Here is a 54,107-nt window from a genome sequence, read left to right on the forward strand (position 1 = left end):
ACGCTCAGCATTGAGATCATCACGCAGCCAAGCCGCAACTTGCTGTTGACCAGGATGAGGTTTTACCGCAAACAACGCTTCATCAAAGTGGAAGTCATTACCTTGCATACCCACAGAGACCATCGCGGTAATCTTGGTGCAAAGCTGCGCTAGGTATTCTGCACGTTTGTAGGCAAGACAGGCGAGGGCCGTCATCACGGATGTACCGTTCATTAACGCCAAACCTTCTTTTGGTTTTAGGCGAATTGGCTCAATGCCCAGCTCTGCAAACACTTCTTGTGTTGGTCGCACATCACCTTTGTAAAGCACTTCACGTTCGCCAATTAAGGTCGCCGCTAGGTAAGACAGAGGCGTTAAATCGCCACTTGCGCCCACCGAGCCCTCTTGTGGAATACGCGGCGCAATGTCGTGGTTGATAAGCGTAACGATTTGGTTCAACAGATCGTGAGACACGCCAGATACGCCTTGCGACAATGAACATAAACGTGTTGCCAGCACCGCACGAGCTTGCTCATGAGAAAGGATTTGACCTAAGCCACAACCATGGAAGCGTGTAAGGTGCAACGGAAGTTCATCCACAAGAGCGGGTGGAATCGCCACAGTACATGAATCGCCGTAACCCGTGGTCACGCCGTAAATAACGCCTTCTTCCTTCAGTAATCGTTCCAGAAACGCCACGCCACGATCAATTTTCGCGGTAAATTCTGGCGAGGTGTTCATGTGTGCCTTTGCACCTTGAGCAATGGCAACGACATCTTCGATGGTTAAAGATTGGGCACCAAAAGTGATGTTGTGATTATTGTTGTTTGTCATGTGGCTGATTACTTAAAGTCCAGAAGTTAAAAAAGTTGTACCACTGTAACGGCGCTTGCAGTGTGTGGTGTTCTAATCTTTGTGCGTACTGTTGAACAACGCGTTCTAGTGCCTGCTGACGCTCCTTGCGTGGTAGCGTGACTTGGTCACTAAAGTGTTCAAAGTACACATTAAAATGCGGAGTGTTCGCTTCATCGTCGCGTAGGCCGAAGAGTAAGTAAACCGGCGCTTTTAATACCGAGGCTAGCATGAATGGGCCTTGCGGGAATGGTGCAGGTTTACCAAGAAAATCTGCCCAAACGACACGATTTTCTTTGCTGGTGGAAGTGCGATCGCCAACGATCACCACCCATTCGCCTTGCTCGATTTTTTGTTGAAGCAGAATCGCGGTGTCTGGTCCCATTGAGCTGACTTGAATCAGATTCAGTTCCGAATTTGGGTTTACCGCCTTCATTACCGCATTAAATTGTTCAGCGTGTTGGGTAAATACCAAGGCATTGATTTTGACATGAGAGTGTCGACGACCAAGCGCACGGCAGAGTTCGATATTGCCAAGGTGCGAGCCTAAAATGAGCACGCCTTGTTTTTTCTGCGCCATCTCTTCGAAATGATGCTGGCCGTGAATGGTTAGGTTATCGACGTTAAAGTCACCTTGCCATGCTGCCAGTTTGTCGAGCATGGTTCGCCCAAAAGAAAGCAGATGATGATAGCTGTCCAACTGTTTTGGTAGTGCGATGCTCTGCTGCGTTGCGTAGTACTGCAAGTTTTGCAGGTAAATCTCAGACGCTTCACGGGCAGATTTACCCGTGAAGTGGTAGTAGCGCATGACTAATTTTAAAATCAGGTCAAACGCTTTTCTGCCGAACAAGCGGTAAACCGCGAGTAAGGTTTTGATGCCTAAAATCGTGCCTTGTTCTTTTCGTTTCGACCAGTGGGCATTACTGTCATCTGTGTTTTGGCGCTTTCTGGCGAGTAGCGAAGGAGTGCGCGGCAACATGCCAAAAAATAGGCGAGTGTGCATCCAGCTTATCTTGACGTTATCCCACAATGCGTCGAAGTGGGAAATGCCACCTTCAGGGTAGATCACGCGCGTTGGAACAAAATCAATGTCGACGCCTTCCCAGTACATTCGCACTAGAATTTCGATATCAAAATCCATGCGTTTGCCGATACTGTACTTGTTCAACACGGCGACCGTTTTCGCCACTGGGTAGGCGCGAAAACCGCACATGCTGTCTTTGATAGACAGTGACAAGGTTTCTATCCACACCCATACGTGCGTAGCATAGCGACCATACAAACGGGATTTAGGTACGCTCTCGTCGTATATCGGTTGGCCCGAAATCAGGTTATCTGGTTTTGTTTCGCTGGCGCTGAGCAATTTCGGCAATGCTTCTAGGTCGTGTTGACCGTCTGCGTCGATTTGAATGGTGTGCGTAAAACCAAGTTGGTGAGCTTGATGTAGGCCTGCCATCACCGCGCCACCTTTGCCTTGGTTTTCACTCAAACTAATCAGTTTTATCAGCCCTTGTTCACTCAAAGCAGAAAGCGCTTGTTTGGTGTCTTCATTGCTGCCGTCGTCCACGACCAGCACTGGCAAAGCGAAAGAGGATAACGATGCCACCACGTCTGCAATTGTGCTGCCGTGGTTGTAGCAAGGAATTAAAAAGCAGGGACGGTAATCACTCACGTGACTCACCCAGTTTCATTTTGCCTGAAGAGTGAGTCACCAAGGTTTCACCGTTTTTCGATGTGTACTTAAAGGTCAATTTCTCGCGCTCATTGTCCCAAGAGAGTGAGAGACAAACGTCGGCGTTTGGCAGAATCGGCTCTTGAAATTTGATGACTTCCATTCCTTTAAATACCTTGGGAGTGTTCAAATATTGAACGGCGTAGAACAACGCCCAATCAATTTGAGTGACGCCGGGTAAAAGAGGGAAGTGATTGAAATGACCTTGGAAATCTAAGATGTCAGCATCCACTCGCAGCGACAGCTCCGCGGTATGGTCACTCACTTCAATATTCTGAATAGTTGGTTTTCTTTTATCCATGTTACTAGCTTTATTGGAATAGTTTTTCAATTTCAGCAACTTGGCGTTTGCCTTGGCTGTTCAATGGAATTTCGTCGACCACTCGGAATTTTCTCGGGATAGCGATCGGTTCTAGCCAATTGCGCAGTGCCTTGCGAAGCTCAAGCCAAAATTTGCCTTTACCAAGTTCATTAAGCACATCGCTGCCTTGATCGTTAAGTACGATGATCGAGACTAACGTGAGGCGACCAGATTCTTCCATTGGGATCACCACGCTTTCTTGAATCCACGGCAATTGCTCTAAACGTTTTTCCACTTCGACAAGGGAAATACGCTTTTCTTCGACTTTGACGATTCGGTCAGTGCGTCCACGCAATTCAAAAGAAATACTATCATGGAAATAGCATTCATCCGCAGTTTGGTACCAAGTGTTTTCATCAATGTGTGGCGAGCGGAGCTTTAAACAATTTTCATGGTTAAGCTCGGCTTCAACACCAGGGAATAACGTCCAGGGAGTGCTAGCTACGTGCTGCTGACGGTAAGCGATGCCGCCGGTTTCTGTGCTGCCAAACACTTCAATAGGAAGTGACCCAAACAACTCCTGGCTGTGCTGCGCCGCTTGGTTTGGCAAGGGGCCACCAGAAGAAAATACACACCGAATCGCAACCGGATCGTGCTCTTCACTGAGTCGTTTTAGTAACGCAGGGCTGCTTACTAGCGTGGTGTCAGCGTCAGCGTGATGGACAATTTGCTCTGGGAACTCAAGGTTGTGTGCTGAAAATGGACGTGCGGAGCACAAAGGCCACAATACGCGGAACAGCAAGCCGTAAATGTGTTGATGAGAAACGGTGCTTTCAACGCGTGTGCTGGCAATCGTGTCGCCCCATAGGTTATCTAGAATAGCAACTTCGATATCGAGCTGTTTCAGCGTTTTTGCAATGGCTTTTGGTGTGCCGCTTGAACCCGAAGTAAATAGCGTTACTGGTATTTCTGCCAGGTTTAATTCACGCCAAAAATAAGGTTGTTTGGCCTCTGGCTCGCTAATCACGGTGGTTTCTAGCAATGATTGAGCTTCGATCAAAAGCGAGCTCACGAGTTCTGGAGCCGAGACATCGGCATCATGCAGCAACAAATCGTAGTGCTCACTGAGCTCTTTGAGTGCTTCTGGTTGGTAATTACCAGGTAATACAATGGATTTTCCTGCATAACAACAAGCAAAAAAGCCAACGGCAAACAGGTAGCTGTTGCCAAAACACAACGCAATGTTTTGCGTTGGTTGGGTTTCTAGCTGTTGAGTAAGTGTTGCGACGTGCTGTTGGAAATCACCCCACGTGATAACCGTATCGCGATCGTAAGAGACTGGGGATTGCTCAGACCTCTCTGCGATGAACAAGGTCGCAAGGGAGGTAAAGCTCGAATACGTTGTATTCATACGATTAGTGTTCCTTTCGAACAAATTGACGCACGATCCATTCTCCAGCGAACAAGCCACCAGCAAGTAAGTAGCTGATGAGGCCGTTATAAAGCGTCCATATTTTTACTGGTAGGAAACAGGTATAGAGTGCAACGGCAGCGTTGAGCGTAAAAAAGGCGCACCAAACCACCGTCACTTTGCGAGTGTAAGCCACGCCACTAGCCGGAAGGTCGGGTTCTTGCAAGCGAGCAAGCCTCTCTATGATCGATTGCGGCTGTTTTAAGCTCAGTCCAAATACACACAGCATACATAAATTGACAACGACAGGGTAAAACTGAAGCCACCCGTGTTGTTTAAACACCATGCCAAGTGTAATTAGAACAATGCCAACAGCGCCCGTAGCGAGCGCCAAGAATTTAAACTCTTTTAGTGGGGTCTTATTTGCGACGAAAACACGCAAAAGTAACGCAGCAATTAACAAGCCCCCAACTAAGTTCAAGCCATATTTATCTATACCGAAATAGACGGCGAAGGGGTAGGCAAGCAGTACAATTGCAGACAGACCAGTCAGCAATTGGCGCATTAACTTTCCTTCAATAACTCAGTAACAGCGTTAACCACATCGTCAACGGTTCTTACTGCACTAAACTCTGCTGGCTTGATTTTTTTGCCAGTGACATTCTGTAGGTGTACGACCAAATCAACGGCGTCAATGCTATCAAGATCGAGATCTTGGTATAAGTGCGCATCTGATTGAATTTCGGCTGCGTCAATTTCGAACAGCTCAACAAGCGCATCTTTAACTTGTTCAAATACTTGATCTTTATTTACATCAGTCATGAATATACCTACAACTTATTCATTAGTTTGAGAAGAAACGTATTTCGCTAGATTTGCTACAGACGCAAAGTGTTCGCGCGTATTTGAGTCGTCGGCATCAATAACGATGTTGTATTGTTTTTTTATTGCGAGTCCAAGCTCAAGCGCGTCGATAGAATCTAAGCCAAGTCCATCACCAAAAAGTGGTGCATCCGTTTCAATATCATCTACGGTTAAATCTTCAAGGTTTAAAGCATCAATAATAAGTTGCTTAATGTCGTTGTGTAACTGTTCCACTGGGACCTGCTTATTAATAAAAGTTTTCTGGAAAAATGTTTTCAGCTAGGTGCTGTTGTAAGCGTCGCGCCGCTATTGTCGGCGACGTAGTTTGCTTTATAAAGGGGGTAATCTCAACTTTATCCTTAACTTCAACCCTGAAAAAGGGCTTTGTTGCCGGTACTTGATACCATTTTTTCTCTTTTGTGAGGAAACTTGGCGTTACCGTAATATGGACAACTCTTAAATCTCGTTCTGTTCTTACCGCAATTTGTGCTGCACCGCGTTGTAATTTCGGCTCTACACCTGGTGTTGTTCTTGTTCCTTCAGGAAATATAAGCAACACGTTGCCTTTGTTAAATCGTTCATCACAAAGTGCTAATAAATCATCCGGTGCTTCATTGGGAATATATCCGGCTGCTTTTACGATGTGCTTCATAAAAGGATTCGACCATATTGCCGATTTTACTAAACAGTCGCAGCGATTTAATTGTGAAGCAATGAGAACGTAATCGATTAAACTAGGGTGGTTGGCAACAATTAAACAATTACGATCTTGTTGAAGAATATCGGCACCAATAATTTGATAATCGATTGCGCCACTCAACTTCATCAATTTACAAAATGTGTTGAATGAATATCGAATCGCACCCTGAACTTTATATTCGCGTTCCGTTTGGTCTGAAACAAAAATACGAATGGTCGGAATAACAATGAAACTCAGTACTAAACCACCTAACCCAAATACTGAAAAACAAAAGCCTGTTGCTAGCACACGCCAATACTGATTTAAGCGAGTCATTTTTTGTGCCATTCCCAAGCTTGTTGCGGAGCGAAAATAGTCCACTGGCTTTTATCTAACAAGTATTGTTGCAAAAATACTAAACCTTGAGGAAGAGGATGACCGGAACGTTCTGCGTTTATGGAGCTTTGTATCGCGAACTTGTCTCCATGAGAAAGTATTAAGCCAAGTCCAAACCCTTGGTATTGTTGGCTTTCATATTCTAAATAAGAGTCAGGCATAGGCTCATCAAAATCAACAAGCAGTACTTTTTTGTCAGGATTGTCGGACAAAAACAGCCATGCTTCTAATATTGCGCTTTGGAATGTGTTTTCTGCCGCAGCGATAGAAGTTAGGGGAATGGGTTGTTTAGTTGCGATAGTGGCAAGCCCTGCGGCGGTATTGTGCACCGATTGAGAAAAAGCCATCGGAGACGCCTCTTCTCCATTAATTATATCTTCAACTAGTGCGACGCTGCGATGCAGTTCACCATGACGGCTTGAAAATACAAGGTAATCAACTTGATGTTGATTAAGCATTTCGATTGCAGTTTGTACCGCCAGTTTACTGAGTGGGCTCATTCTTCTGCGCATCATCGCAGGAATATTTGCAACATTGATTTTGCCATCTTCTGGCCATTTTATCTCTGTTGCCCATTGTTTCCATTCATTGGATTCGGATAAACCGAATGAATTCGCTGTCCACGCATCAATATTGAACGAAATGTTGATCTTCGAGTTTGGCATATTGGGTTAAATTGTTTATTTTACAGCTCGATACAAATTGGGGTTGACCCAAATTCACAATAAAAAGGAAATTATCATGTCGCGTTTTAAGCTGTATGTCTCGTTATTATTAACTTTGCTTCTTGTTGGTTGTGGACGAGTACAACCTGTAATGAATGTGGAGGATACTCCAGTTGCTTATGATCTTCAAAATAAACAAGTAAAAATGGCCATAGTGCAATCAGCAACTAACCGAGGCTGGACGATCGAAGAAGTAAGCCCTGGTGTTCTTATTGCAAAAATCCACGTTCGTAAACACTCTGCAGAAGTAAAAATCCCATACAATAATAAATATTACTCAATTATTTATCTCAACTCAGTAAATCTCAAAGCAAGTGATGGCAAAATCCACCGCAATTACAATCGTTGGGTAAACAACTTGAATGTTGATATTCAGCGAGCTATTGCATTGTTGGGCAATCAATCTCAACAATAAAACTATTAATTGCAGTTAGGTTTTTCCGTGTTAAATCAAAATAATGACCCTTTTAATGCTTTTGAAGCGAAGACAGAAGCTCAGAAGTTATCTTTTGCACCAATCGTGTTCCAGACCGCCAAAACGCTTCGAGATTTAGGTATTTTAGCCGCTTTAGACAGCGCTGGCGCACAAGGCATGAGTGCCACAGATATTGCCGAGAAAACGGGAGTATCAGAATATGGTGTTAAAGTACTGTTGGATATGGCGATTAGTGCGCATATTGTTTTATGGGAACGACCTAACTATTCGCTTGCAAACCTTGGTTTTTACCTTCTTCATGATGGTATGACGAATGCAAACATGGATTTTACGGCAGATGTTTGTTACGCCGCGATGATGCATTTGACGGAAGCAATTCAAGAAGGTAAACCGTCAGGTTTGAAAGAGTTGGGCAATTGGGAGACCATTTATCAAGGTCTATCGACGTTACCAGAACAAGCCAAACAGAGCTGGTTTAAGTTCGATCATTTCTATTCGGATCGCTCGTTCCCACTTCTGCTTAAAGAGGTATTTGCAAGGAAGCCAAAGCATCTTGTGGATATTGGCGGAAATACGGGAAAATGGGCGATTCAGTGTTGTAAACATGACCCTGACGTTCAAGTGACGATTGTTGATTTACCGCAGCAATTAGAAGTAGCGATGAAGAATGTTTCAGAAAACCAGTTCGTCGAGCGTGTACGTCCATACCCTGCAAACATGCTTGATAAAGCACAAACATTGCCTGAGCATGCTGACGTATGGTGGATGAGCCAGTTCTTGGATTGCTTTTCCCCAATTGAGATCCTCAATATCCTTAAAAAAGTTAAAGCCCAGTTAACGAAGGGAGATACTATTTACGTATTGGAGCTGTTTTGGGATGCTCAAAAATACGCGGGAGCTTCCTATAGCCTTAATGCCACTTCTCTTTATTTTACCTGTTTAGCTAACGGTAATAGTCGCTTTTATCGCAGTGATGATTTCTTAGAAATTGTCGAAGCGGCAGGTTTATCTGTCGTTGAAAGAACCGACAATATTGGCCTTGGTCATACCTTATTAAAACTACAAGCAAACTAAATTCAGAATGAAAACAGAGCTCAAGCAAGTTGTTGTCGTAGGAGCGGGGCCATCAGGTTCAACCGTTTCTGCCTTATTAAAATCGCGTGGCATAGATGTTGTTGTCTTAGAAAAAGCGACTTTTCCACGTTTTTCCATAGGAGAAAGCCTACTCCCTGCATGTATGGAAGTTGTTGAACAAGCAGGAATGACTCATGCAGTAAAGCAGTTTGGTTTCCAGTATAAAGATGGTGCTGCATTTCGTCGTAATGGCGTATACACCCAGTTCGACTTTACAAACAAATACACACCAGGACCGGGCACGACGTTTCAGGTTCAACGTGCCAACTTTGATAAAGTATTGGCAGATAGCGCTGAAGAGCAAGGCGTAGAGATTCGTTATCAGCATGAGCTGCTCAACCTAGTGTTTGAAGGGAAAAAGTCTCGATTAGAAGTGCTCGACTCAAATAAGAAGGCTTATCAAATCGAAGCAGATTTTGTGCTGGATGCAAGTGGCTTTGGGCGTGTTTTGCCACGCTTGTTGGAGCTAGAAGAACCTTCTTGTCTTCCGCCTAGAAAAGCGATCTTTACCCATATCGAAGATCATATCTCTCCCCAAGAGCCGGAATACGATCGCAACAAAATTTTAATTTCAGTACATCCTGAAAATCACGACGTATGGTACTGGCTAATCCCATTCTCTAATGGTACCTGTTCGTTTGGTGTGGTGGGTGAGCCAGAATTTTTCGAACAATACCCAGAAGATAAGATTGCAGCGTTGCAGCAGTTAGCCAATGAAGAGCCGGGTTTGGCTGCTTTATTGCGAAACGCGAATTACCCGAATCCAGCAGGCGAGTTGGGTGGCTATTCTGCTAACGTCAAACGTTTAGCGACAGAGCACTACGCGTTGCTTGGTAATGCTGGTGAGTTTCTTGATCCTGTATTTTCATCGGGTGTCACTATCGCCATGAAATCGGCAGAGTTTGCAGCGGACTGCGTGGTTCGTCAGCTGAATGGTGAAAAGGTTGATTGGCAAGAAGAGTACTCGCAACGCTTAATGGTGGGAGTGAACACATTCCGCACTTATGTGGAAGGCTGGTACAACGGCACGTTGCAAGATGTGATTTTCTATCAAAACCCGAACCCACGTATTAAACAGATGATTAGTGCGATTTTGGCTGGATATGCTTGGGATACGAATAATCCTTACGTAAAACAAAGTGAGCAGCGTTTGTCGACGCTTGCAGAACTGGTTCGGGAAGCTGAACTGTAAGAATATACATTCGCTTATCCGAGAATCAGTAAGCCCAGGTCTTACCAAAAAATTGGTAAGACCTTTTTAATGCCTCTTTACTTTTACTTCTAGCGTGTTGGAGACACATTGACCACTTACATCGGTGTGTATCGAATTTGAGAATTTTTATGGTGACATTGATCACATCTAGAATTCCTGTTGCTGATATTTATATTAAATTTGTAGGAAATGGATTACATTCTGGGAGTGTTCCCTACATCCGGCTTCGTTGTGAAAACGGTTTATAAGCAACTGTATAAGTTAGTAAAGTTCCAAAAACTACATCAAAAAAAAGACAAGTTTCTTACCAAATCAATTCGCTTGGTGAGTTCGAGCCATCGACTACGCCAAACGCTTCCTCTACTTTCTAAAATTGTCGAAGAACATGACGCATCAACGGTCTCTTCGATTGCAGATCCCGAGAACGCGGTCGCGTGGGGAGGTAAAGTTTCTCCAGAGTTCAAATCTAAAGTCATCCGTATTAGTAAAGAGCTAAAGATCAATCCTAATCATCTTATGGCGTGCATGGCATTTGAAACTGCTGAAACTTTCAGTCCAAGCATCAAAAATGGTTCCGGAAGCGGGGCTACAGGGTTAATTCAATTTATGCCCTCTACCGCAGAATCATTAGGAGTGAACACAAAGACTCTTGCGAGAATGAGCGCGCTTGAACAACTTGACTATGTGAAAGCGTACTATTGGCCCTATCGAAATAAAATTAATAGCTTAGAAGATGCTTACATGGCCATTCTCTACCCTGCTGCGATTGGTAAACCGCCGTCTTTCGTTTTGTTCAGACAAGGCTCAATTGCCTATCGACAGAATGCAGGTATCGATCGCCACAACACGGGGAAAATCACGCTTAATGATGTTTCCTACAAAGTGAGGAAAAAATTAGAAAAAGGTTTGCAGCCCAATTTCATGGGCTAAGATTGTGTCATGTTCCTAGTTTTTCGCGCATGAATCCTTCTGTTACTTCACGGGGATTCTGATACACTACGCGCCCATTTCCTCTGTTGAGACCTTTCTATGCCATTTTCTAAGCTTGGTTTAAGCGCATCGATTGCTGATGCAGTAAAAGCGCTAGGTTATGAAAAACCCACTTCTATCCAACAAAAAGCCATTCCAATCGTATTGCGTGGCCGCAATTTAATTGCAGCAGCGCAAACGGGCACAGGTAAAACGGCCAGTTTTGTTCTGCCAATCTTAGAAAAGCTTAGTCGAGGCGAAACGCAACGTAAAAAACGCGCTCGTGCGATTATCCTAACGCCAACACGCGAACTTGCGCTTCAGGTTCATCAAAGTATTGAAGCTTATGGTAAAAACTTACCATTACGCTCAATGGCGATGTTTGGTGGTGTGGATTATGCACCACAAAAACAAGCCTTGATCGAGGGGGTCGATATTGTGGTAAGCACGCCTGGGCGCTTGATTGATCTGTACGGTCAACGCGCGATTCACTTTGATGAAGTGGAAATGCTAGTGCTTGATGAAGCCGACAAAATGTTGGATATGGGATTCATCGATGCGATCGACAAAATCGTCGACTGTATGCCAGAACATGTGCAAAGTTTGCTGTTCTCAGCGACGTTATCTAACCCTGTTCGTGACTTGGCGAAAAATGCGATTATTGATCCTGAAGAGATCACGATTGCAAAGCACAGTGCCTCAAAATCAAATATTAAACAGTGGATCACGACCGTCGATAAAGACATGAAGTCGTCGCTGTTAAGTCACTTGCTTAAAGAAAATGACTGGTCGCAAGTACTGGTATTTATTGAAACTAAACACGGTGCAGCCAAACTGGTAAGCCAACTTGAGAAACGTGGCATTGTGGCAGAAGCATTCCACAGTGGCCGTAATCAGCGTGTTCGCCAGGAATTAATAGAAAAGTTTAAAGCGGGTGAAATCCAGTACTTAGTCGCAACCGGCGTTGCTGCGCGCGGTATTGATATTGATAATCTGCCAGTTGTCATCAACTACGATTTACCTTACCCAGCGGATGAGTATGTACATCGTATTGGTCGTACAGGTCGTGCTGGCGCGAAAGGTGAGGCGATATCACTGGTTTCAAAAGACGACTTTAAGAACCTCTGCATGATTGAAAGTCGTTTAGGGCACTTGCTAGAGCGAGTGGAAATTGAAGGTTTTGCGCCAAGAAAGCCAGTACCAGTTTCAATTTTAAATTACGTGCCTAAGAATAAACGTAAACCGCACGATAAGCGCGAATCAAAATAGCCAGTTTATCCCATGATCTAAAAGCCGCATTCTTGCGGCTTTTTGCGTTTTTAGGCATCCAATTATGTAGCCATCGCGACGGTTTCTATTCGGTAATGAGGAAAAAAGTTAATCAGTGTCATACGCTTAACACGTAAAGTGAATCAAGGTGCGTTAAGCTTTTGTCAATTATCTGTCCGCAGGTTTGCACAAGGTAAGGAATGGGCGCAAACTTTTTTGCTTGCTAATGAATGCATAAGATGGGGCACAAATGAAAACAGGTGATAAGCAATTCGCCGTTATTGGTCTTGGCCGATTTGGTTTGGCAGTGTGTAAAGAGTTACAAGATTCAGGCGCTCAAGTTTTAGCCGTTGACATCAACGAAGACAGAGTTAAAGAAGCCGCCAGTTTTGTTAGTCAGGCGGTTGTGGCTAACTGTACTCACGAAGAGACGGTTGCTGAGCTCAAACTTGATGATTACGACATGGTGATGATTGCCATCGGAGCGGATGTCAATGCCAGTATTCTTGCGACATTGATTGCTAAAGAGGCGGGAGTAAAGTCAGTATGGGTTAAAGCCAACGACCGCTTCCAAGCTCGTGTTCTGCAAAAAATTGGCGCAGACCACATTATCATGCCTGAGCGTGACATGGGGATACGTGTCGCGCGTAAAATGCTCGATAAACGGGTTCTTGAGTTCCACCCATTAGGCAGTGGCTTAGCTATGACGGAGTTTGTGATTGGCTCTCGTTGGATGGGTAAGACACTAAGTGATTTGGCTCTGTGCAAAGTCGATGGCGTGCAAGTGCTAGGGTTTAAACGGGGCCCAGAAATTACCAAGGCACCTGACCTTAATACCACACTAGAAATTGGTGACCTAATTATTGTGGTCGGCCCTCAAGATGCGCTCGCAAATAAATTAAAATCGCTATGACGTATTTTCATCAGAAAGGTGTTTTTTACGCACCAGATGGTAAACAAGAGAAAGCGAAAGGCAACGAACCGCGAATTATATTGCTCAGTTTTCTCGGTGTTTTACTGCCTTCTGCGGTATTGCTAACCTTGCCAGTTTTTTCTGTTACGGGCCTGTCGATAACGGATGCTTTGTTTACCGCAACGTCCGCTATTAGTGTGACAGGGCTTGGTGTTGTCGATACTGGGCAACACTTTACGCTTGCGGGTAAAATCTTGCTGATGTTTTTAATGCAAATCGGCGGGTTGGGGCAGATGACGTTGTCGGCGGTCTTACTCTATATGTTCGGCGTGCGTTTGAGTTTGCGTCAACAAGCGCTGGCGAAAGAAGCATTAGGGCAAGATCGGCAAGTCAATCTAAACCGACTAGTAAAGCGGATTGTTGTTTTCGCGCTTGTTGCAGAAACGGTCGGGTTTATTTTTCTCTCTATCCGCTGGGTCCCTGAAATGGGCTGGAAGACTGGTATGTTTTACGCCTTGTTTCATGCAATTTCTGCATTTAACAACGCTGGGTTCGCGCTGTTTTCTGACAGTATGATGAGCTTTGTGAATGATCCGTTGGTTATCTTTACACTGGCGGGGCTATTCATTTTTGGCGGGCTTGGTTTTACTGTTGTGGGTGACATCTGGCTAAACTGGCGCAAAGGTTTCCACTTTTTGCATCTTCACACCAAAATCATGCTGATTGCGACACCGATATTGCTCTTAGTCGGAACGATGATGTTTTGGTTACTTGAGCGAAGCAACCCAAACACAATGGCGTCTTTACCTGCAACAGGGCAATGGTTGGCGGCATTCTTTCAATCTGCGAGTGCTCGAACGGCAGGGTTTAATAGTGTTGACTTGGCGTTGTTTACCCAGCCAGCCTTACTGGTCATGATTGTTCTGATGTTAATTGGAGCGGGTTCCACCTCAACGGGGGGCGGTATTAAAGTTTCCACATTTGCTGTTGCGTTTATGGCTACGTGGACCTTTTTACGCCAAAAGAAACATGTGGTTATGTTTAAGCGAACCATAAATTGGCAAACTGTGACTAAGTCATTGGCAATTATCGTTGTGAGCGGAGCCATCCTGACAAGCGCAATGTTTTTATTGATGCTTACCGAGAAGGCCAGCTTTGATAAGGTTATGTTTGAAACCATTTCCGCATTTGCCACAGTGGGGCTCACCGCCGGTTTGACTGCGGAACTTTCTGAACCTGGTAAATACATTATGATCGTGGTGATGATCATTGGTCGTATTGGGCCGCTCACGCTTGCCTACATGTTGGCACGTCCTGAACCTACCTTGGTCAAATACCCAGAAGACGCCGTTCTTACAGGTTAATATAGCGTTAAACAATGGCCGCGCGACCATTACGAGCATTGATTAATAGCAGTGCTCGTACATTTATAGAATATGTGGAATGTTGCCCAGTTTTACCTACAAATTCGTAGAAGTTCATTTCTTCTTCCTTTCGTTTCGATACTATTCATTCACTCAATTTATATTCTCAGAAGCTACGCTCATAACAGCGTTTTGGAATCCGACGCTTTTGTAGTGTGACACCAAACTACGTCGTGTTATCTGAGCGAATTGATACCAGCCTTCGTCAATAGTCACTCAGTCTTACTCTATGCCCATAGGGTTACTTTGTGCTTGGTATTAATTAACGAATCGAAAAGATGGAGTCGTACTTTGAAATTCAACACACTCGCCATGGCTATGCTAACTGCGCTTCTTGCAGGGAAGAGCATGGCAACTACTCCGCCATCACCGGTTTGGCATACTATTGCGTTGAGCGATGGTAGTTCCAGTGAGGCAATTCTACGTGGAACGGCAGATTTCCACTGGTTTGAAGATAAGCAGGGCAATGCCTTACTTCAGGAAGACGGCGTTTGGTTTTTCGCGCGGATTCAGCGCGAGTCAGACACGCCAATATTGATCTCGACAGGTGTGGTGAAAACGCAGTCGAGTGAGCCACCTGAGTCGGCGAGGTTTCGCCCGGATTTACAAGTTAAACCGCAATTATCTTCTCTAAAAACCATTGAACCGATGGCACGAAAAAACCTACTGCGTTCGGCGCAAGGTTACCAGGCGATGAGCAGTTCAACGGTGAAGCAGCAGCCCCTATTGGTTGTGCAAGTTTCGTTTGATGACCAAGCAATGGTGCACGATTTTGAGCAACGCGTATTTAATACCAATGGTCAAAGCGTTGTGGATTACTTTGATAAAAACTCTCAAGGTAAATTCAAAGTTGTTCCTGCACTTGAGAGTTACGGCACCGCCAATGACGGTGTGATAGATGTGACTGTGGCACAAAGCCACCCTAACTGTCACTCTAGTTCTACTGATAAGACATGCACCGCCAAGTTGAATGCGGTTTTCACCGAGGCTTATCAAAAACTGGATCCATACTTTAATCTTTCGGCCTACGACAGCAATCAAAATGGTACCGTAGAACCGTCAGAACTCTCTGTCATGTTTATTTTTGCGGGGGGCGATCGTTCAACAGGGGTTCTCAACCGTCCTGCTATTTGGCCGCACAAATTCTCTCACGATGATGTCACACTAGATGGTAAAAAGATCACAGACTATTGTGTGTTCGCTGACTATCAAGTTGATCATCAAGCGACCTTGGGCGTGATCGTACACGAGCTTGGCCACTTAATGCTTGGCTTACCGGATTTGTACGCAAGGAACAGTGATGCCTCGATCGGCTCTTGGGGCGTGATGGGTGGCGGTTCATGGGCGCAGAAACCGGGAGATTCATACGCTGGTGACACTCCGGTGAACATGAGTGCATGGAGCAAACACGCTGCTGGTTTTGTTGTACCAACGGTAACTCATGAAAGTCCAGCGCCTATTTCTGTGAACAACGACGATGTCAAGCTGGTGTATCTCGACCCGTACTTGAAAGAGTTTGGCCCACGTGTTTACTTGGAAAATCGCACCTTTAGCGGTTACGACCGAGCATTGGCGGCTGAAGGTATCCTGGCGACGTCGGTCAATGTCCAGAACCGCTTTAATGATGTTGGTGCGATGCAGGTTCAAATCATGCAGGCTGATGGTCTGAATGAGTTAGAAAATGATGGTAGGAGTGACGCTGACGATTTGTACCCTAATGGTGGCGATGTCATTTCAGATACATCGACCCCGGGTCTGAGAGCGATCACAGGGTTTGATACTGGGGTTCGTATTTCCAACATTGCCAGCAACACCAACGGCGGTAGCTTTTCTCTTGAGCATACAAACGAACCAAATAAATCAGCATGGCTGAACTCTCTTCACCAAGGTTATGTGTACGCGAGTGGGAGTAACACTCTGGCGGTGTCACTGGACTTGAATAGTGATACAGAGCTTGATGGTCTTCAACTTTACGCGCAAAGAGATAGCGCTCAAAGTGACATGACTTATCGAGTTTGGCGATTCCCATTTTCTGGAAACATTGGCTATCGATTAATATTGAATCAAAACAACGCTGAGCTTTTACAGCAAGGTAACTTCCAAAAGTCATCTCGAATTTTATTCCCCCAATCAAGCCAATTGAGTGCGGGTCAGCACTTATTGGTCGTTGAATTGGAAGGCGGTCAATTTGATGCAAACTTTGACTTCGGCCGCTTGCTAAAAACTGAAAAAGCCTCCCTACCTGTAATGTGGACTGGTGATTACAGTGAGATTGGCACGTTTGGTCTAGAAAAAGCCGGGTTCTCTTATATTCCGTTTGCAGCATTATTAAATGTGGATGCGAGCAACTTGGTTGAAGCGAAATCTGATTCGTTACAAACCAATAAAAATACGCCAATCAAACTGAACCTGATGGACAATGATTTCATGGCGGTAGGGTATCAGTTCAATGTGGACATTGTGCAGAAGCCTGAGCACGGCACCATCTCTGGCAACCAGTACCAACCTGAAGCTAACTTCGTTGGTCTGGACACTTTCCAATATCGTTTGTTGTCGGTTGATGGTGCGTACTCATCTTCAATCGTGAATGTGCAGGTGGAAGTGCTTGGCAGCAACGAAGCGCCAGTGGCCGTGATTGATGTTGATAATAAAGACATGACGGTTGGGCAGCGAGTCACGTTGTCTGCGTTAAATAGTACGGATGCTGATGGTGATGTGTTGAGTTATAAATGGGAGCAGTTGGCTGGCACTTTAGTTTCTCTTGGCAATGCAACCAGTGTTAGCACAAGCTTTACGGTGCCTCAAGGTGCAAAAGCGGGTGAGGTTCTGACATTCCGTTTAACCGTGACTGATCCTAGTAATGAAACGTCCAGTGCTACCGTCGATTTAACCATGAAAAACGCAGCGCCACTTACGCTTGCAGATACGGCGACCGTTGCCGTTGGTGAAAGTATTCTGATTGATGCAGCGAGCAATGATTCGGATGTGAACGGCGATAAACTGGTTGTAGAAAGCGTACAGAACGTAACGGGTGTGGGAAGTGCGAGTGTAGAGAATGGTAAAATCCGTTTTCAAGCACCGGATAGCCCTACTGACGGCATCAAGCTGCAATATACGGTTTCAGATGGTCATGGTGCCACTGCTACGGGGGAAGTTATCGTGACGGTTGTTGCTTCTTTGAAGACAACGACATTCAAGAACTCTGAAGGTAGCGGCAGTGTTTCTTATTGGGCTTTGATGTTGCTTGCAACATTAGGCTGGCGACGTCGCGTCTAAAACGGTATTAATTGCGGTATAAGCCACTCACATTGAGTGGCTTATTTTTTACCTGATCTATTTTGGTTTCGTTCTCATTGTCTTATGAGATGTGTTTCTCATTATTTTTAAAGCGATTTTTCTACTCTGCGGTTACCCTAGGGGCCGATTTTTATGAACTAAGGATGTTATATGTCTACCGAGGGCTTTTCTGTTTCGGAAATATGCCGAGAAGCGGCAGTGATGGTGAGAAGGAATCTACTCGCAATTGTTATTGCTTGTATTCCGTTGATTATCGTGCACTCAATTTTTGCTTTTATGTATCCTGAAATGACGGGGCAAGATCAAGCGAACGTTCAAGAAGGCAATGTCGCAGGATTTTATTTCGTCACAATTATTTTGTACCCACTTGTTGCCGCTATGGCGGCTGTGCGTGTGCATCGAATTTATTTAGCCGGCGATTACATGCACTCTGCGTTGGATGTATTTCGTTTGTCAGCGCGAGAATTCCGTTTCATAGGCTGGTGGATACTGTTTGGACTGATGATGATGCTCGTTATTGGTATCCCGATCTTTGTGTTGTCGTTTATCTACATTGCAGAAAGTGGTGAAGCCGACTTTGTTGCTATGGCTATTATCACAACGATTGCAAGCATTCCCGGCTATTGGGTAATGGCGCGATGGTCATTTGTGTTGCCAGCGACTGCAATGGATCATCAGCCGCGCAGTTTGCGTCGTTCGTGGAATCAGAGCAGACCATACAACAAACAAGTATTCATTTTGATGGGACTAATTCCATTGGGGGCGGGCTTGCTCAGTCAGCTGATCTTTAGCCACTTTACGAATCTCTTTATGTTGAGCCTTGTCGGTGTGGCCTATGGTATTTTTGGCGCGTACCAGCTGGCATTGTTATCGTTGAGCTATAAAACGGTAGTGGATATCGAACGCGCTCGTTTTGATACGCCATCACAGCCACCAAAAACGGGTGAAGAATTTTCCGCTTAACCCTTTGATCGTTTTTACATGCTACCTCCGTTTAGGAGACGGTCTGCGGCAGGTTGATACCTTCCTGCCGCTTTCGCGTTATTCACGCAAAATACCCATGTCCATTTCATGGCTGAATGACAGGGACATTCACACGTATACTCACAACAGTACTTCTTTTTATTAAGGAACCCTACATGTCCATTTGGCAACGGGTCAATTTCACCCATCGCTTTAGTCAATTACCGTCAGCGTTCTATACGTTGGTCGAGCCACAACCCTTGGACAACACTCGCTGGGTCGCTTGGAATGGTGAGTTTGCACAGCAGTTTGGTTTACCAGAAGAGCAAAACGATGAGTTATTGGCGGTTTTTTCTGGGCTAAGCGAATTCGAACAATTTCGTCCTCTTGCGATGAAATATGCAGGCCATCAGTTTGGCGTTTACAACCCAGATTTGGGCGATGGACGTGGATTACTGTTGGCAGAAATTGAGCATCAGGATGGTACTTGGTTTGATCTTCACCTCAAAGGTGCAGGGCTAACGCCTTACTCGCGAATGGGGGATGGGCGAGCGGTATTACGCTCGACTATCCGTGAGTACCTGTGCAGTGAAGCCATGGCGGGCCTTGGGGTTCCCACGACACGTGCTCTCGGTATGATGGTCAGTGATACACCTGTTTATCGAGAAAAAACGGAATCGGGCGCTTTGTTACTTCGAATGGCTGAAACCCATGTTCGATTCGGTCACTTTGAGCATTTCTTTTACACCAACCAGTTAGCAGAGCAGAAGCTGTTGGCGGATAAGGTGATTGAGTGGCACTTTGCTGATTGTGCATCGGCGGAGAAACCATATGCCGCGATGTTTGACGCCATCGTGACTAAAACAGCCGAGATGATCGCATATTGGCAAGCTTTTGGTTTTGCGCATGGCGTGATGAATACCGATAACATGTCAATTCTTGGGCAAACTTTTGATTATGGTCCGTTTGGCTTTCTTGATGATTATGAGCCGGGATACATTTGTAATCATTCAGACTACCAGGGTCGTTACGCATTTGATCAACAGCCTAGAATTGCGCTTTGGAACCTGTCAGCACTGGCGCATGCGTTATCGCCACTCGTTGAACGAGAAGATTTAGAATCGTCGTTGAGTCAATTTGAAGTTCATTTAAGCCAGCAGTTCAGCCGCCTCATGCGTGAGAAGTTGGGCTTAAAAACTAAGATAGCGGAAGACGGGCGTTTGTTTGAAGCTATGTTTGAGCTTCTTCACCAGAACAAAACGGACTACACTCGCTTCTTCAGAACACTCTCAAACCTTGATAATGCGCCTTCCCAAGCCGTAATCGATTTATTTCTCGACCGAGAAGCAGCGCGAGCTTGGCTTGATCTGTACTTAGCTCGGTGTGAGCTAGAGGTTGATGAACTAGGGGGCCTGATTTCAACCGAACAGCGTTGCAAACAGATGCGTCAAGCCAATCCCAAATACATCTTGCGTAACTACTTGGCTCAGTTGGCGATTGATAAAGCGGAAGAAGGGGACTTTAGCGAATTACACCGATTGGCCGAACTGTTAAAACGCCCATTTGATGAGCAACCCGAGTTTGATGATTATGCGAAATTGCCGCCGGAATGGGGGAAGAAAATGGAGATAAGCTGTTCTTCATAAATGGGTCATTTCCCACCCATTTGTATCTTTTTATTGGGTGGAATTCACTCGTTACACTTCGGATTCATGTTAATGGGCTATGTTAATTTATTGAAATGAATATAAATTTTAACATGGTCCATTAATTGCTCTTTGTTGAACATCCGTACCCATCGCCTAACACCTAGTTACTCATGGACGGGATGGGATGTGATTCAACAAGGAGAATAATAATGTTTAAGCCTCTAACTCTACTATCTGTCTCTGCACTTGCTGTTACCAGTTTTAATGCTGCCGCAAATTGTGACCCGGGTGAAACGGTCATCAAGTTTAGCCATGTAACGAACGCGGACAAACACCCTAAAGGCATCGCGGCTTCGTTACTTGAAAAGCGCGTCAATGAAGAGATGAACGGTAAAGTCTGTATGCAGGTGTTTCCTAACTCAACACTTTATGATGATGACAAAGTGTTGGAAGCGCTACTGAATGGTGATGTTCAACTCGCTGCTCCTTCTCTTTCTAAGTTTGAGAAATTCACCAAGAAGTACCGCCTTTTCGATCTTCCTTTCTTGTTCGATGATGTCGACGCGGTTGACCGTTTCCAAAACTCGGAAGCGGGTGAAAAGCTGAAAAATTCAATGAAACGTCGTGGCCTACAAGGCATTGCGTTTTGGCATAACGGCATGAAGCAAATGTCAGCCAACAAGCCGCTCATTTCTCCAACTGATGCTGAAGGACTTAAGTTCCGTGTTCAAGCGTCTGATGTACTCGTTGCTCAGTTTGAGCAGCTAGGTGCTAACCCACAAAAAATGTCGTTCAAAGAAGTTTACGGCGGTTTGCAAACTAAGGTTATTGATGGTCAAGAAAATACTTGGTCAAACATTTACGGCAAAAAATTCTTCGAAGTTCAAGATGGCATTACGGAAACGAACCACGGAATTTTGGATTACTTAGTTGTGACGTCAAACGACTTCTGGAAAAACCTACCAGATGCTCAGCGCGAGCAGTTAAATACCATTATTCAAGAGGTAACTGCGCAGCGTAATGCTGAGTCAACCAAAGTAAACCTTGCGAATAAGAACAATATCATCGAAGCCGGTGGTGTGGTTCGTACTCTAACGCCAGAACAGCGTCAAGAATGGGTCACTGCACTTCAACCAGTATGGAAGAAGTTCGAAAAAGACATTGGTTCTGACCTAATCGAAGCCGCTTTGGCGTCTAACCAAAAATAATAACAGCTAGCACATTTAGCCCTCTCAAACTGAGGGGGCTCTTTCCCCCTACAGACGACGTGATGTAATTATGGAACAGACTTTTTTTGCCAAGGCTGGACGAATCACCGATGCCATTGAAGAGACTTTGATTGCTTTCTTCTTGGGTGCCATGACCTTGCTGACTTTTGCCAATGTCATCTTTCGTTATGTCTTTAACGACAATATTCTTTGGGCGCTTGAGCTCACCGTTTTCATGTTCGCATGGATGGTGTTGGTTGGCGCATCTTATGGTGTGAAAAAACACTTTCATATTGGTGTCGATGTCATTATTAACATCGTTCCGGAAGGTAAACGAAAAGCCCTGGCGCTTTTTGCAGCAATGTGTTGCTTAGCCTTCTCTATTTTGCTGTTAATTGGCGCTTGGAACTACTGGTATCCGTTCGCTACTGACCGAGCGTGGTATGAAACGGACGATATTCCGATGCCTGAAATGCTCCAGTTCATGGCCGACTGGTTAAATGAGGGAGAGCGTTATGAAAAGCTGCCACGTTTTATTCCTTACTTCGCTTTGCCACTTGGAATGGCGCTACTAACGTTTAGATTTGTTCAAGTCACGTGGCAAATCGCTACTGGTAAGCTCGATCGCTTGATTGCAGGACATGAAGCGGAGGAAGAGCTCGAATCTCTTAAAGCTGAGATGAGTGACGCTGAAGACGTAATGGCTCCAAAGGCCTCGCAAGACGCTAAAAACAAGGAGCAATAAGCCATGGATATCTTATTTCTATTTTTGATGGTAATTGGCTTTATGCTGGTTGGCGTGCCAATTGCTATTTCGCTGGGCCTTTCCAGTGTTCTTTTCCTTTTAATGCATTCGGATGCCTCTTTAGCGTCAGTTGCTCAAACGCTGTTTAATGCATTCGCGGGCCACTACACGCTATTGGCTATTCCATTCTTTATATTGGCTTCAAGCTTTATGTCGACGGGTGGCGTAGCAAAGCGGATCATTCGTTTCGCCATTGCCATTGTAGGCTGGTTCCGCGGCGGTTTGGCGATGGCTTCGGTTGTCGCGTGTATGATGTTTGCCGCGTTGTCAGGTTCCTCACCTGCAACGGTTGTTGCCATAGGTAGTATTGTTATCGCAGGTATGATCAAAAACGGTTACTCAAAAGAGTTTGCCTCTGGGGTAATTTGTAACGCAGGTACGCTAGGGATTTTGATCCCACCTTCGATTGTGATGGTGGTGTATGCAGCCGCAACGGATGTGTCAGTTGGACGTATGTTCCTTGGTGGTGTGATTCCCGGTTTGCTGGCGGGTGTCATGTTGATGATCGCGATTTACATTGCCGCGAGAATCAAGAACCTTCCAAAACAACCTTTTGTCGGTTGGAAAGAAACCTTTGATGCCGCCAAGGATGCAAGCTGGGGCTTGTTGTTGGTCGTCATCATTCTTGGTGGTATCTATGGCGGTATCTTTACGCCGACAGAAGCCGCTGCGGTTGCTGCTGTGTACTCATTCTTTATTGCTAACTTTGTATACAAAGACATGGGGCCATTTGCAGACAAGAAAAACACTAAACCTGCGCTCGTTAAAATCTTCCAAACCTTTGTTCATAAAGACACGAAACACACCCTGTATGAAGCGGGCAAACTCACCATCATGCTGCTGTTCATCATTGCTAATGCCTTAATTTTGAAGCATGTTTTAACGGAAGAACGGATCCCGCAAATGATCACCGAGTCGATGCTCTCGGCTGGTCTTGGACCAATCACTTTTTTGATTGTGGTGAACGTCTTGTTGCTGATTGGTGGTCAGTTCATGGAGCCATCAGGCTTGTTGATCATTGTTGCGCCGCTCGTGTTCCCAATTGCGATTGCATTAGGTATAGACCCAATTCATTTGGGCATAATGATGGTGGTGAATATGGAGATAGGAATGATAACGCCGCCCGTGGGTCTTAACTTATTTGTGACCGCTGGTGTTGCCAAAATGTCGATGATGAACGTAGTGAAGGCAGCATTACCCTGGGTTGGAGTGATGTTCTTGTTCCTAATTATCGTCACATATGTACCATGGGTTTCGACTTGGTTGCCTAATACCTTGATGGGGCCGGAGATCATTACCAAGTAATGGAAGCCAGAAAGTAGAAAGAGGTGTGAGAATTCACACCTCTTCGTCTATTGACTTGTAACAAGTTTTGCGCGGGTCTGAATTAATTCGACGTTCATAGTGTCGCCACCTCTTTTTATTTTTACGACGCTCTTCACCGAATCTTCTCTCTTCTTGATAGCAACCGTCTACGAGCACGGTATCTGTAACAATCGGTATTCTCACTTTTTCGTTCATATCTGTAACAACCATGATAAACCTGTTGTTAAAAATTATGATTCAAGTTGAATATAATGCCAGTTATCTGAACGTGTTTTATTTGTAAAGGTCTTTATTTATTTGGTAGCGCTGCATCTTGTCGTAAAGGGTTTTTCTTGGCACATTCAATTGGCACATTGTCTGTTTAATACTACCGTTGTTTTCTAATAAAGCGCCTTCAATGGCTGCTCTCTCAAACTCCGCTACTTGCTCTGCAAGGCTTGAGGAAGACTTAGCGACTGGGTTTGATTCTCCCAACTGAATTAACTTACCCAATAGCACAAAACGCTCTGCAGCATTTCTGAGTTCTCGAACATTGCCAGGCCAGTCATGGCTCATCAGTTGCGCTAGATCTTGGGGTGACAAGCTAGGTGAGCTTTTGCCATAACGTGAAGCTGCTACCAACAGAAAGTGGTGAAAGAGGGCTGGAATGTCTTCTTTTCGTTCGCGTAGTGGCGGGAGATCCAAGGTCACGACATTGAGCCGATAATAGAGGTCCTGACGGAAAGTACCTTCTTCAGCTGCGTGTTTTAAATCGACCTTTGTTGCGGCAATCACTCGAATATCTAAAGGCAATAATTCATTTGAACCGACACGCTCAATCACGCGCTCTTGTAATACCCTCAATAAACGAATTTGGGCTTGGATAGGCATCGACTCGATCTCATCCAAGAAAAGTGTGCCGCCTTGTGCAAACTCAAATTTACCGATACGACGGCTTTCGGCGCCAGTGAATGCGCCTTTTTCATGGCCGTAGAGTTCACTCTCAATTAAGTTCTCTGGAACCGCTCCACAATTTACGGCGACAAAGTTTTGGTTCCGGCGAGAGCTTTGCTCATGTAAAGAACGAGCGATTAACTCTTTCCCTGTACCGGTTTCACCAAACAATAAAATATCGGCGTCGGTATCGGCGATTTGGGTGATGGTCTCTCGTAATATTTGGATGCTAGAGGTTTCACCAATAACTCGTGGACCAAGGGTTTTACTGGCTTTAAGTGACAGGCGCAGTTTTTCATTTTCATTGGTTAGTTTGCGCTTCTCAATCGCCCGCTTAACCGTTTCAACCAAATGTTCTGGCGCAAAAGGTTTCTCAATAAAGTCGTAAGCGCCTTGATGAAGGGCTTGCACAGCCATGGAAATATCACCGTGTCCAGTGATCATGATGACGGGTAAGTTTGCATCGCGTTGAGTCAAAGTTGTCAGCATATCCATACCAGAAATGCCCGGCAAACAGATATCAGTGACCACGACGCCAGCTTCTTCCCCTTGCTGCATCGCTATTAAAGCCGATTCTGCATCCACAAAAAACTTGGCGTCGATATCCGCCAGTTCAAAGGTCTGTTCTATAGCGATTCTGAGATCGGCCTCATCATCAATAAAAAACACCTGACACATGATCTTATCCTTTTGATGGTTCAGTGTTGTAAGAAGTGATAGGTAAACACAATGAGAATCGAGCGCCGCCTTGTTCTCGATTATGGGCACATAATTTTCCATTCATACTGGCTAAGATTTGTTGCGAGATAGAGAGGCCCAAACCTAAACCGTTCAGTTTAGTGGTTAGAAACGGTTCACATAAATCAGAAAGTGAGAAAGAGCCAAGCCCTGGGCCATTATCATCAACATGAATCCAAACCAAATCAGTGTGCTCATCGTGTTCTACAGATAATTCTACCTGTTTGTCTTGTTGCTCTTTGAGTGCTTCTATCGCATTAGTCAGTAAATTGACCAACACTTGCTCCAGTTGAATAATATTGATCTGCACTTCAACATCATGCTCTGGCAAATTTGTTTCTAACGTGACGCGCCCTGATTTAAATGCGGGCTTCATCAGTTCTTTTACAGAGGCAATAACAGGGAACAGTCGAGATTGAGCCAACTCGTCACCACTGGTTTTTTTGGCGAAAGAGCGAAGTTGCTGACTGATATTTGCCATACGGTCAGTGAGAGCAGAAATGCGAGTGAGATTATCTTCCACTCGCTCATATTTTTCTTTTTTTAGAAACAGCTTGCCGTTCTCCGCAAAGCTACGAATTGCCGCAAGTGGATTATTCAGTTCATGGCTGATACTGGCCGACATTTGTCCTAACACCGCGAGTTTCGCTGCTTGCACCAATTCGTCTTGAGTAACGCGTAAAGTTTGTTCGGTATCGATACGCTGTGCGATCTCCGCTTGCAACTCGGCAGTCCGTGCCATGACTTGATATTCCAACTTTTGATTTGCTTCTTGTTGAATTCGTTCAAGTTGCAAGTGACGCTGTTGACGGTGATAGATAAGCTGACCAATTAAAAACAAAACCATGAATGCTAGAGTGAGTACAAAGACGTAACCCATGGTGAACCAAACGATCGACTGTTTAGGAGACAGCACACGAATAGTCAGTTTGAGTTCGGGTAGGGGCAGCGAAGAGACTACCAAGGTTCCTTTATTGTATGGGTAACCCTGTTTAAGCTCAGAATGCACCTCGTCCAAACTACCCACTAATCCAAGCGTTTCAATTGGCGCATCAAGATATTGTTGGCTTGCCCAAACTTGCTTTTTCTCTTTTTTTGTCAGTGGTTGTAAGCTTTTGAGTAGCCATTCACTTCGGCTACTCATGAAAACAATTCCGTATGGGTCGCTGGCGACAAAAACACTGTTTGGTTGCTGCCAGTTGTCCTCTATCTTACTTAGGTCCATCTTCACCACGACGACACCAAGTACACCGCCAGCGTATATGATGGGATAAGAATAGTAGTAGCCACGTTTACCAGATGTTGAGCCCAGAGCGTAGTATTGGCTTCTTTTGCCTACAATGGCTTGTTTGAAATAAGGGCGAAATGCAAAATTTCGCCCGATAAAGGAGCGCTCTTTACGCCAGTTGCTGGCCGCGATCGTTGTACCCCATTGATCGATTAAGTACGTATCCGCTGCTTCAATCACGCCATTAACGGATTCTAAATACCGATTAGTGATTTCCAGTTGCGCACTGTTGTTGGGGTGCAGAAGCGCTTGATAAAGAGGATCATCTTTAGCGAGAAGATTTGGAATATGGGCGTACTTATCGAGTTTATTTTTTATATGGCCAGAAAACTGCTCCAACTGTGATTGGTGTTTATCAAGTAGAGATTGATAACTGGTCTGCCAAACCCAATGGCCACCGATAATTGCGGACAGGAAATAGAAAGCAAAAAATGTCAGCAGAATCCGTTTTTTTTGCGACATCCTTACACTCCTTACAACTTCCTTTGGTCACGTAAGAAAATGTTAATAGTTTGTAGGAAGGATTAGGGATTTAGTTTTCAACTCTGTGGAGTAAAACAAGAGCAAGATCTCTTTTTAGGCTTTTCGATAAAAAAACCGGTCGATTCTCTTGAAAAAGTCGCTATTGTCCCCATTCTAGATATGCTGGCAATGCTTAGACGGTGTCTGAATCGCATTTTTGAAGAAAAAATGGGTCAGCATTCGAGAATTTAGCGCAGACAATGTCCACATAGTGGCTATTGGCTCGACAGGGTTGCGACAGATCGCTAGAATGTCGCGTCTAAAAATTCTGTCCTGAGGCTAATAGGAGATACCTTTGGTTATTTTATCGAAGATATCACTGATTAGTCCGGTACTGACAACCAGTATCGATACTCGATTTTAAATTAGGTGTTCGGACAGAACACTACACAAGGATGAAGCGTAAGCTCCTCTGAGTTTCGCTCATACGCTCGGAAAACCGAGCCACTTTAGAGGTTTATATATAATGCAAGTTACTGTTGAAACGCTAGAGGGCCTAGAGCGCCGTCTAAACATTACTGTTCCAGCTGCAAACATCGAAGACGCTGTAACAGCTGAACTACGCAACATCGCTAAAAACCGTCGTTTCGATGGTTTCCGTAAGGGTAAAGTGCCTCTAAAAATGGTTGCTAAGATGTACGGCAAAGCAGTACGTCAAGACGTTCTTGGTGAAGTAATGCAACGCCACTTCATCGAAGCTATCGTTAAAGAGAAAATCAACCCAGCTGGCGCTCCAACTTTCGCTCCTGTAGAGAACAAAGAAGGTTCAGACCTAGTTTTCACTGCAACTTTTGAAGTTTACCCAGAAGTTGAGCTTAAAGGCCTAGAGAGCATCACTGTTGAAAAACCATTAACAGAAGTTAAAGATGCAGACGTAGAAGAGATGATCGATACTCTACGTAAGCAACAAGCAACTTGGGTTGAAGTTGAAGAAGCAGCAGAAGATGGCAAACGCGTAAGCATCGACTTCGTTGGTTCTATCGACGGTGAAGAGTTCGAAGGCGGTAAAGCTGAGAACTTCCCTCTAGAAATGGGTGCTGGTCGCATGATCCCTGGTTTCGAAGACGGTATCGCAGGTAAAACTGCTGGTATGGAATTCGACATCGACGTGACTTTCCCAGAAGATTACCACGCTGAAAACCTAAAAGGTAAAGCAGCTAAGTTCGCAATCAAAGTGAATAAAGTTGAAGCTCGTGAACTTCCAGAACTAAACGATGAGTTCGTTGCTAAGTTCGGTGTTGTTGAAGGTGGTGTTGAAGCACTTAAAGCTGAAGTTCGTAAGAACATGGAACGCGAACTTAAGCAAGCTGTTAAGAACCGCATCAAAGAGCAAGCGATTGACGGTCTAGTTGAGCAAAACGACATCAACGTACCATCAGCGCTTATCGAGCAAGAAATCCAAGTTCTACGTCAACAAGCTGCACAACGCTTCGGTGGTAACCCAGAAGCTGCTGCTCAGCTTCCACGTGAACTGTTCGAAGAACAAGCTAAACGTCGCGTAGTTGTTGGTCTTCTACTAGGTGAAGTAATCAAATCTGAAGAGCTAAAAGCGGACGACGAGAAAGTTAAAGCTCTAATCGAAGAAATGGCTACTGCATACGAAGATCCATCAGAAGTTATTGCTTACTACGAGCAAAACGAAGAAATGATGAACAACATGCGCAACGTAGCTCTAGAAGAGCAAGCAATCGACGCGATCATCGCTAAAGCACAGGTTTCTGAGAAAGAAGTAGGCTTCAACGAGCTACTTAACCAACAACAACCTGCTGCTTAATAAGCAATATCTTGCGTAGAAGGTTGACTTAACGTTAACTATTCTGCTAACAATGGTCCGTATGATAGTCATCATCCGGGCCATTTATTTTAGGGACATAAGAATATGAGCTACCAAGAAAAAAATGCAATGTCGCCAATTATGGACGCGCTAGTACCAATGGTGGTTGAACAAACTTCCCGAGGCGAACGCTCTTACGACATCTACTCACGTCTGCTGAAAGAGCGCGTGATTTTTTTAACGGGTCAAGTGGAAGACCACATGGCAAACCTTGTCGTGGCTCAGCTACTTTTCCTAGAATCTGAAAATCCAGATAAAGATATTTTCCTATACATCAACTCGCCAGGCGGCAGCGTAACAGCTGGTATGTCTATTTACGATACCATGCAGTTCATTAAGCCAAATGTCAGCACTGTGTGTATGGGGCAAGCATGTTCAATGGGTGCCTTCCTGCTTGCAGGTGGTGCGCCAGGTAAGCGTTACGTACTGCCTAACTCTCGTGTAATGATCCACCAACCATTGGGTGGTTTCCAGGGTCAAGCTTCTGATATCCAAATCCATGCTCAGGAAATCCTGACGATTAAACAGAAGCTAAACAAGTTGTTAGCAGAACATACAGGCCAACCTCTTGAAGTCATTGAGCGCGATACTGATCGTGATAACTTCATGTCATCAGAGCAGGCTGTGGAATACGGTATCGTGGATGCAGTGTTAAGCCACCGTGGCGAGTAATTAGCCAGCGCATTTTGGCAAAAATTGATATACACTCATTCATGAAGAGTAAAGGCTAAGAGGTTAGCGAATGACAGATAAAAGCAAAGAAAGTGGCAGCGGTAAATTGCTGTACTGTTCTTTCTGCGGCAAAAGTCAGCACGAAGTTCGCAAGCTAATCGCAGGTCCGTCAGTGTACATTTGCGACGAGTGTGTCGACTTATGTAACGATATTATTCGCGAAGAAATCAAGGATGTTCTCCCTAAGAAAGAATCTGAAGCGTTACCAACGCCAAAACAGATCCGTGAACACCTTGATGACTATGTGATCGGGCAAGATTACGCGAAAAAAGTGCTCGCAGTTGCGGTATATAACCACTACAAGCGTTTACGCAATGGTGATACAACGAGCGAAGGTGTGGAGCTTGGTAAGAGTAACATCCTTCTAATTGGTCCTACAGGTAGCGGTAAAACACTACTTGCGGAGACATTAGCTCGATTCTTGGATGTGCCATTTACAATGGCAGACGCGACGACACTAACCGAAGCCGGTTACGTAGGTGAAGACGTTGAAAACATCATCCAAAAGCTTCTGCAAAAATGTGATTACGATGTAGCTAAAGCGGAGCGCGGCATCGTTTACATTGATGAAATTGATAAGATTTCACGCAAAGCTGAAAACCCATCTATTACGCGTGACGTATCTGGTGAAGGTGTTCAGCAGGCGCTACTAAAACTTATCGAAGGTACGGTTGCATCGGTTCCACCTCAAGGTGGTCGTAAGCATCCTCAGCAAGAATTCCTACAAGTGGACACATCTAAGATCCTGTTCATCTGTGGTGGTGCTTTTGCTGGCTTAGACAAAGTGATTGAGCAGCGTGTTGCAACAGGTACAGGTATTGGCTTTGGTGCTGAAGTTCGTTCGAAGAATGAATCGAAGACGGTAGGTGAGCTATTTACTCAAGTTGAACCTGAAGATTTAGTGAAGTACGGCCTCATTCCAGAATTCATTGGTCGTCTACCTGTAACAACAACACTGACTGAGCTTGATGAAGAAGCGTTGATTCAGATCCTATGTGAACCGAAGAACGCACTGACCAAGCAATATGCAGCATTGTTTGAGCTAGAAAACGCCGAACTTGAATTCCGTGAAGATGCGCTGCGCGCTATCGCGAAAAAAGCAATGGAGCGTAAAACAGGTGCTCGTGGCTTACGCTCGATTCTTGAAGGCGTGCTACTTGAAACCATGTACGAATTACCATCTGCAACAGACGTTAGTAAAGTCGTGATTGATGAGTCCGTCATTAATGGCGAGTCAGAGCCACTGCTTATTTACAGTAACGCAGACAATCAGGCAGCTGGAGCAGAGTAAATTCAGCCATAATGAAAAAGGAGGTAAGTAATTACCTCCTTTTTTTATTTCTCTTATTGAATCCAAACAATTAGCCCCCATATACTGCCTTAAGTAATACGTTAAACGTGAAAGCGGAAGAGAGAATTATATGAACTTGGAACGTTCCGAGCGTATCGAGATCCCGGTACTACCTCTACGTGACGTAGTGGTCTACCCACACATGGTTATTCCATTGTTTGTTGGTCGTGAGAAATCGATTAGCTGTCTAGAAACGGCGATGGAAACCAACAAACAAGTTCTTCTTGTGGCACAAAAGCAAGCGGATACTGACGAGCCTACGGTTGACGACCTATTTGACGTAGGTACGGTAGCCACCATTCTCCAGCTCTTGAAGCTTCCGGATGGCACAGTAAAAGTATTGGTCGAAGGCCAGCAGCGAGCAAAAATTAATCACTTTAAAGAGAGTGACTTCTTCCTAGCGGAAGCTGAATTTGTTGTTACGCCAGAATTGGATGAGCGTGAGCAAGAAGTGATTGTGCGCAGCGCGATTAATCAGTTTGAAGGGTTCATTAAGCTAAACAAGAAGATTCCACCAGAAGTGCTAACGTCACTTAATGGTATCGACGAAGCCGCACGCTTAGCGGATACCATTGCGGCTCATATGCCGTTAAAGTTGGTGGATAAGCAGCAAGTGCTTGAAATTGTTGACGTCACTGAGCGTCTGGAATTCCTGATGGGCCAGATGGAATCAGAGATCGACTTGCTGCAAGTTGAAAAACGAATTCGTGGTCGCGTTAAAAAGCAAATGGAAAAATCTCAGCGTGAGTATTATCTGAATGAGCAAATGAAAGCGATTCAGAAAGAACTTGGTGAGATGGAAGACGCACCAGACGAGTTCGAAACGCTACAGAAGAAGATTGACGAATCAAAAATGCCTCAAGAGGCACGTGAAAAGACAGAGCAAGAGCTGCAAAAGCTTAAGATGATGTCTCCAATGTCTGCTGAAGCAACAGTGGTTCGTAGCTACATCGATTGGATGGTCAGCGTTCCTTGGGCTAAGCGCTCAAAAGTTAAGAAAAACTTAGCGAAAGCAGAAGAGGTTCTTAATGAAGATCACTACGGTCTAGAACGCGTCAAAGAACGTATCCTTGAATACCTGGCGGTTCAAAACCGTATCAACAAGCTAAAAGGTCCTATCCTTTGTCTTGTTGGTCCTCCTGGTGTAGGTAAAACGTCTCTTGGTCGTTCAATTGCTTCAGCTACAGGCCGTAAGTATGTTCGTATGGCGTTGGGTGGTGTGCGTGATGAAGCGGAAATTCGTGGTCACCGTCGTACTTACATCGGCTCATTACCAGGCAAATTGATCCAGAAGATGTCGAAGGTTGGTGTGAAGAACCCGCTGTTCTTATTGGACGAAATCGACAAAATGTCTTCCGATATGCGTGGTGATCCGGCATCGGCTCTGCTAGAAGTACTTGATCCTGAACAGAATAACTCGTTCAACGATCACTACCTAGAAGTGGATTACGATCTCTCTGACGTTATGTTTGTTGCGACATCGAACTCGATGAACATCCCGGGTCCATTGTTAGACCGTATGGAAGTTATTCGTTTATCTGGTTACACCGAAGACGAGAAGCTGAACATTGCAAAACGTCACCTTGTTGATAAACAAGTGAAGCGTAATGGCTTGAAAGCGGATGAGATCGTCATTGAAGATTCTGCGATTATTGGCATCATTCGTTACTACACGCGTGAAGCGGGTGTCCGTAACTTAGAGCGTGAGATTTCTAAGATCTGCCGTAAAGCGGTGAAGAACATCTTGCTGGATAAGGACATCAAGTCAGTAACGGTAACGATGGACAACCTAAAAGAGTACTTAGGTGTTCAACGTTTCGATTACGGTAAAGCGGATGAAAGTAACCGAATTGGTCAAGTAACTGGCCTAGCTTGGACCGAAGTGGGTGGCGATCTATTAACGATTGAAACTCAATCAATGCCAGGTAAAGGTAAGCTGACACAAACGGGTTCTCTTGGTGATGTGATGCAAGAGTCTATCCAAGCAGCAATGACAGTGGTTCGCTCTCGTGCAGAAAAGCTAGGTATCAATACTGACTTCTACGAGAAGAAAGATATTCACGTACACGTCCCGGAAGGCGCGACACCAAAAGATGGCCCAAGTGCGGGTACAGCAATGTGTACAGCATTGGTTTCTTCTCTAACAGGCAACCCTGTGAAAGCAGAAGTAGCGATGACGGGTGAAATCACACTGCGTGGTGAGGTTCTACCTATCGGCGGCCTAAAAGAGAAGTTACTTGCGGCACACCGTGGTGGCATTAAGACAGTGCTAATTCCAAAAGATAACGAGCGTGATTTGGAAGAGATTCCTGATAATGTTATCGCGGATCTGGAAGTTATCCCTGTACAGTGGATTGATGAAGTACTGAAAGTCGCACTAGAGCGAGACCCGACGGGCGTTGAGTTTGAGTCTCAAAAATAGTGATGTGTAGCAAAAATAAGTAAAAGTTTACGCTGATAAGCCCAAAAAGGCTTGTCAGCGTTTTTTTTGGGCGCTAAGTTAGTTTCGATAGCTGCCAGCCCTTGATGAATAAGGGGTGGAGCATATTTTCTTAACAATGGAACGAAAGTCATCACAAAAATAATCACAGATGACACAAAGGGGAAATTACAGTGAATAAAACTCAGTTAGTAGAACAAATCGCAGAAAATGCAGATATTTCTAAAGCGTCAGCGGGTCGTGCTCTAGATGCATTCATCGAAGCAGTAAGCGGAACTCTTCAATCTGGTGATCAAGTCGCTCTAGTTGGCTTTGGTACATTCAGCGTTCGTACTCGTGCTGCACGTACTGGTCGTAACCCAAAAACTGGTGAAGAAATCCAAATCGCAGAAGCAAAAGTACCAGCTTTCAAAGCTGGTAAAGCACTGAAAGACGCTTGTAACTAATCACGGCGTTATTTCTGTAACCGGCCATTTGCTTAACTTTTGCTCAAACAATAAGTTTCGAACAAAAATTTACAAACTTCGAGCCGAACTTTCTTAAATTATGCGCATCATACTGATGCGCATTTCTTTTTCTGATATTATTGCGCCATTATTTCTATTAGATAGAAGCAGTAGGCTTCAATTGTGGAGAGCAGTTAAATTATGATGGATCGACTACGCGAAGGCGTGAATAGCATCGCGGTCAAAATTATCCTTGGACTTATCATCCTGTCTTTCGTATTTGCAGGTGTAGGTAGCTACATCGTTGGTGGTAGCAACAACTCTGCAGCGAAAGTCGGTAACACTGAGATTCCTCGTGGTGAGTTCGAGATGGCATACCAAAATGAGCGTAACCGTATGCAAGCTCAGTTGGGTGACTACTTCTCTCAAATGCTGGCTGACCCTGCATATGTTGAATCTTTCCGCAAATCCGTTTTAGATCGAATGATCAATGACGTGTTGCTTGACCAACAAGCTGAAGCTTTGGGTCTGCGAATCAGCGACACTCAAGTGCGTAGCATGATTCTAGACATGCCTCAGTTCCAATCTAATGGTCAGTTTGATCAAGAGATCTATCAAGCTTCTTTGCGTCGTGCAGGCTTTTCGCCAGACTCTTTTGCTGAGTACATGCGTCGTGAATTGGTTCGTGAGCAACTGCTGAATGCGCTACAAAACAGTGAATTTATTCTGCCGGGTGAAGTACAAGCAGAAGGCAAGCTGTTCACTCAAACTCGTGATATTCGCACGATTCAGATCGACTTAGCGGAGTTTGCGAAAAATATTGAATTGACCGACGAAGAAATTCAAGAGTACTACAAAGCAAACCCAGACAACTTTACACGCCCAGAGCAGGTTAAAGTCTCTTACATCGAACTGTCAGCTGAAGCGCTAAAGGAACAAGTTAATGTTTCTGATGCTGAGGTGAAAAAGTACTACGACGAGCACTTAAACAAATACTCTTCAGAAGAGCAACGACGTGTCGCTCACATTCTTGTAGAAGGGGACGATGAAGCAAAAGCGCAAGCTATCCTAGATGAGCTAAACGCGGGTGCAGATTTTGCGACGCTTGCTCAAGAGAAATCTGACGATTTTGGCAGCGCTGAAAACGGTGGTGACCTAGGTTGGATTGAGCGTGATGTGATGGACCCTGCTTTTGAAGAAGCGGCATTCGCACTGAAGAATCCTGGCGATACGTCGGGTCTAGTAAAGTCGGACTTTGGCTATCACATTATCAAGCTTGAAGAGCTAAAAGATTCTGTGGCGAAGCCATTTGAAGAAGTCGCTGCTGAAATCAAACAAGAGATGGTCGACCAACAAGCGATCGATCAATTCTACGAGTTGCAAAATGAGCTTGAGCGCGTAGCGTTTGAATACCCAGACTCATTGTATGATGCTTCTCAAGCGGTTAACCAAGAAGTGAAGACAACGGACTTTATTTCTCAGGTTGATGCACCTGAAGTGCTTCGTAGCCCTGCGGTAATGCAAGCTATCCTAAGCCCTGAAGTTAAAGAAGATGGCCTAAACTCTGAAGCTATCGAAGTTGCGCCTGAGCATATTATCGTTGTTCGTGTTGAAGATGCGCGTGACGAGACAGTTCTTCCACTAGAAGAAGTGAAAGATCAGGTTGTTGCAGAGCTATCTCGTGTTAAAGGTGAGCAAGAAGCGATGGAACTTGGAACACAAGTCGTTGCGGCATTGAAAGAAGGTAAGACGAACGTGCTTGCTGAAAACAATCTTGCCTTTGGTGAACAAGAGACAGTAGATCGTCGTTCTCCGTTGGCAACAACGGTATTCGCGATGGCAAAACCAGTCGATGGTAAACCAGTATACGGTCAGTCTAAAGATCTTGAAGGTAACATCATTATCATCGAGCTTGATGCTGTAAACGCAGAGCTAGATAGTGAGTTAGAAGATCAAGTTGCGATGCAAATGCAGCGTGCATCTTCTCAGCAAGATTTATCATCTGTACTAGCCGTACTGCGTGCAAATACTGACATTGAGTACTTTGTTGTGAGCAACTAAGCACAATTAGTGTAATTTGTATGTTGAATAAAACGGACCGCATAAGCGGTCCGTTTTATTTTTGTCTTTATGAACTTCAATCATCAATAGGCATTACTTAAATTAGTGCGCGTTTAAGTGATAGCGGCCGTTGTGAATTCCGGGTCATCTCAGTTTGTTAAATGCATAACCATATTGCTTTCCATTGCAAACTTGATAGTGACTCGCTCTCGACGACTGTTTTTAGCCTACTATTTTGGAGATTGTATGTTCAATATGAAATGGATTTTGACATTGTGCTTATTTGTTTTTGCACCTTTTAGCATGGCTGCGGATTCAGCCACTGACAAATATGAAGGAATTGAAATTACTGTAAATATCAACACGGCCACTGCTGAAGAAATTGCGACCATGTTGAAAGGTATAGGTGAGAAGAAAGCGCAGAGTATAGTGGACTACCGCGAGGAACATGGCCCTTTTAAAACGGCAGCAGATTTGAAGAGCGTAAAAGGCATAGGTGAAGCGACAGTTAAGAAAAACGAAGACCGCATTTTACTGTAGCTTGATGTATTGCAGATATTGAGTCTGAATTCAGAACAATATCTGTTTCCCTATTACTGCTTTCCCGAACCAGCGCCTCTTTCGTGGTTCGGGATTTTTTATCCGAATAAACGACGGCGAAGGCCTTTTTCCAGTAAAGCCATTACTAACCCACCGAGTGCGCCAAACATATGAGCATCAATAGCAACGTTTGCACCGATAAGCTCAGCAGTACTGCTTGATGGGCCATTGACCTGCTCCCATGCTACTTTGGCGATTAGTCCTCCAACTAACAACACACTGCTTCTTCTGCTTTCAAAGACTTCTCTGAGCGCCCAAAATCCAAACAATCCGTGTAATACGCCGGATAAACCCACGTATACCGACATGTTGGTAAACAAATTCAGCGCACCAACACATGCACATAAGATTGAAAAAACGATAAGGAAGTTACGAGTGCTTGGGCGAAAAATAAAAGCAATGATCCACAATCCGGCGAGGTTCATTCCTAAGTGCGCAAAGTTGGTATGTGTGAGATTTCCTGTTACGATTCGCCACCATTCACCATGGCGTATATTGTAGCTGTGCCACTCGGTTAGGCTTGCCATTGGTTCAAATTGAAGTATCAAACAGATCACGCTGATAATACTCAGCAAGGTATAAAGGTTCACTCTATGTCTCGTTATTGTTCTCGTTGTGGAAAATCGCAAAAAGCGTGTATTTGCCAATGGATTGTACCGCTGGCAAGCGAGGTAGAACTTATCATTCTTCAGCACACGAGTGAAGAACATCGTCCGCTTGGTACGGCACGGATTCTCAATTTGAGTTTAGATAACTGTATTTGTTTGATAGGAGAGGACTTTTCTTGTGATGATGCCTTAAATCACTTATTAGCGGATGAGTCATATCAACATTTTGTTCTTTACCCATCAGAAGAGTCACGATGCATTTCTGAAATCACTCAAGCGAGTCATAGTGTATCTAAGAAAATACGTTTGATTTTGCTCGATGGTACGTGGAAAAAAGCGTACAAAATGTGGCAACTCTCAAGCAACTTACATCCACTCCCAACCGTGCAGTTGCCTAAGCAACTACAAGGGCACTACACCATTCGTAAGGCGCCCTCTGAGAATAGCTTATCGACAGTCGAGGCTGGTTATCATTCGCTTCGCTTGCTTGAACCCGAGCGCGACTTTACACCGCTGATGCGTGCCTTTGAAAATATGATCGAATTCCAAATCGCCCAGATGCCTCCGGGCGTTTTTGAAAAGAATTACTTGAAAGGTTGAGTGTTACTAAAGAACGATGGAAGAGAAAAGTTGGCGGTGTAGCTTTTGCGCGTGACCATCGGTCATTGCAGAAATATAATCGGCGATGACCCTCATCTTATTGCTCTCGCTCTTCGCCTGACACCACAGATCTTTTGTATGAACGGATAGTAATCGCTCTGGGTCTGCTGTTAACGCTTCAAAAATATCCATAATAATTTGCTGACCCTTATACTCAACGATCTGGACCTGCGGGACTTGGATAACGAAGGTGCTGACAAAGTGCTTGAGTACGCCAAGTGCACGTGCCATCTGTGGTTCTAAACACGCATTCCAAGACAGTAACGGGTTATTAAACGGCTCATCCACCGCTTTGATTGAAATGCTGGTCAGTAGCGCGTTAACCATACCACCGATGGCATCTTTCCGCTCATGGTGCTTCCCGCTAAATAGCATCTGTCCGATGGAATCGATATGAGCTTCAAACCACGGGTCGCCACAGTCCGCTAATTGACTTGCTGCGCCTTCTTGCCATTGCTGACGTGTCACCATACCAAGTACGATTGCATCTTCTAAATCATGAACACCGTAGGCGATATCATCTGCTAGCTCCATGATTGAGCAATCGATTGATTTAAAACGCGTTTTATTGTGTTCAAACTCCGATTCTGGCGTTGAACGCATCAGACTAAGCAATGCCTTGTCGTTGTCAGAAAGCGGTGCAATTACCCAATCAAATAAGTCTTTATCACAATCATAAATGCCTTTAGCTGGGCTCCAATCTTTTGCTTTTAGTTTACGTTGATGCTCGGCTGGTTGAGGCAACTTGACGGAGCGTGTTTGACTAATGAGGGCAGGGTACTTAATCAAACCAAGCAGTGTGCGGCGTGATAAATTCATTCCGAAATGCTCAGTATAAGGCTCTAACTTAGTGACGATACGAAAGGTTTGGGCGTTCCCCTCGAAGCCGCCATGTTCGCGCATTACGTAGTTTAGAGCGACTTCTCCCCCATGACCGTATGGAGGATGCCCGATGTCGTGCGCCAAACATAATGAATCAATTAAGCTGTCTGACGGCAATAGATCACGGAACTCTGGTTGTTTTTTCTTTAGTTGGGCGACGATACCGGTCCCGAGTTGCGACGCTTCTAAGGAGTGTGTTAACCGACTGCGGTGAAAGTCTTCCAAGCTATTGCCGTGTACTTGGGTTTTTGCTTGTAGGCGTCGAAATGCAGCCGAGTGAAGAATGCGCGCTCGGTCTCGTTGGTACGGGCTCCGATGGTCGTCTCGACGGATTTTATGCTCATCATCATGGCGCTCTTGCCATTGCGGGTGTAATTCAAACGACACGATTATCTCCGTAAGCTAACTGATTTCATCTAACGATAATTCGAAACTTGGGGCAAAGGTATTGAGAAAGTAATCCATTTCAGGCGTTCTGCGTTCTTGCAAAGTGACGTCTAAGCGTTTTTTTGCCAGAGCGAACTCATGGTTGCCGGCGCTTAGTTCTTCAAGACATTTTAAATAGGCACAGATGGAATCGGCTTGCTTAACGATTTTTGCGTCCTCTTCGTGTGCAGAGTGAGAAAGAAGATAGGGGGCAAAATCATCGTGGAACTCTTCCGGTAACATTGAGAGTAATTTTTGTTCCGCTGCCGATTCTATCTTCTTATATTCTTTGGCAATTTCAGGGTTGTAATACTTCACTGGAGTTGGAAGATCACCCGTTAATACTTCACTGGAGTCATGGTACATGGCCAGAATCGCGATGCGTTCTGGATTAAGGTTGCCGCCGAACTTTTTGTTTTTAATTAGGGCAAGGGCATGAGCGACAAAAGCAACTTGTAAGCTATGCTCTGAAACGTTTTCTGGTGAGACGGACCGCATTAAAGGCCAGCGTTGGATCAGCTTCATTCGAGCCAGGTGGGCGAAAAAATGGCTTTCTTTCATGGCTTTCTCCGTTTCTGGTGTAAAAAAGGAACTCACTAGGAGTTCCTCTAAGCATATGAGAGATCAGCACTAATTACTACCAGTGATTCATTACTGGCTGTAGGTTGATAGGAATCTTTCAAAACGTCCAATGGCGATTTCTAGATCTTCAACGTGCGGTAGTGTCACGATGCGGAAGTGGTCTGGTTTTGGCCAGTTAAAACCGGAACCTTGCACCAGTAAGACCTTCTCTTGTTTTAAGAAATCTAAAACCATCTGCTGATCGTTCTTGATGTTGTACATTTTAGTGTCGATTTTCGGGAAGAGGTACATCGCACCCTTAGGTTTGACACAAGAAACACCAGGAATCTGATTGATCAGTTCATACGCTCGGTTGCGCTGCTCTAATAAGCGTCCGCCTGGTAAAATCAGTTCATTGATACTCTGGTATCCACCTAACGCGGTTTGAATGGCATGTTGCATTGGTACGTTTGCACATAAACGCATCGATGAAAGCAGCTCCAAGCCATTCACGTACCCTTGAGCCAGATGTTTAGGCCCCGTTAGGAACATCCAGCCACCACGGAAACCACAAACACGGTAGGCTTTTGAAAGGCCATTGAATGTCATGACTAGCACGTCTTCAGTGAGTGTGGCGACTGAGGTATGTGTTGCACCGTCGTACAACACTTTGTCGTAGATCTCATCTGCGAAAATGATCAGTTTGTGCTTGCGTGCTATCTCAATCACTTCAAGTAGGAAGTCACGGCTGTATACCGCACCTGTCGGGTTGTTCGGGTTGATCAGAACAATGCCACGTGTCTTTGGTGTGATTTTCTTTTTGATGTCTTCAAGGTCTGGGTACCAGTCAGCCTCTTCATCACATAGATAATGAACCGGCTTACCACCAGATAGTGCAACTGAAGCTGTCCATAACGGATAGTCTGGTGCTGGGATCAGCATTTCGTCGCCATTGTTTAATAGCGCTTGCATGGCCATTACGATCAACTCAGACACGCCGTTACCTACATACACATCTTCGACATCTAGCGAGCGTATACCTTTACGCTGATAGTGTTGGACCACAGCTTTACGAGCAGAGTAAATACCTTTGGAATCACAATAGCCTTGAGAAGTCGGCAGATTACGAATCACGTCGACTAAAATCTCATCAGGGGCGTCAAAACCAAATGGGGCAGGGTTACCAATGTTTAGCTTTAGGATTTTATGCCCTTCTTCCTCCATGCGCTTAGCATGTTTGAGTACAGGACCCCTAATGTCGTAGCAGACATTGTCGAGTTTTGACGACATCCCGATATTTTGCATTGTTTAATTCCTAAAAATTCGTTAATTTCTTTATTAAAATACAATAATTTGTTTTTTATTAGAATATATATCTGTAAATAATCTGTCTGCTGGTTAAGTTTTGCTCGCTTGCTATCACAGGATTTCGCAAAAGATCGCATACGACCTTGATTTGCTTTGGGTCTAAACTTAGAGTAGCCGTCAGTTACCATTTATCCTCACATACAACGAGGTTGATTTGTCACAGTTCCATCAAGCCGTAAAGAGAATTATCGAGCGAGTTCAGCAATCGGAAGGCAATCAAACACGTCTGGTCGAGCCCCTTAGCGAGAAACCTAATTTCTCATTTATTGATTGGCTTGATGCACAACCACTTTTCCCTAAGTTTTATTGGCAGTCCCGCGATACACGTGAAGAGGTCGTTGCACTAGGGCAATTGCACGCTTTTGTTGAGCCAGGTCCTGCTTATACCATTCTAGGTGAAGGGCAAAGAGTCTGGGGCGGGCGCTCTTTTGATGGACAGCATGAGAAGAATCGTCGCTGTATGCCTTCTTTTTTCTTTTTGCCTCAAATTGAGTTAATTCGTTTTGACCAACAGTGGTCTCTCGCAGTTAATATTTCAGAAGACAAAGCGCGAACTCTAGCTGGGTTGAATAAACTGGTTTGTGAGGTCGCGGCCTTAGCTCCAATTTCGTCTCACATCCGCTCTATTGTTCACACGCCAAGTCAGCCTCAATGGAATGAGTTAGTTCATAAGGTTCTGACTGGTATAGAGAATGATGATTTTAAGAAAGTGGTTTTAGCGCGTCGTTCTACCGTGCAGCTTGATAACACATTAAGTGCTGCACAGCTACTTAAAGCAAGTTACTTAAATAACCATCATAGCTTCCATTTCATGCTGAGCTTAGACAGTAAGCACAGTTTTATGGGGTCTACGCCAGAACGTTTGTATTCTCGCGTAGGGCATGAGCTACATACCGAAGCGTTAGCAGGTACGATTGGTCGGGGAGACAATGCCACTCAAGATATGGAGTTGGCGAATTGGTTATCCCAAGACCAAAAGAACCTCAACGAAAACCAGTATGTGGTGGACGACATCATTGATCGTCTATTACCGCATTCTGAAATTGTTGAAGTGGAAGCTGAACCGAGTTTGGTCAGACTACGAAAAGTGCAGCACCTTAAGCGAAATATTCACGCTAGTCTAAGAGCGGGGATAAATGGTGTTCAGTTGTTATCGGCGCTTCAGCCAACAGCGGCGGTTGCTGGCTTACCCCGACAAGAGTCCATGCAGTTTATTCTTGATAATGAGCCCTTTGCACGCGGCTGGTACGCGGGGTCAATGGGTTATATAAGCCATGAACGAGCAGAGTTTTGTGTCGCAATCAGAAGCGCGCTTGTGCTCGGTGATCAAGTACAACTGTTTGCGGGCGCAGGGATAGTGCCTGGTTCTGTGGCAGAACATGAGTGGGCAGAACTTGATAAGAAAATGTCGACGTTACTTACGCTGATTTCTGATCATCCGCCATTGGGAGTCGCATCATGAGTCATGACCAAGCGGTGCTCAATCGAGTTTGGTCAGAAACCATATTGATTGAGCTTCAGCGATTTGGCGTTAAGCATGTTTGTATCGCTCCCGGATCTCGTTCTACTCCTTTAACTTTAGAAGCGGCAGAACAGTCCGACTTTTCCATTCATACTCATTTTGATGAGCGTGGACTGGGCTTTATGGCTCTTGGTTTAGCGAAAGCTACTCAGGAGCCAGTGGCAATTATCGTTACCTCTGGTACGGCAGTGGCGAACCTATTACCGTCGGTTGCCGAAGCCAAACTTACTGGTGAAAAACTGGTGCTGCTGACAGCAGATCGTCCAGTAGAACTTGTCGGCTGTGGTGCAAACCAAGCGATAAATCAATTGGGTATTTTTTCACATCATGTTTCGGCCAGTTTGAATTTACCAAGCCCAAATTTAGCAACGTCGCTTAACTGGTTGCTGACCTCTGTTGACGAAGTGATGTTTACTCAGCAATTGCAGGGTAGTGCTGTTCATATTAATTGTGCATTTCCAGAGCCTTTGTATTCCAACGGCGCAAAAGCGGATTATCAAACCTACTTAGATTCGCTCGCCGGATGGCGAAAAGGAAGCGGCACTTATACTCAGCGTTTTAGCCATTTGTCACAGGCGAACATCCCGCCTTTTTCGGACAAAAAAGGCTTGGTTGTGATTGGCAGCTTACCGCTTGAACAAGCGCGTTCGGCGCAGGCATTTGCACAAAAGATGGGATGGCCAGTACTTGCAGACCCGCAAAGTGGCCTCAGTTCGGATTGGGCGTATTACGATGTATGGCTTCAACTTCCCGAGTTTGCAAACGAGCTTGAATCTTGTGAACTTATTATCCAATTTGGTAGCCGAATCATCTCCAAACGTTTGAACCAATGGATTGATAAACAAGTATCGAAAAATCAACAAAGTAAAGACGTTCAATACTGGTATATCTCGCCGCGTATGGACCGTAATAACCAAAATCATCTGGCGCAAATGCACTGGGTTGAGCTTCCTCAAACTTGGGTTTCTCGCATTAGCTTTGAGAAGCCAATATTTGCTGGGTGGGCTGATAGGTTAGCGAATGGAGTTAAGCGAGTTCATCAACGTATCGAAGAAGCTTTCCTATCTGGTTCAGCGTCTGCCATTGACGAAATTGCGTTGGCAGCAGACATCAACGAGCGCACTAAAAACGCTGATGTCTTTTTGGGTAACAGTTTGTTTGTTCGACTTGTCGATATGTACGGCAAACTTGATGATGTAGAAGTGTTCACTAACCGAGGCGCGTCAGGGATTGACGGTTTGTTTGCTGCAGCATCAGGCGTGCAACGGGCAAGAGGTAATCCGTTACTGATGTATATCGGTGACACAGCAGCACTTTATGATCTCAATTCTCTGGCGCTATTTTCTCACAATAAACTGCCGGCGGTACTTGTTGTTACCAATAATGACGGCGGTGCGATTTTTGATATGTTGCCAGTACCACCAGAGCGCAGGACGACATATTATCAAATGCCTCATGGTTATCAGTTTGAACACGCGGCAAAGCAGTTTGGTTTGGCGTATTTGCATGTTTCTACACTGGAGCAATTCCAATCATCTGTAAAAGAGCATTTATGTCACGGCCAAGGAACGTTGCTGGTCGAGGTTCAAACCCCATCTAACCAAGCTGCTGAGACACTCAAGGCATTTAATAAGAGTCTGAATGCTTTACTTTGAACGTTTCCCTGTATTAGAAAAGCACCAAAGTATTACTTTGCCTACTCTGGTGTTTTTGCATGGTTTGCTTGGTAGCGGTGAAGATTGGCAATCGTGTATCAACGCGTTACCCGAGTATGAACGTGTTACGGTTGACCTCCCTGGTCATGGGCATAGCCAATCTATTTCTTGCAGCGATCTGAATGATTGCTGCAAACTTCTTGGTTCCACACTATCTTTATTATTTCCCTCACAACAACCACTTATTTTGATTGGTTACTCTATGGGCGGCCGCATTGCGATGCATGGTATTGCCCATCAATGCTTTCCAGATCTCAATATTGCGGGCGCGATTGTTGAAGGGGGAAACTTCGGGCTTCAAACTGAGTCAGAGAAACAGGTGAGATTAGAGAATGATGCTCGCTGGGCAATGCGTTTCAAAACTGAACCACTTGAACGTGTTTTGAACGATTGGTACCAACAAGCGGTGTTTTCTTCACTAAACCATGAGCAAAGACAAACATTCATTGCGAAGCGAAGTGATAATCTTGGCTCAGCGGTGGCGAATATGTTGATGGCGACATCGTTAGCCAAACAGGCATATTTGTTGCCCTCACTGCAAAAGCAGAATATACCAGTGTATTACTTGTGTGGTGAGAAAGACCAAAAATTTAGCCAACTGGCACAACGTAGCGGGTTGGCGTATCGACAAGTTGAAGGCGCTGGTCATAACGTCCATCAAGAGCAGCCCAAACAGTTTGCGATACATACCAAGCAAATAATTCAGTCTCACTTTGGTGAGAGTAACGAGAACAATGGGAATCACCATGGCTAAAACAGTAGGCATTTCTGAAGAAGAACTTTACGCTCCGGTTCAATGGAAAGATTGCGGCGAGAAATACGAGGACATTCATTACCATAAGTCTGAAGATGGTATCGCGAAAATCACTATTGCACGTCCTCAAGTGCGTAACGCGTTTCGTCCTCAAACGGTAAAAGAGATGATTGATGCGTTGGCAGATGCGCGTTACGACTCTGGTGTTGGCGTGATCATTCTAACAGGTCTAGGTGAAGACGCATTCTGTTCTGGCGGCGACCAGAAGATCCGCGGCGACTACGGCGGCTACAAAGACGACCAAGGTACGCACCACCTAAACGTATTGGACTTCCAACGTGATATTCGTACTTGTCCAAAACCAGTGATCGCATCTGTAGCTGGTTGGGCTGTGGGCGGTGGTCATGTTCTGCACATGATGTGTGACCTAACGATTGCAGCTGACAACGCTCAATTTGGTCAAACAGGCCCTAAAGTGGGTTCATTTGATGGTGGTTGGGGGGCATCTTACATGGCTCGCATCGTAGGCCAAAAGAAAGCTCGCGAAATTTGGTTCCTATGTCGTTTCTACAATGCTCAAGAAGCGGTAGACATGGGCCTAGTAAACACAGTTGTACCACTAGCGGATCTAGAGAAAGAAACCGTTCGTTGGTGTCGTGAAGTACTACAGCACAGCCCAATGGCATTGCGCTGCCTGAAAGCTGCATTAAACGCAGATTGTGATGGTCAAGCGGGTCTGCAAGAGTTAGCGGGTAACGCAACGATGATGTTCTACATGACAGATGAAGGCCAAGAAGGTCGTAATGCCTTTAACGAGAAGCGTCGCCCAGACTTCGATAAATTCCCTCGCAACCCATAATCCGTCTAAATGAGGAGCGTGTTAGCTCCTCTGTTCCTTTTTTCCTGAGCGCCTCGCCCTCTGGGAGGCTGGTGGGATTGCTCGTCAGAACGCTCAAATATACGGCATTACATAGGACTTGAATTATGCGTGAAGCGAAAATTTATCGTTATAGCTTGCCCATGGATAGTGGTGTCATCCTACGTGACAACAAGCTAACCGAACGTGTTGGTTATGTTGTTGCGCTTTCCGAAGATGGTAAAACAGGGCTTGGAGAAGTCGCTCCTCTTCCTGGTTTTAGCTTAGAGAGCGCCGAAGATGCGGGTGTTCAGCTACAAGAACAGGCGGAGCGTTGGGTTGCAGAGTTGGATGTGGATTATGCCAATATGTACCCGTCGGTTGCGTTTGGTTTATCGATGGCACAGCTTGAATTAGCTGGTGGCTTACCACAACAAGGTAAATACCAAACAGCGCCACTATGCACTGGCGACCCAGATGAGCTCATTCCAAAGCTGAACGAAATGGAAGGTGAGAAAGTCGCTAAGGTGAAAGTTGGACTTTATGAGCCAATTCGCGATGGCATGCTTGTGAACCTTTTTCTTGAATCAATCCCTCAATTAACGCTTCGACTTGATGCAAACCGCGCTTGGACACCAGAAAAAGCGCAGCAGTTTGCTAAATACATTACTCCGTCTTTGCGTCAGCGCATTACTTTTTTGGAAGAGCCGTGCCGCTCTCCTGGCGATAGTCTCTCTTTTGCGATTAATACTGGTATTGCTATCGCTTGGGATGAAACATTGCAAGATGCGGTTCGTCGTGAAGATTTCCGTCTTGAAGATCTAACTGGTGTGAAAACGATCATCATCAAACCCACACTCATTGGTTCAGTGGATTTTTGTATTACACTGATAAAGAAAGCGAAGTCACTAGGGATGAAAGCAGTGATTAGCTCGAGCATTGAATCCAGTCTCGGTTTAACTCAATTAGCGCGCTTTGCCCAATGGCAGCTGCCTGATGAAGTTCCAGGTTTGGATACGATTGGCTTATTCAAAGCTCAGCTAGAGCAGGGCTGGCCTAAGTGTGAACTTCCCGTTCTTCCTCTAAAAGACCAGGAGATTGTGTGGCATTCTGCGTAGACAATATTGCGAAGGCACCATGGAAATATTGGGCTCAAACGAGCCCTTTTTCTATTGCACTCAAGACATCAACAGAAGTATTAAACTGGCAACAACTCTCGAAGCGTATTGACCAATACACTCACTATTTGAATGACTTGGGTGTAACTCGGGGGGATGTGCTGACTTTGGTTGGCAAGAACCAAGTAGAAACACTGTTGTTTTATCTTGCCTCCAAACAGTTGGGTGCGCTCGCTGCGCTGACCATGGAACAACCACTAGATAAGTTGCAGGGTAAGCTTGCTACACTTTACAGGCCTGATCAAACTCGGTTTATCTGGTTTTCTCAGGAGTGCGCTTCGACCTTTTCTGAACATGATATACAAAAACTCAAGGCAACATTGCTTTCACCGCCTGCAGTATCACAGCAAGAGAGTGATTCGTTGACTGAAGATAGCTATCATCATGACCGGCTCGCTTCAGTAGTATTTACTTCTGGCTCTACAGGGGAGCCTAAAGCTGTGGTTCATACACATCGACAGCATCTTGCGTCTGCAGAGGGCTTGTTGCAGGAGTTCATTTTCACTCAGCAAGATGCTTGGCTATTATCGCTTCCGTTGTATCACGTCTCTGGATTGGCGATTGTCTATCGTTGGCTATATGTCGGAGCAACACTAAAAGTCGGTTCAGGGAAACTTGTTGATGATGTTCAGGGCGTATCACACGCTTCTTTGGTTGCGACTCAGCTCAAACGGTTATTGGATGATGATGCACATTTGTCATTGACACATGTGCTACTGGGCGGCAGCCACGTTGATCACGAGTTGGCACTACGAGCAACAGGGCAAGGCATTGAGACATGGTTAGGTTATGGGATGACGGAGGCGGCCTCTACCGTTACCGCAAAGAGAATTGACAGCACCAGTAATGCTGGACATGTATTGAAGCACCGTAAGATAAAATTAGTTGACCAACGCATTTTTATTGGCGGTAAGACATTAGCGGCAGGGTATTTCCATCAAGGACATGTTACCCCATTTCTGGATGAGAAAGGCTGGTTTGACAGCAAGGATCTTGGCGAGTGGCAAGGTGATGAATTAAAGATAATCGGCCGTGCCGACAATCAGTTTATCTCTGGTGGTGAGAATATCCATTGTGAAGAGATTGAAGCCGCTTTGAACCAAATTGATGGTGTAGTGCAGAGTATAGTGGTTCCAGTCGAAGACGCGGAGTTTGGTCATAGACCAGTAGCTGTGATTCAGACCAATGGATTGCGCAGCAAGTCGGAGTATGACCAGCACTTGCAATCAAAGTTAGAGAAGTTTAAATGGCCAGTGGAATACCATGTAATGCCACTAACTCTACTAGAAGGTGGGATCAAAATTTCACGTAAGGCCGTGAAAGAGTGGCTGCTGTCATCAATTCAGCATTAGTCAATTTTGCTATGTATTAGTCATAAAGAGAATTTCGTATCCTTATAACTCTGAATCATAATTATGCTTCTTCGTGGAGAGAAAATGCATAAGGTTCAGGATGGCAAAGCTAGTTTTAATTGCGGCAGTAGCACTACAAATTGGTATCGCGATAAGTAGTGAAGGGCTAGCCCGCTCTCTTGCAGAGCTAACGGCATTTTTGATCGCTATTGCGTTGGTCGTTATATACAAAAATAGCAAACGGGAAATGCCGTCCCCTCAACGCGATAAGCAGACCACCAATATCTAAAACAGTAACCAACTTAGAGAAGTGGTCGAAATTAACACCCACAGAGTCACACCAAACAACAGTGGCTTAGCTCCAGCATACTTTAGTTTTGAAATTGAAATGCTACAACCTATCAAGAACAGACATACAACCAACGCTTGCTTTGCTCCAATGAAAATGCCGTGATAGACCATTTCAAATTGAGGAAAGAAGTCGCTAAACGCGATAGCTGCACAGTACCAAAAAATGAAATAAGGGATAGCTAGTTTTTTCTTTCCATACTCTTTTTGGCTTCTTGAAAAGATGACGGCACTGATCAAAGCAACAGGAATGATCCATAAAGCGCGCGCGAGTTTCAATGTTGTTGCCGTAGTTAGCGCTTCTTCCCCATAGGCCGAGGCAGCCCCGACAACAGAAGATGTGTCATGAATGGCAATTGCAGCCCATGTGCCAAACGTGTGTTGATCTAGCCCTAAAGCATGTCCAATCACAGGAAACACAAAGAGTGCAATGGAGTTCAGGACAAATACCGTTGCCAGTGCTAATCCAATCTGCTCGTCTTTCGCTTTAATCGCCGGTGCCACAGCAGCAATTGCGCTACCACCACAAATTGCAGTACCTGATGAGATTAAGTAAGCGGTTACTCGCTCCAATTTAAGTACCCTGGCAATGAGAGTACCCATGATCAGTGTGCCTGTAATAGTGGCGATGATCAGGCCGATACCATCCGATGTGACTGTAAGCGCTTGCTCGAAGTTGATGCCAAAGCCTAAGCCAATAATCGAGTAAGACAGCAGCTTTTTAGTAAAAGAAGCGATGGGCAGCTCGGAAGGCACAAAACCAAAACTTGCGAGTAGAAAGCCGATAACTAGAGCAATGGGAGAGGAGGCAAGAGGGGTTAGACAAAAAAGTAACGCCAATCCAAACAGGAGGTAGTTTCTATTCAAGGTTTTTATTCGCTGTTGTGAATGAAAGGGAGAGTATATCGCACTGGGTGTGGTCAGTTTGTCTTAATGATTTGAACACATGTTCGGTTATCCTAAACATGTGTTCAAGTGTATTTATCGCCAGTCGCCTCTAAGTTGATGCACTTTATCGAACATTGTTTTTGCCGTTGCCTCGTTTGGTGGCACCGGTTGTCCTGCCTCTATTTCTAGCTTTGACCAAAATCGAGTCGGTAAGCCACAGCATGCGCGACCTTTTGCGCGGCTGAAATAGCTTCCCCATAAGCCTTTAAGTGCAACAGGTATGACGGGTACTGGGCTACGACGTAGAATGATATCAATACCGCGCATGAATTCATTCATTTCACCATCTGAAGTTAATCTTCCTTCAGGGAAAATACAGACGATATGACCTTCGCTTAGCGCGGCTTCCACATCGTTAAATGCACGTCTGATAGAGCTTCTGTTACTCGCTGAAATTGGAATTACCCCAGTTCGACGTAAAAAGCGCCTTAATGGAGGTAGGTTGGCGTAATCTTCCTCCATCACAAAACGAATCAACCTTGGGCATACTGCACTAAGTAGCAATGCATCCATGTAGCTTACATGATTACATACAATTAATGCCCCACCATGCTCGGGTAGGTTATGTAGATTCTTATGCTTAACTCGATAGATGGTGTGCGTAAGCATCCACATGACAAAGCGAACTACAAAAATAGGAATTTGCAAAAAGATGTAAGCGGCGACTAAGAAATTTAAAATGGCTAACAATGCAAACAGCTGAGGAATTGTCATCTTGATTACACTTAAGCACACAATACCTAAGACAGCGCTGCCGACCATAAACAGAGAGTTAAAGATGTTGAGCCCTGCGATGACTTGAGCACGTTCGGTTTCCTTTGCTCGATGCTGCATTAATGCGTAAAGAGGCACGATAAACAAACCGCCCGAAGCGCCAATCATCAATAGGTAGAAAAATAATGGCCAAAAAGGCTCATATCTAAAGAAGTCTACAAAGTTATGGAAAGTAGGTAGATCATTGGGAATGGAAGTGGCCATTAGGTACCCAAATACCGTAATGCCAAAGGCACCAATTGGCACAATACCGACTTCTATACGATGGTTTGAGATCCAATTGCAAAGTAGCGACCCTAGCGCGATACCAATGGAAAATAGAGCGAGCAAGAAAGACACCGCACTCTCGGTGCCATTTAGGTAAATCTTAGTGAAATTCGGGAATTGTGTTAGATATGCGGCGCCTAAAAACCAAAACCAGCTTATTGCCATTATGCATTGAAAAACAACTCGATCGGATTTGGCGATAGAGAGCGCGTGTTTGGTTTGCTTGTATGGTTGCCAACGAAAAGAGAGATTGGGTGCGCTGGCTGCAGCAAAGGGGATTGAGCGGCTCGACAAGTAGCCTAACAATGCGAAGATCACGACACAAAATGCGGCGAGGTATTTTGCGTTGTCTGCAGAGGCTATAATCCCAGCGCCTAAGGTGCCAATAAGGATGGCGATAAAGGTACCAGCTTCAACAAGAGCGTTGCCGGGCACTAACTCTTTAGCATTTAACTTTTGAGGCAAAAGGGCATATTTAACTGGGCCAAAAAATGCTGACTGTGTGCCCATTAAAAACAGTAGCAATAAAAGCACACCATAACTTTCGGTTATGAATCCGATGGCACCTAACAGCATGATGGCTATTTCAAATAGTTTGACCTTACGAATAAACCATGACTTTTCATATTTGTCGGCTAATACGCCAGCGGAAGCAGAGAACAGAAAGAACGGTAGAATGAACAAGCCTGCCGCAAGGTTGATGAACAAATTGCTCGAAATAGGCAGTGCACTGGAGCCAGCGAATGCGACAAACAACAGCAAAACGTTTTTAAAAATATTGTCGTTAAAAGCGCCAAGAAATTGAGTAATGAAATAGGGCAGGAATTTTCTCTGCGTAAGTAAGGACGGCTGTCTGTCGGATGACATGTATAATCCTTTGTTACCAGTTCGTGAGGTAGTTGGAAAGAAGATTACTGATCAACTCTTTGCCATCAATCGGTTCACTAGAGAAAAACTTATCATCAACACTGAGTAAAGTAATGCCATGTACGCCAGACCAAAGGACTCGACTCGCTTGAATCACTTCGGATTCAGTACGATGTGGTGCGATTTGAGCCAATAGTGACTCTAGCATTCCCGTCATACCATCGATACGTTTGGCATGCCATTCCGGAAGTTCTGCTCCATTCATGTTGTGTTCGAACACTAACTGCCAACGGTATGGGTGTTTTTGAGCAAAATCGTGGTAGCAATAAGCGAGTTCAAAAAGCGCTTGATGGGAGTCTTTGCTGTCATTAGTCGCTTTGCGTGCTTCTTGAGATAACTCATCTAAAGTTTGAGCGACAACATGAAGCAACAACAAATTATAATTACCAAAAACATTTACCAATGTGCTTGGCACGTAACCAATCATGTTAGCGATTTTACGAAGACTGAGTTCGTGGTAAGAATTCTCATCTAAAAAGTTTTTGACCGTTGTTAACGTCAAATTCACTAACTCTTCTCGGGTGTGATCGTTTCTGCGCGCCATACTCTCAAACTACTTTATTGAACATCGTTCAATATGATAGTCAGCTACCTATTAACCGTCAACAAGGCAATGTGTCCAAGTGCCCTCAAGGTGTAGGATTCTGAGCTGTGTCACTGATTCTAATTCAAGTAAAACAATCTGGAGTATTAGTGAACTTATTCCATACTTTTTTTTTATTGATCAAGCGCCTTCAGCTGAATTGTAAGCAGTGTGAGCAGTCTGCATTTTTGGCAATATTCTGATACATGTCAGCTTCTATAAGCTATTTTCATCAATCGGTATACAGAGTATGATGACTTAAAAATCATCTTTGGCGTGCTACTGTTTGAAACAACGATTGTTTCGTCTTGAAAATGGGGCACTATCTTAGATAGCTAACTTTAAGGATAACGATGAAACGTTTATTTTCTATTGTTGCTTTATTGATGTTTACTGTTGCTGTAACGCCTATCGCGGAAGCGAAGAAGTTTGGTGGCAGTAAGTCTTTCGGTAAGAGCTACAAAACCGCACCAGCACCGAAACAACAGCAACAAAACACCAATACGGTCGGCAAAGATCAGACGACAAAGTCTTCAAGTAAGAAAGGCCTTATGGGTGGTCTGCTAGGCGGACTTCTGGCTGGTGGTCTACTTGCTGCATTCTTTGGCGGTGCTTTTGAAGGTATCCAGTTTATGGATATCCTAATTATTGGTTTGATTGCCTTTGTCATCTTTAAACTAATGCGCGGTATGCTAGGTGCGAAGCAGGGCAGTATGAACCAGCATCGTCAACAGCCTGCATTTGGTGGCAACGCATCTAAGTTTGAGCAACCAAACATGCAAAACTTTGAGCAACAACCAAACACAAATAATGGTGGCTTTGGTGGTTTTGGCGCTCAAACAGACGTACCACATAACTACCCACCGGGTTTTGACCAAGCAGCGTTCATTAATGGTTCTCGTGAACACTATCGAATCCTGCAAGGTGCGTGGAATCACAACCAGCTAGAAACTATTGAAGAATATGTTTCTCCAAGCTTGTTTGAAGACCTAAAAGCAGAGCGCGCGAAGCTCGACGGTGAGCAGCATACTGACGTAATGTACGTTGATGCGGAGATCGTCCGTGCTGATTACGATGCAAATAAAGCACAGCTTAGTCTGCAGTTTAGCGGTCGTTACCGTGACACAGTAGAAGGTGTTGAAGAAGAAATCGAAGATATCTGGCACCTAGAGCGTGACTTGACTGCGCCTAATGCGCCATGGTTAATCGTTGGTATTCAAGGCTAGTCACCTTTAAACCAATTTAGTCACTAGTAAAAATCCCGCATCCCCTGCGGGATTTTTTGTATCTATCATTTATATTTATTGTACGTGTTTTTATACAAACATCACTAATTGAGTCCGTTTGGTAATTTTGCGAACCCACTTTTTCTAGTAAGTCCTCAAGTGTTTTCCTAGTTATATTGAACATTCATATTAAGGCCATACGAACTAACAAAATCAAAATAGCTAGTACATTGTTTGTAGGGTAAAGATCTGCTCCTCAGCCTTTTGTTTGTGGAGCTTCACATGGGGTTGGTTGCTTTAGTGAGATTGAGTATAGGTTATACCAATCGTAGTAAATAACTGGTCATTCTAGCTTGTTAAAATACTCGATAACTGCGTTGCAATTTTTGATTGCAGAATAACTACTTATCGAAAAATTGCGCCTTGTTCTCAAGCATTTTCCCTACGCTATTTCTGATCACTTATTTACTGTGATAGGTATTAAATCGAGCAGAGTTTCGGTGAGGAGTGAAAGGTTCGTGGTAGTAGGACTATGCTATCAAGATCCTGAAACGAAAAAAGCCAGCTCAATGAGCTGGCTTCTTCAATATGGTGGAGGGGGACGGATTCGAACCATCGAAGGCAGTGCCGGCAGATTTACAGTCTGCTCCCTTTGGCCACTC

General features: G+C 44.8%; 48 protein-coding genes (1 of these 48 cut by a window edge). 29 read left to right on the plus strand and 19 right to left on the minus strand.

Annotation, left to right across the window (positions count from 1 at the left end; genetic code table 11):
- The 9 genes in view from R7F64_RS15820 to R7F64_RS15860 are tightly spaced (at most 15 nt apart) and all read right to left on the minus strand, a layout consistent with a single transcriptional unit that may run on beyond the window.
- On the minus strand, nt 1–813 hold the 5' portion of the coding sequence (locus tag R7F64_RS15820) for an HAL/PAL/TAL family ammonia-lyase (protein WP_047102876.1). 741 nt of this gene lie to the left of the window's left edge; only the first 813 of its 1,554 coding nucleotides appear in the window; the start codon lies at nt 811–813; the stop codon falls past the left edge of the window.
- On the minus strand, nt 797–2,503 hold the full coding sequence (locus R7F64_RS15825) for a glycosyltransferase family 2 protein (RefSeq protein ID WP_318071883.1): 1,707 nt from the start codon (nt 2,501–2,503) through the stop codon (nt 797–799). The genes R7F64_RS15820 and R7F64_RS15825 overlap by 17 nt, the downstream gene beginning before the upstream one ends.
- The gene (locus R7F64_RS15830) at nt 2,496–2,864 is read right to left on the minus strand and encodes a (3R)-hydroxymyristoyl-ACP dehydratase (RefSeq protein ID WP_005396010.1); all 369 of its coding nucleotides are present in this window, start codon (nt 2,862–2,864) and stop codon (nt 2,496–2,498) included. Before R7F64_RS15830 ends, R7F64_RS15825 begins: the two co-directional genes overlap by 8 nt.
- Nucleotides 2,865–2,874: 10 nt before the next feature.
- The gene (locus R7F64_RS15835) at nt 2,875–4,275 is read right to left on the minus strand and encodes an AMP-binding protein (protein ID WP_017819932.1); all 1,401 of its coding nucleotides are present in this window, start codon (nt 4,273–4,275) and stop codon (nt 2,875–2,877) included.
- Between the two features lie 4 nt (nt 4,276–4,279).
- Nucleotides 4,280–4,840 (minus strand): hypothetical protein, encoded by a 561-nt coding sequence (locus tag R7F64_RS15840; RefSeq protein ID WP_017819931.1) that lies wholly within the window; start codon nt 4,838–4,840, stop codon nt 4,280–4,282.
- Nucleotides 4,840–5,097, minus strand: a complete 258-nt coding sequence (locus tag R7F64_RS15845; RefSeq protein WP_086046591.1) for an acyl carrier protein — start codon at nt 5,095–5,097, stop codon at nt 4,840–4,842. Before R7F64_RS15845 ends, R7F64_RS15840 begins: the two co-directional genes overlap by 1 nt.
- A gap of 15 nt (nt 5,098–5,112) precedes the next feature.
- On the minus strand, nt 5,113–5,373 hold the full coding sequence (locus R7F64_RS15850) for a phosphopantetheine-binding protein (RefSeq protein WP_005382278.1): 261 nt from the start codon (nt 5,371–5,373) through the stop codon (nt 5,113–5,115).
- A 13-nt stretch (nt 5,374–5,386) separates the two neighbouring features.
- Complete coding sequence (locus R7F64_RS15855; protein WP_005388305.1) at nt 5,387–6,154, minus strand: lysophospholipid acyltransferase family protein; 768 nt, start codon at nt 6,152–6,154, stop codon at nt 5,387–5,389.
- Entirely contained in the window at nt 6,151–6,879 is a 729-nt protein-coding gene (locus R7F64_RS15860) for a beta-ketoacyl synthase chain length factor (protein ID WP_017634792.1), read from the minus strand. Before R7F64_RS15860 ends, R7F64_RS15855 begins: the two co-directional genes overlap by 4 nt.
- Nucleotides 6,880–6,955: 76 nt before the next feature.
- Here R7F64_RS15860 and R7F64_RS15865 point away from each other — a divergent pair, with 76 nt between their 5' ends.
- From R7F64_RS15865 to R7F64_RS15925, 13 genes are all read left to right on the plus strand, one after another.
- The gene (locus tag R7F64_RS15865; RefSeq protein ID WP_005382272.1) at nt 6,956–7,354 is read left to right on the plus strand and encodes a hypothetical protein; all 399 of its coding nucleotides are present in this window, start codon (nt 6,956–6,958) and stop codon (nt 7,352–7,354) included.
- Nucleotides 7,355–7,381: 27 nt separating this feature from the next.
- Nucleotides 7,382–8,449 (plus strand): class I SAM-dependent methyltransferase, encoded by a 1,068-nt coding sequence (locus R7F64_RS15870; protein ID WP_017634791.1) that lies wholly within the window; start codon nt 7,382–7,384, stop codon nt 8,447–8,449.
- A 7-nt stretch (nt 8,450–8,456) separates the two neighbouring features.
- Entirely contained in the window at nt 8,457–9,701 is a 1,245-nt protein-coding gene (locus R7F64_RS15875; protein ID WP_171344878.1) for an NAD(P)/FAD-dependent oxidoreductase, read from the plus strand.
- A gap of 210 nt (nt 9,702–9,911) precedes the next feature.
- Nucleotides 9,912–10,652 (plus strand): transglycosylase SLT domain-containing protein, encoded by a 741-nt coding sequence (locus R7F64_RS15880; RefSeq protein WP_081008346.1) that lies wholly within the window; start codon nt 9,912–9,914, stop codon nt 10,650–10,652.
- A 99-nt stretch (nt 10,653–10,751) separates the two neighbouring features.
- Nucleotides 10,752–11,960 carry a DEAD/DEAH box helicase gene (locus R7F64_RS15885; protein ID WP_053303272.1) on the plus strand — a complete coding sequence of 403 codons (1,209 nt, stop codon included), beginning with the start codon at nt 10,752–10,754 and terminating at the stop codon, nt 11,958–11,960.
- A gap of 250 nt (nt 11,961–12,210) precedes the next feature.
- Complete coding sequence (locus R7F64_RS15890) at nt 12,211–12,873, plus strand: potassium channel family protein (RefSeq protein WP_005388291.1); 663 nt, start codon at nt 12,211–12,213, stop codon at nt 12,871–12,873.
- The gene (locus tag R7F64_RS15895; protein WP_262652546.1) at nt 12,870–14,237 is read left to right on the plus strand and encodes a TrkH family potassium uptake protein; all 1,368 of its coding nucleotides are present in this window, start codon (nt 12,870–12,872) and stop codon (nt 14,235–14,237) included. The genes R7F64_RS15890 and R7F64_RS15895 overlap by 4 nt, the downstream gene beginning before the upstream one ends.
- A gap of 351 nt (nt 14,238–14,588) precedes the next feature.
- On the plus strand, nt 14,589–17,573 hold the full coding sequence (locus R7F64_RS15900; RefSeq protein ID WP_213898774.1) for a M6 family metalloprotease domain-containing protein: 2,985 nt from the start codon (nt 14,589–14,591) through the stop codon (nt 17,571–17,573).
- Between the two features lie 171 nt (nt 17,574–17,744).
- Nucleotides 17,745–18,557 (plus strand): hypothetical protein, encoded by an 813-nt coding sequence (locus R7F64_RS15905; protein WP_033906890.1) that lies wholly within the window; start codon nt 17,745–17,747, stop codon nt 18,555–18,557.
- Nucleotides 18,558–18,733: 176 nt separating this feature from the next.
- Nucleotides 18,734–20,203: a protein adenylyltransferase SelO gene (locus R7F64_RS15910; RefSeq protein ID WP_053303268.1), complete on the plus strand. Its 1,470-nt coding sequence runs from the start codon at nt 18,734–18,736 to the stop codon at nt 20,201–20,203.
- A gap of 212 nt (nt 20,204–20,415) precedes the next feature.
- On the plus strand, nt 20,416–21,414 hold the full coding sequence (locus R7F64_RS15915; RefSeq protein ID WP_047102866.1) for a TRAP transporter substrate-binding protein: 999 nt from the start codon (nt 20,416–20,418) through the stop codon (nt 21,412–21,414).
- Nucleotides 21,415–21,484: 70 nt separating this feature from the next.
- Nucleotides 21,485–22,159, plus strand: coding sequence for a TRAP transporter small permease (locus R7F64_RS15920; RefSeq protein ID WP_005382256.1), 675 nt, complete (start codon nt 21,485–21,487; stop codon nt 22,157–22,159).
- A gap of 3 nt (nt 22,160–22,162) precedes the next feature.
- Nucleotides 22,163–23,524 (plus strand): TRAP transporter large permease, encoded by a 1,362-nt coding sequence (locus R7F64_RS15925; RefSeq protein ID WP_176310854.1) that lies wholly within the window; start codon nt 22,163–22,165, stop codon nt 23,522–23,524.
- Between the two features lie 33 nt (nt 23,525–23,557).
- Here R7F64_RS15925 and R7F64_RS15930 read toward each other — a convergent pair whose 3' ends face one another.
- From R7F64_RS15930 to R7F64_RS15940, 3 genes are all read right to left on the minus strand, one after another.
- The gene (locus R7F64_RS15930) at nt 23,558–23,740 is read right to left on the minus strand and encodes a hypothetical protein (protein WP_021034161.1); all 183 of its coding nucleotides are present in this window, start codon (nt 23,738–23,740) and stop codon (nt 23,558–23,560) included.
- Between the two features lie 78 nt (nt 23,741–23,818).
- Nucleotides 23,819–25,156, minus strand: a complete 1,338-nt coding sequence (locus R7F64_RS15935) for a sigma-54-dependent transcriptional regulator (RefSeq protein WP_005382254.1) — start codon at nt 25,154–25,156, stop codon at nt 23,819–23,821.
- A 4-nt stretch (nt 25,157–25,160) separates the two neighbouring features.
- Nucleotides 25,161–26,966: a sensor histidine kinase gene (locus tag R7F64_RS15940; RefSeq protein WP_318071884.1), complete on the minus strand. Its 1,806-nt coding sequence runs from the start codon at nt 26,964–26,966 to the stop codon at nt 25,161–25,163.
- A 526-nt stretch (nt 26,967–27,492) separates the two neighbouring features.
- Between R7F64_RS15940 and tig the strand changes: the two genes are divergently transcribed.
- From tig to R7F64_RS15975, 7 genes are all read left to right on the plus strand, one after another.
- The gene (gene tig / locus R7F64_RS15945; RefSeq protein ID WP_005382251.1) at nt 27,493–28,800 is read left to right on the plus strand and encodes a trigger factor; all 1,308 of its coding nucleotides are present in this window, start codon (nt 27,493–27,495) and stop codon (nt 28,798–28,800) included.
- 105 nt (nt 28,801–28,905) lie between these two features.
- Nucleotides 28,906–29,532 carry an ATP-dependent Clp endopeptidase proteolytic subunit ClpP gene (gene clpP, locus R7F64_RS15950; RefSeq protein ID WP_005382347.1) on the plus strand — a complete coding sequence of 209 codons (627 nt, stop codon included), beginning with the start codon at nt 28,906–28,908 and terminating at the stop codon, nt 29,530–29,532.
- A gap of 70 nt (nt 29,533–29,602) precedes the next feature.
- Entirely contained in the window at nt 29,603–30,883 is a 1,281-nt protein-coding gene (clpX, locus tag R7F64_RS15955) for an ATP-dependent protease ATP-binding subunit ClpX (protein ID WP_005382345.1), read from the plus strand.
- Nucleotides 30,884–31,013: 130 nt separating this feature from the next.
- Entirely contained in the window at nt 31,014–33,365 is a 2,352-nt protein-coding gene (gene lon, locus R7F64_RS15960; protein WP_005382343.1) for an endopeptidase La, read from the plus strand.
- Nucleotides 33,366–33,556: 191 nt separating this feature from the next.
- On the plus strand, nt 33,557–33,829 hold the full coding sequence (locus R7F64_RS15965) for an HU family DNA-binding protein (protein ID WP_005382341.1): 273 nt from the start codon (nt 33,557–33,559) through the stop codon (nt 33,827–33,829).
- 201 nt (nt 33,830–34,030) lie between these two features.
- Entirely contained in the window at nt 34,031–35,890 is a 1,860-nt protein-coding gene (gene ppiD, locus R7F64_RS15970) for a peptidylprolyl isomerase (RefSeq protein ID WP_005382334.1), read from the plus strand.
- Between the two features lie 255 nt (nt 35,891–36,145).
- Nucleotides 36,146–36,430: a ComEA family DNA-binding protein gene (locus tag R7F64_RS15975; RefSeq protein ID WP_031777211.1), complete on the plus strand. Its 285-nt coding sequence runs from the start codon at nt 36,146–36,148 to the stop codon at nt 36,428–36,430.
- Nucleotides 36,431–36,528: 98 nt separating this feature from the next.
- Here the strand turns inward: R7F64_RS15975 and rrtA are convergent, their stop codons facing one another.
- The gene (gene rrtA / locus R7F64_RS15980; RefSeq protein ID WP_318071885.1) at nt 36,529–37,080 is read right to left on the minus strand and encodes a rhombosortase; all 552 of its coding nucleotides are present in this window, start codon (nt 37,078–37,080) and stop codon (nt 36,529–36,531) included.
- A 3-nt stretch (nt 37,081–37,083) separates the two neighbouring features.
- Between rrtA and R7F64_RS15985 the strand changes: the two genes are divergently transcribed.
- On the plus strand, nt 37,084–37,698 hold the full coding sequence (locus R7F64_RS15985; protein ID WP_104975974.1) for a tRNA-uridine aminocarboxypropyltransferase: 615 nt from the start codon (nt 37,084–37,086) through the stop codon (nt 37,696–37,698).
- Nucleotides 37,699–37,704: 6 nt separating this feature from the next.
- Here R7F64_RS15985 and R7F64_RS15990 read toward each other — a convergent pair whose 3' ends face one another.
- From R7F64_RS15990 to R7F64_RS16000, 3 genes are all read right to left on the minus strand, one after another.
- A complete protein-coding gene (locus tag R7F64_RS15990) occupies nt 37,705–39,027 on the minus strand; it encodes an anti-phage deoxyguanosine triphosphatase (RefSeq protein WP_318071886.1) in 1,323 nt (440 codons plus the stop codon).
- Between the two features lie 15 nt (nt 39,028–39,042).
- On the minus strand, nt 39,043–39,627 hold the full coding sequence (yfbR, locus tag R7F64_RS15995; RefSeq protein ID WP_017634778.1) for a 5'-deoxynucleotidase: 585 nt from the start codon (nt 39,625–39,627) through the stop codon (nt 39,043–39,045).
- 90 nt (nt 39,628–39,717) lie between these two features.
- Nucleotides 39,718–40,932, minus strand: a complete 1,215-nt coding sequence (locus R7F64_RS16000) for a pyridoxal phosphate-dependent aminotransferase (protein ID WP_053303263.1) — start codon at nt 40,930–40,932, stop codon at nt 39,718–39,720.
- A gap of 217 nt (nt 40,933–41,149) precedes the next feature.
- Between R7F64_RS16000 and R7F64_RS16005 the strand changes: the two genes are divergently transcribed.
- From R7F64_RS16005 to R7F64_RS16035, 7 genes are all read left to right on the plus strand, one after another.
- Nucleotides 41,150–42,457 (plus strand): isochorismate synthase MenF, encoded by a 1,308-nt coding sequence (locus R7F64_RS16005; protein ID WP_213909983.1) that lies wholly within the window; start codon nt 41,150–41,152, stop codon nt 42,455–42,457.
- Nucleotides 42,454–44,172, plus strand: a complete 1,719-nt coding sequence (gene menD / locus R7F64_RS16010; RefSeq protein ID WP_318071887.1) for a 2-succinyl-5-enolpyruvyl-6-hydroxy-3-cyclohexene-1-carboxylic-acid synthase — start codon at nt 42,454–42,456, stop codon at nt 44,170–44,172. The genes R7F64_RS16005 and menD overlap by 4 nt, the downstream gene beginning before the upstream one ends.
- On the plus strand, nt 44,159–44,986 hold the full coding sequence (gene menH / locus R7F64_RS16015; protein WP_149191943.1) for a 2-succinyl-6-hydroxy-2,4-cyclohexadiene-1-carboxylate synthase: 828 nt from the start codon (nt 44,159–44,161) through the stop codon (nt 44,984–44,986). The genes menD and menH overlap by 14 nt, the downstream gene beginning before the upstream one ends.
- Nucleotides 44,979–45,845, plus strand: coding sequence for a 1,4-dihydroxy-2-naphthoyl-CoA synthase (gene menB, locus R7F64_RS16020; RefSeq protein WP_005382318.1), 867 nt, complete (start codon nt 44,979–44,981; stop codon nt 45,843–45,845). Before menH ends, menB begins: the two co-directional genes overlap by 8 nt.
- Before the next feature lie 125 nt (nt 45,846–45,970).
- Nucleotides 45,971–46,960 carry an o-succinylbenzoate synthase gene (gene menC, locus R7F64_RS16025; RefSeq protein ID WP_186584408.1) on the plus strand — a complete coding sequence of 330 codons (990 nt, stop codon included), beginning with the start codon at nt 45,971–45,973 and terminating at the stop codon, nt 46,958–46,960.
- Nucleotides 46,945–48,372, plus strand: a complete 1,428-nt coding sequence (gene menE, locus R7F64_RS16030) for an o-succinylbenzoate--CoA ligase (RefSeq protein ID WP_318071888.1) — start codon at nt 46,945–46,947, stop codon at nt 48,370–48,372. The genes menC and menE overlap by 16 nt, the downstream gene beginning before the upstream one ends.
- 100 nt (nt 48,373–48,472) lie before the next feature.
- A complete protein-coding gene (locus R7F64_RS16035) occupies nt 48,473–48,661 on the plus strand; it encodes a hypothetical protein (RefSeq protein WP_005382314.1) in 189 nt (62 codons plus the stop codon).
- Here R7F64_RS16035 and R7F64_RS16040 read toward each other — a convergent pair.
- From R7F64_RS16040 to R7F64_RS16050, 3 genes are all read right to left on the minus strand, one after another.
- Nucleotides 48,658–49,587, minus strand: a complete 930-nt coding sequence (locus tag R7F64_RS16040) for a YeiH family protein (RefSeq protein WP_213885746.1) — start codon at nt 49,585–49,587, stop codon at nt 48,658–48,660. The genes R7F64_RS16035 and R7F64_RS16040 overlap by 4 nt on opposite strands.
- Before the next feature lie 114 nt (nt 49,588–49,701).
- Nucleotides 49,702–51,576, minus strand: coding sequence for an MFS transporter (locus R7F64_RS16045; protein ID WP_318071889.1), 1,875 nt, complete (start codon nt 51,574–51,576; stop codon nt 49,702–49,704).
- Nucleotides 51,577–51,589: 13 nt separating this feature from the next.
- Nucleotides 51,590–52,180 carry a TetR/AcrR family transcriptional regulator gene (locus R7F64_RS16050; protein ID WP_005382308.1) on the minus strand — a complete coding sequence of 197 codons (591 nt, stop codon included), beginning with the start codon at nt 52,178–52,180 and terminating at the stop codon, nt 51,590–51,592.
- A 392-nt stretch (nt 52,181–52,572) separates the two neighbouring features.
- Between R7F64_RS16050 and R7F64_RS16055 the strand changes: the two genes are divergently transcribed.
- The gene (locus R7F64_RS16055; RefSeq protein ID WP_005384268.1) at nt 52,573–53,445 is read left to right on the plus strand and encodes a Tim44 domain-containing protein; all 873 of its coding nucleotides are present in this window, start codon (nt 52,573–52,575) and stop codon (nt 53,443–53,445) included.
- Nucleotides 53,446–54,107 lie beyond the last annotated feature (662 nt).

Source organism: Vibrio sp. Vb1980 (assembly GCF_033338615.1).
Lineage (GTDB): Bacteria > Pseudomonadota > Gammaproteobacteria > Enterobacterales > Vibrionaceae > Vibrio > Vibrio alginolyticus.

Excerpts from the sequence above, each read along its gene's own strand:
- R7F64_RS16055 (WP_005384268.1), top strand. The coding sequence starts at position 52,573 with ATGAAACGTTTATTTTCTATTGTTGCTTTATTGATGTTTACTGTTGCT.
- R7F64_RS15910 (WP_053303268.1), top strand. The coding sequence starts at position 18,734 with ATGTCCATTTGGCAACGGGTCAATTTCACCCATCGCTTTAGTCAATTA.
- tig (WP_005382251.1), top strand. The coding sequence starts at position 27,493 with ATGCAAGTTACTGTTGAAACGCTAGAGGGCCTAGAGCGCCGTCTAAAC.
- clpP (WP_005382347.1), top strand. The coding sequence starts at position 28,906 with ATGAGCTACCAAGAAAAAAATGCAATGTCGCCAATTATGGACGCGCTA.
- R7F64_RS15895 (WP_262652546.1), top strand. The coding sequence starts at position 12,870 with ATGACGTATTTTCATCAGAAAGGTGTTTTTTACGCACCAGATGGTAAA.
- clpX (WP_005382345.1), top strand. The coding sequence starts at position 29,603 with ATGACAGATAAAAGCAAAGAAAGTGGCAGCGGTAAATTGCTGTACTGT.
- R7F64_RS15885 (WP_053303272.1), top strand. The coding sequence starts at position 10,752 with ATGCCATTTTCTAAGCTTGGTTTAAGCGCATCGATTGCTGATGCAGTA.
- menH (WP_149191943.1), top strand. The coding sequence starts at position 44,159 with ATGCTTTACTTTGAACGTTTCCCTGTATTAGAAAAGCACCAAAGTATT.
- R7F64_RS15920 (WP_005382256.1), top strand. The coding sequence starts at position 21,485 with ATGGAACAGACTTTTTTTGCCAAGGCTGGACGAATCACCGATGCCATT.
- R7F64_RS15935 (WP_005382254.1), bottom strand. The coding sequence starts at position 25,156 with ATGTGTCAGGTGTTTTTTATTGATGATGAGGCCGATCTCAGAATCGCT.
- R7F64_RS16000 (WP_053303263.1), bottom strand. The coding sequence starts at position 40,932 with ATGCAAAATATCGGGATGTCGTCAAAACTCGACAATGTCTGCTACGAC.
- menD (WP_318071887.1), top strand. The coding sequence starts at position 42,454 with ATGAGTCATGACCAAGCGGTGCTCAATCGAGTTTGGTCAGAAACCATA.
- R7F64_RS15925 (WP_176310854.1), top strand. The coding sequence starts at position 22,163 with ATGGATATCTTATTTCTATTTTTGATGGTAATTGGCTTTATGCTGGTT.
- R7F64_RS15835 (WP_017819932.1), bottom strand. The coding sequence starts at position 4,275 with ATGAATACAACGTATTCGAGCTTTACCTCCCTTGCGACCTTGTTCATC.
- lon (WP_005382343.1), top strand. The coding sequence starts at position 31,014 with ATGAACTTGGAACGTTCCGAGCGTATCGAGATCCCGGTACTACCTCTA.
- R7F64_RS15875 (WP_171344878.1), top strand. The coding sequence starts at position 8,457 with ATGAAAACAGAGCTCAAGCAAGTTGTTGTCGTAGGAGCGGGGCCATCA.
- R7F64_RS15855 (WP_005388305.1), bottom strand. The coding sequence starts at position 6,154 with ATGACTCGCTTAAATCAGTATTGGCGTGTGCTAGCAACAGGCTTTTGT.
- R7F64_RS15865 (WP_005382272.1), top strand. The coding sequence starts at position 6,956 with ATGTCGCGTTTTAAGCTGTATGTCTCGTTATTATTAACTTTGCTTCTT.
- ppiD (WP_005382334.1), top strand. The coding sequence starts at position 34,031 with ATGATGGATCGACTACGCGAAGGCGTGAATAGCATCGCGGTCAAAATT.
- menC (WP_186584408.1), top strand. The coding sequence starts at position 45,971 with ATGCGTGAAGCGAAAATTTATCGTTATAGCTTGCCCATGGATAGTGGT.
- R7F64_RS15940 (WP_318071884.1), bottom strand. The coding sequence starts at position 26,966 with ATGTCGCAAAAAAAACGGATTCTGCTGACATTTTTTGCTTTCTATTTC.
- R7F64_RS16045 (WP_318071889.1), bottom strand. The coding sequence starts at position 51,576 with ATGTCATCCGACAGACAGCCGTCCTTACTTACGCAGAGAAAATTCCTG.
- R7F64_RS16035 (WP_005382314.1), top strand. The coding sequence starts at position 48,473 with ATGGCAAAGCTAGTTTTAATTGCGGCAGTAGCACTACAAATTGGTATC.
- R7F64_RS15985 (WP_104975974.1), top strand. The coding sequence starts at position 37,084 with ATGTCTCGTTATTGTTCTCGTTGTGGAAAATCGCAAAAAGCGTGTATT.
- R7F64_RS15890 (WP_005388291.1), top strand. The coding sequence starts at position 12,211 with ATGAAAACAGGTGATAAGCAATTCGCCGTTATTGGTCTTGGCCGATTT.
- R7F64_RS15830 (WP_005396010.1), bottom strand. The coding sequence starts at position 2,864 with ATGGATAAAAGAAAACCAACTATTCAGAATATTGAAGTGAGTGACCAT.
- R7F64_RS15915 (WP_047102866.1), top strand. The coding sequence starts at position 20,416 with ATGTTTAAGCCTCTAACTCTACTATCTGTCTCTGCACTTGCTGTTACC.
- R7F64_RS15880 (WP_081008346.1), top strand. The coding sequence starts at position 9,912 with ATGGATTACATTCTGGGAGTGTTCCCTACATCCGGCTTCGTTGTGAAA.
- R7F64_RS15840 (WP_017819931.1), bottom strand. The coding sequence starts at position 4,840 with ATGCGCCAATTGCTGACTGGTCTGTCTGCAATTGTACTGCTTGCCTAC.
- yfbR (WP_017634778.1), bottom strand. The coding sequence starts at position 39,627 with ATGAAAGAAAGCCATTTTTTCGCCCACCTGGCTCGAATGAAGCTGATC.
- R7F64_RS15975 (WP_031777211.1), top strand. The coding sequence starts at position 36,146 with ATGAAATGGATTTTGACATTGTGCTTATTTGTTTTTGCACCTTTTAGC.
- R7F64_RS15860 (WP_017634792.1), bottom strand. The coding sequence starts at position 6,879 with ATGCCAAACTCGAAGATCAACATTTCGTTCAATATTGATGCGTGGACA.
- R7F64_RS15845 (WP_086046591.1), bottom strand. The coding sequence starts at position 5,097 with ATGACTGATGTAAATAAAGATCAAGTATTTGAACAAGTTAAAGATGCG.
- R7F64_RS15905 (WP_033906890.1), top strand. The coding sequence starts at position 17,745 with ATGTCTACCGAGGGCTTTTCTGTTTCGGAAATATGCCGAGAAGCGGCA.
- menB (WP_005382318.1), top strand. The coding sequence starts at position 44,979 with ATGGCTAAAACAGTAGGCATTTCTGAAGAAGAACTTTACGCTCCGGTT.
- R7F64_RS16050 (WP_005382308.1), bottom strand. The coding sequence starts at position 52,180 with ATGGCGCGCAGAAACGATCACACCCGAGAAGAGTTAGTGAATTTGACG.
- R7F64_RS15930 (WP_021034161.1), bottom strand. The coding sequence starts at position 23,740 with ATGAACGAAAAAGTGAGAATACCGATTGTTACAGATACCGTGCTCGTA.